Genomic DNA, 55,333 nt, shown 5'->3' on the forward strand with positions numbered 1-55,333 from the left:
TCACGGCGTACGTCGCGGCGCGGCTGTGACCGTGGCGGGACCGTCGGCGCGGGTGCGGGCGGGGACGACGGCCAGCGGCGCGGCACCGCTGTGCGCGAGCGCCTCCGTCAACCGCCCGAGCCCGCTCGCCTCGCGGCCGACGACCAGCAGTTCCGTCGACCACGACGCCCGTGGCAGCACCGCCGAGGGCGCCTTGAGCACGACGTCCCGCAACACGCGCACGTACGGATACTTCTCCTGCCAGGGCCGCAGCGCCTCGCACAGCAGCCGCTCCGCGTCTTCCTCCCGTCCCTCGCGCGGCACCGCTCCCGCCGCAGCCGCCTCGGACGGTGGCCCACAGGCGTACACCGCATGCAGCCGCACGCCCCGGCACCGCGCCGCGTCGAAGGCGAAGCCGACGGCGGCGTCCGCCGGCCGGCACGCGTCGACCGCGAGGGTGAGGGCGTCGGGCCGCGGTCCGGTGCCCGTGCAGCAGGGGCCGCTCGGAGCGAGCACCACGGGCCATGGTGAGCGTGCGGCGACGCCCTGCGCGGTGGAGCCGAGAGCGAGTCCCGCATGGCCCCCCGCGCCGCGGGTGCCGAGCACGATGACGTGGGCACCCGCGGCAGCGTGAGGCTGAGGCCCGCCGCGGCCTCGGAGGAGGGGCCGGAGGTCACTCACGGGAGGCATACAGGCCCCTGCTGAGAGCCTGGCGGCGGCACGGTGGGCGGCGGAGGAGGCCGAGGGCCCGGCCACCGCGGCCCTGGCATGGTCCGCCTGCGTCGCGGAGCTGACGGTGGTCGGCTCGCGTGGCCTGGGCAGGCGTGCCGGGCTGCTGGTCGGCTCGGTCGCCCTGGGCATCGACGAGACCGAACCGTCCGACGAGGCCATCGAGTTCGCCTTCACGACCGCCCGCTTGCGCGGCGCCCGGCTGTGGGTCGTCCACGCGTGGAGCGGGCCCTGAGCCTCGGCCCGGGGGACTAGCCTCGCCGGGCTCGGGTGGTGTGATCGGCAGGGCGTTCACGTCGGACCGCGGTCAGGAAGGCTGCCGACCGGATGCGTGCGATGGCTCGGCGCAGTGGCCCCCTGAGGTGCGGGCAGCCTGGGCCGCGATGGGGGAGTGCGACGCCGGTCCGCCCGGTCATCGCGGTGAAGAAGCCGCGTCCCGGCCGGGACTGGAGCGTCGTGGTCCAGCGGTATCCGGGCCCCCACGCGAGGGCGTAGCGCAGGACATGACTGCCGAGCCCCTGCCGCTGCTGGTCCTCGCTGATCCAGATGTGGAGGATCCGGCCGGTGCGGCAGGGATGGCAGACGCGGAACCGGAGTTGCCCGATGCGGCAGTCGTCGTCCGTGTCGTGCGCGGTGACTTCGTAGGCGCCGTGTGAGGACGTGGGCGGGATGAGGGTGAGGCGCACGGACCGCCCTCCCGGGTGCGATGACGGGTGGTGGGGCTATGGCATCGTGGCACGGTCCGTGGGCCTACGGGTGAGTTCGGGGACAGTGTCGCCTTTTGGGGCGCTGGTTGGGGGCTCGGGAGACGGCTGTCCCCGAGCACGTCGTGATGCCGTTCCCGCCCGCGCCGTGGGTGGGTAGTCTCCTGGACTGGCGGAGCGCACCACCGGTCGTCGCGACCGGTCTTGGGCGCACGGGGCCCGTGCCACGGCCTTCAGGTGTGACGGCCTGCCGTGGCGAACGGGCGGATGTGTCTGGTGAGGTGTTCCGCGTTGGTACGGCCGGGACTTGGCGCTCCCGGCCGTACGCTCGCGTCCGGGGTGCTATTCGATCTCGCGCATCATCTTCTCCATCGAGCCGACCGAGCGGCGGGTCTGCGCCAGCTCGTCGCGGGTCTGCTGCAGCTCCTCCAGCGAGCGGCGGTGCAGCTCGACGTTGTCCTCGAGGAGTTGGGCGTACTGCGTGGCGAGCTTGCGGTACTCCTGCTCCCGGGCCGCGAGCATCCGGGCCCGCCAAGTGGCGGCGAGCTGCCAGACGATCACGATCAGGAGGGCGAAGAACCCCGCCGCGCCGATGCCTCCGGCCACCGCGCCGACGGCGTCCCCGTCGGCGAGCGTCATCCCTTGTCCGTTCACTTCGCTTCCTCTTCCACGGGGCGCCCGGATGTCTGCCGCGCTGTGCTCCGTACGTCCTGCTCGTCGTCGTGGTCCTGCCCGTCCCCGCTGTCGGGGCGGGCGCGCTTCACGGTGAGCGAGTCGACGGCCCTGGTGATGGCCGTGGGCGTCAACTCGTAGACGAAGGGCGCCACTTCGAAGTACCTCACCGTTCTGCCGTCCTCGGCCACCTCCAGCGATCCGATGAGGAGCCCGGCGGACTCGAGGCGCTGCAGGTGCATGTGCAGCAGAGGCCGCCCCATCCCGATCTCCCGGGCCAGCGCACTCACGTAGTTCCGACGGCGGGACAGCGCCGCGACGATCCGCATCCGGTGCGGATTGCCGAGCGCCGTCAGCACCTTCAGGAGCTGGTCCCCGGTCAGCCCGGGCCGCGGGACCTCAGCCATCGCGGCCCCTTTCCCTCGTACCTGTCAGGAAAGGCTGACAGCGTCACCGACGACGTGTCAAAGCTTTCTGACACATCTCAGGGACGGATGGGGGACATCTCAGGGTCGGCTCGGGGGACCGCCGCTGTAAGGCGCTTCGGACGCGTCCGCCGCGCAGGCGGCCCCCAGGTGGCATCCCCGGCTGGACGGGCGGACGATGGAATGAAGGGGTCGGTTGACGATGGCCTCGGGCGTGGATGCCGCGGCGGCGGCAGCTGATCCGAGAGTGTGGCACGCCCAGAAGGGAGGACATCGTCATGATGGAGGTCAAGGCGGTCGAGAAGCCGGACGAGCGGCGTGACTTCCCCCGCGGTCACCTCGAAGCCGTCCATCTGACCGGGCTGGACTTCGCCGTGGGCACCTTCGAGCCCGGCTGGCGCTGGTCCGAGTCCGTGGCTCCGATCGCGGGCACCAAGAGCTGCCAGATCCACCACAACGGCTATGTCGTCCAGGGACGGATGCACATCCGCATGGACGACGACGGAGGCGAGGGCGAAGTCGGACCCGGCGATGTCTTCGTCTGCCCGCCAGGACACGATGCCTGGGTCGTGGGTGACGAACCGGTGGTGGTGTACGACTTCGCCGGAGGCATGGCGCAGGAGTACGCGAAGGCGGAGTAGCGGCAGGGAGTAGGGAGTAGAGCGAGGGGGGCGCCGGGTGCGCGCGGCACGGTTCAGCCGGAGGCGGTTGAGCGGTCGAGGAAGTGCCGCAGGCCGGCCCGTACGCCGTCCGTGGGCACCGTGGTGGCGAAGCAGGCCGCCACGGCGGTCGGTGCGTGCCGGATGATCCGTGCGGCCAGGTCCTGTGCGGTGGTAAGGAGTTGGTCAGCGGGAACAACGGAGTTGACGAGGCCGAGGTCGGCGGCTCGGGTGGCCGGGATCGGGTCGCCGGGGGCTGGTGGTGGGAGAGCCGGGCCAGGGCACGTTCGTCCGGGTGCGGTCCGGCTACGACGGCCTTGAGCCGTCGCGTGCCCTGCCGGTGCCGCGCGTGGCGGACCTGTCGTTCAACCAGCCGCTGGCTCCGGGGCAGGCCGGCCAACCGCGGCTGGCCCTGCGGGCGCTGGCGGCCACGGGTGACGTCGAGGCGCTGCTGCGCCAGCACCCGCCCGGCGGACAGAGCAGGCCGCCCTACTCCTGGATGACCAGCCCGCGCTCGCGCAGCTGCGGCAGGCAGGTCTCCAGGCAGGCTTCCACCGACACGGCATCCGTCCGGACCAGGAGATCCTCGTAGAACGGGTTGCCGCTCGCGACGAACGTCCATGGCTTCCTGCCCTCGCGCATCCGCTCGGCATCGGCCTTGAACAGCACCGTGACCCCCTGTTCGGCCAGCGATTCCATGACCCGCACCACATCCACCGAGACGCCCCCTTGCCCTGCTCATCGAACAATCGGCAAAGCTACACCGGCATCGCCGTCGCCCACTTGACGGCTTGGGGCCGTGCGGCGTCTGCTACGTCGCGGGCCTGTCGAAGAACGTGGCACCCGGACTGCGGTTCGGCTTCGCCGTACTGCCCGCCCACCAGGTGGAGAGCGTCACCAGGAGTCTTCGCGCGGCGGCCTGGGGCGCCCCGGCCCTGGTCACCGCGCTCGCCACCGGCTGGCTCCGCGACGGCACGGTGACACGCCTGGAGAAGGAGCGCCGCAACGACGCCGCCGCCCGACAGGACATCGCCCGCGCCGCCCTCGCCGGCCTGGACGTCACGGCGCACTCGGCCTCGTACACGGTGTGGCTCGGCCTGGAGGCGCACCAGCACCCGGACCACGTGGCGGCCCTGCTCGGGCGGGAAGAGGCGATCCCGCCGTGACCTCTACGCGAACGTGACCAGGGCGATCGCCGTCACCGCCAAGGCGGCGTACACTGCGGCCGCGACCCGCAGTCCGAAGCGCAGCAGGACGTGTTCGGAGACGCCCGCGCTCTTCGCCCGGTCACCGGCCACCGCCAGGATCAGCATGATCATCGGCAGTGAGGTGAAGACGGTGTGGCCCGCCGCGCTGTTCTGCAGGGCCGCGAACCAGGTGTCGAGGCCCTCACCGCTCGGGGCGAGGCGCCCCTGGAGCGGCATCATCAGCGCGTTGCCGCCGACGTTCGAGCCGGTGATGAAGCCGCTGAGCATGCCGAGCGCGGGCGCGGCGAGCGCGGTGACCAGCGGCGGCGCCCCGGCGACCGCCTCGCCCAGCTCGCCGATCATGCCGCTGTCCGCCATCAGGCGGCCCAGGGCGACGAACCCGGTCAGCGCGAGCAGCGGGCGACCGACCCGGGTCAGCGCGGCCCGCGCGTCCCCGCCGTGCGGCCGGCCCCGGTCGAGGAGCAGGGCCGCGGCCAGCAGGGGCAGGCCCGGCGACGAAAGCAGCGCGAAACTGGCGTTGCCCGCGTGCAGTTCGAGGGACGGCACGCCTGCGGCCTTGGCGGCGCGGAGCAGGGCGATGCCCGCGAGGACGAGGCCGTACGCGGACAGGACGGCACGCGGCGGCAGCAGCCGCCCGGCGGATTCGGCGCCGGAGCCGACGCCTGACCGAGGCAGACCGGCCGACCAGCGCTCCTGAGCCCGGGACCGGCGCACGGCCTCCTGAGCCCGGGACCGACGCGCGGCGCACAGCACGAGCCCGACCGTCGTCGTGAGCAGCCCGGCCAGGACACCCGCGGGCTGGACCACGCCCGCACGGTTGAGCCCGAGCAGGCCGAGTGAGAGCGCCCCGCCCGCCGCCGCGGCCACGGCGGCAGTGCGCAACCGGTGCTCAGGGCGGGCCAGGAGCGCCGCCCAGACGGTCACCAGGGGGAAGACCAGGCTGCTGGTGACCGCGGTGGCCGTGCCCAGGGTGGCCGTCTGCGTGTCGGTGAGCGCGGCGCCGATGACGGTGGCGAGGCCGAGGGTGCCCCACGGCATGATGTTCATGCCGAGCATGGCCTGCCGCAGCGCCGTCGCCGGTGGCGCGAGAGCCAGCAGTACGGGCACGGTGACCAGCAGGGATACGCCGAAACCGGTGAGCGCCTCCACGGTGGGGGCGATGCCCGCGACCACCAGGGCGATCTTCGCGGGCCCCGGCAGCGGCAGCGCCCGCACCCACTCCTGCAGCGACCGGTGCACCTCCCGGCGGGTGAGGACCTGGCTCAGATAGACGCCGGGCAGCATCACCGCGGCGGCGTTCAGCACCAGGAGACCGGCCCCACCGGCTCCCGAGGCCAGCACATCGCCCGGCAGCGTGAAGTCCGGGAGCCACCAGATCAGCACCGCGGCCAGCGCGACACCGGCCACCGCCGACCAGTGCGCCGGCCGACGCAGCCCCGTGATCATGCCGAGCACCATGACGAGCGGAGACACCGCTATCGCCCACACCATCGTTCCAGCCGCCTTTCATCGTTCGCCGTACGGCTGGGCACAGCCTCGCGGCGGGGGCGGACGGCGGTCTTGAACGAAAGTCGCGGCCGGGGGACTCCGTTCGGCGGGCCAGTCGGCTGGGGGGGGCTGGTCAGGGGCGGACTGCGCCCGGCGTGACGCCGAAGTACCGCTTGAACACGCGCGTCAGATGCGCCTGGTCGGAGAACCCCGTGGCGGCCGCCACCTCGGCCGGCCGCTGTCCGGCCAGGAGCAGGCGGCGGGCGCGGTTGGCGCGCAGCCGCAGCAGATAGGCGTGCGGCGGCAGCCCGTACGCCTGCCGGAACGCGGCGATGAGCGAGGCCCGCGGCATGCTCGCGGCGGCGCTGAGCTCGGCGACGGTGACGGGCTCCGTCCACCGGTCGTGCAGCACCTGCCGGGCCAGGTCCGGGCCACGGCGTACGTCCGTCGCGGCCCCGTCGGAGGACACCGGGCCGGTGCGTGCGTGCCGGCGAAGGACCGCGCCGAGGCCGTCGAGCAGCAGGGACTCGGCGGTGAGCGGGTCGTCGGCGCGCTCCTGCGCACGGTGTACGCGGCGGAGCCCGGCGAACAACTCGGCGTCCCGCACGGCCGTGTCCGGGAACCAGACGTCCCGCGCCCCCAGGTGCGCGCGGGCCAGCTCGTCGACCATCGCGACGTCGAAGTAGAACATCCGGTACCGCCAGCCGGACTCCTCGGCGGCGAAACCGGTATGCACCTGGCCGGGGTTGAGGACGACCAGCTGCCCGGCCGGGATCACCACCGTGCCGCCGGGCAGGTGCAGCCCCTCCGCGCCCTGCTCGATGACACCGACGGAGAGCTGCTCGTGGCTGTGCCGGTCGAAGGAGAAGCGCTCGAAACGGGCGGCGAGGAGCTCCACTTGCGCACTGCCGCTCGCGGTCCACAGCCGCGCGTGCTCACCCTCCTCCGTCACGGGCGCATGCTCGCATACGCGCAGGTCACCGGCATAGGACCCGGCTCACAGGGTCGGTGGCGGGGCCGTCCGCCCCGGCCGCGCAGGAACGGACCTCACGCCGGGTCGCCCCTCACGCAGGCACGGTCCTCACGTCGGGGCGACCTTCACGCACGAACGGCCCTCACGTCGGGTCGGAGGGGAGCGGCACTGCCCACTCCAGGACGGTCCCGGTGGGCTCGTTGGCCGTCAGGGCGAAGGTGCCGCCGAGGCCGTCGGCGCGGCTGCCGATGTTCGCCAGACCGCTGCGGCGCCCGACGGTGGGGTCGATGCCGCGGCCGTTGTCGGCGACCCGTAGCCGCAGGGTGGTGCCGGTGGCCTCCGCCGTGACCTCCACGGCGGAGGCCCGGGCGTGCCGTGCGACATTGGCCAGGGCTTCGCGCAGCACGGCGAGCAGCTGTTCGCGGTGACCTTCCGGTACGTCGGTGTCAAGGAGCCCGCTCATGCGCAGGGCCGGGGCGAAACCGAGGGTCTCGGCCGCCTTGCCCGCCTCGGTCACGAGCCGGGCGCGCAGCCCGGCGGTGTCGGAGCGGTTGCGCTCGTGCAGGGCGTAGATGGTGGAACGGACGACCTTGATGGTGTCGTCCAGGTCGTCCACGACCCGCCGGACCCGCTCGGCGACGTCGGGCCGGTCGTCGAGGCGGTTGAGGACCGACTGCAGGCTCAGCCCGCTGGCGAACAGGCGCTGGATGGCCAGGTCGTGCAGGTCGCGGGCGATGCGGTCGCGGTCGTTGAGGACGAGCAGCTGCTCGGCGTCGCGGCGGTGCTCGGCGATCTCCAGGGCGAGCGCGGCGTGATCGGCGAATCCGGCGATCATCTCGACGGTGGCGTCGGGGAAGGCGATGCCGCCCTGACGGTTCGCGACCTGCAGGACACCGCGGACGCGCTCGGAGGTCCCCAGCGGGATCAGGAACGCGGGCCCGAGGTCCACCCCGGCGAAGCTCCAGGACTCGGCGCGCGCGTCCGCGCTCAAAGACGCGCTGACGATCCGCTCGCCGGAGCCGAGCACCTTCGCGGCCAGGCTGCTGCCGTCCGGCAGGGCCAGGCCCCGCACCCGGTCGGCGTCGGATCCGTCGGCGGCCTCGACGACCAGGTTTCCGGTGCCGTCCACGGGCACCGCCAGGGTCACCAGGTCCGCGTCGGCCAGCTCACGGACCGTGGCGGTGAAGGAGTCCAGGACGTCGGCGGGGTCCGCGCCCGACAGGAGGGTGCGGGTCAGCTCGCTGCTCGCCGCCAGCCAGCGCTCCCGGCGCCGGGCGTCGTCGTAGAGGCGGGCGTTGTCGATCGCCATGCCTGCGGCCGTGCCGAGGGTGCGCAGGACGGCTTCGTCCTCGGCGTCGAAGTCGGCCCCGCCGTGCTTCTCCGTCAGGTACAGGTTGCCGAAGATCCGGTCGCGGACCTGTACCGGAGTGCCGAGGAACGTGGTCATCGGGGGATGCCCGGGCGGAAAGCCGACGGAGTCCGGGTGGTCGCTGAGGACGGTGAGCCGCAGCGGACGGGGCTCCCGGATGAGCAGGCCGAGGATGCCCCCGCCCTGCGGATAGTGGCCGATGCGGCTGATGGTCTCCTCGTCCACACCCACGGTGATGAACTGCTTGATGGTGCCCTCGTCGCCGAGCACGCCGAGCGCCCCGTACCGGCAGTCGACCAGCTGGACGGCGGACTCGACGATCTGACGCAGCACGACGTCGAGATCCAGGTCGCCGCCGATGGCCAGGACGGCGTCCAGGAGCGTGTGCACCCGGTTCTGGGTGTTGCGCACCCTCTGTACGTGGACCTGCAGCTCGTCGAGGAGGACGTCCAGGCGCAGCTTCGGGGCCGCCGGACCGGAACCCCTCGAACCCTGCGGATCCCGTGCGCTGTGGTCCATCCCCATCCCTCCACCGACTGGCCGATCGGCCCCATCATGCCCGAACGGCTGTACGCGCAGTCGTGCGTTCTGCCTGGTGAGGATGTGGGCGGGCGCGTCACGGCGCGGATTCTGACCGACAATGGCCTTGAGGCGCCGCACCCCCGCCTGTACGAAAGCCCCCGCCCCGGGAGGCGCGCCAGGTGACGGGCGCCCGTGGCCTCAGGGAGGCGCATACCGGTGCTACCGCTCGACATCACGACCGTGACAGCGCTGGTCGCCGACGCGACCGCCGCTCCGTCCCTGCACAACGCCCAGCCCTGGAGATTCCGCTTCCGGGGCGACAGCCAGACCGTGGAGCTCCGCGCGGATCCCGAGCGCACCCTGCCCGGCACCGACCCGGACCAGAGGGAACTGCACCTCGGATGCGGCGCGGCCCTGTTCAACCTGCGCGTCGCCGCTGAGCACGCGGGCAGGCGGCCGGCGGTGCGACTGCTGCCGGAGCCCGCCGAACCACTCCTGCTCGCCACCGTTCGCCTCGCCGAACCGGCGGACAGTGCAGGACCCGGATCCCTGATGGAGCTGTACGGGGCGATCCGCCAACGGCACACCAGCCGCTGGCCGTTCACCGATACCGCCGTGCCTGAATCCGTGCGGAGGGCCCTCTGTGACGCGGCCCGTGCGGAGGATGCTGAGCTGCTCTTCCGGGCAGCCTGGCACTCGGAGTTGCTGCAGGAACTCGTCCACGACGCCGAGGGCCGTGACGCCGCGGACCCGGCCCGGCTGGCGGACCTGGAGCGCTGGACCCGTCTCGGAACCGAGGCGGACACGGCGACCGAGGGCATTCCGGAGTACGCGTTCGGTCCGCGTGCGAGGGACGGCAACGCGCCGGTGCGGGACTTCGCCGGCGGTGAGGAGTCGGCCGACCGGGGCGAGGTCACCTTCGAGCGGAACCCGCACCTGGCCCTGCTGGGGACCGAGTGGGACCGGCCGCTCGACTGGCTGTGCGCCGGTCAGGCGATGCAACGCGTCCTGCTCCTGGCCACCCTGCACGGCCTGGCCACCTCCCTGACCTCGCACGCCCTGGAGTGGCCGGACCTCCGCGGACTCGCCCGCGACCCGATGTCGTCCATGGCCAGGGTCCAGATGGTGCTGCGCCTCGGCTACGGCCCACAGGGCCCGAGCACCCCGCGGCGTCCGGTGGGTGATGTCCTGGACGTCGTGTAGCCGCCTGCCGGCGCGTGGAACTGGAACAGCAGCGGGGCCGCGGTGATCGCGTCGGGGCGCGGTCGGAGGTGAACAGTCCGCCGTACCAGACGGAGACTGTGGAACGGCAGTCGTAGCCCGCACCGAAGACATGGTGCGCGTGCCCAGCGACCATCGCGAAGGCATTCGGCGACACGGGCCCGGACCTGTTTGTGGGACTTGTTGTGGGCCTGCTTCCAGGCGGACAGCTCCTCGCCTTTGCGGCGTCGGTGCGGTCGTTGCGGTTGCCCGGTACCGGGCGGCCGACCAGGACCACCCGGCGCGTGTCGGCATCAATGACGACCTGGTGATTGGTCGAGTACCGATAGTTCTTGGATTGCTCGGCGACCGAGTGGTCACGGGTGGGTACCAGGGTGCCGTCCACGATGAGCACAGCATCCTTGTGAAATCGCCTACGGGGCCGAAGCGCGAGGAGGGGGCCGAGGTGGTCGATGACGCGGTCAATCGCAGACTTTGAGGCTCCGAAGAGCGGGGCGAGCTGGCGCATCGTCAAGTTGGTGCGCCAGTACGCTCAGCCCGGTGAATGGAGGAACGGAGATCCCATGGCACGTGAACTGGCCACCGTCTGCCTGCCGCCCGATGCTCACCAGAACCTGCGCGCCGCGATCGAGGAGGCCCTTGCCCCCTTCGACATGAACGGCGACCATGAGCCCTATCAAGGCTAGTGGGACCAGTGGTGGCTTGGCCGACCGGGCGAGGAGTTCGACGTACTCCCCGGCCATGAAGGCGACCCCCGCCTCGTCCGAGCGTCGCTGGACGCCCATGGGGACTCCCGCAGTTGGACACTTGGCCAATGTGACGGCGGCCCACGCAGCCTGCTCGACTTCAAGGGCATGCGCGCCCGCGCCGCGCACCTTGCCGCAACTCTCGATTCCGGTCGCGCCAGCCTGACTCCGTACCGGCAAAGGCAGCCAGAGTGGGCAATCCCCACGGAACACCTGCTCACCCTGGATGGGCTGTGGATCTACGTCACCGCCACTCCCCAGCCCGGGAGCCGTTGCTTCGACCTCGACCGCGCCAACGAATACCTGGACGACCTTGCGCCAGATGTCGTGATAGTCCGCCTGCGCATTCACTGCTGACGGACAGCCATGGCAAACGTCATAGGTGCGGAGGGGGAATCTGCTGGGCGTCGGCGGCAGCGGTGGCAGTGCCCGAGGCCGTTTCCGAGTGGGCCATGAGGTGGCCGATGGGCTGGTGGAGGCGTCCTTGCCGGATCGGAACGCAGTCGGGCGGGAAGTCCTGGACCAGGTCGGCACCCAGTGCGGTGAGGCCGTCGAGGAAGCGGGGGAGGTGGCGCATGGCGCCGGTGGGCAGGTCGTGCAGGACGACCAGGCTCCAGTCCCGGGTGGTGACGTCGGCCAGGCAGCGGTCGACCCAGGTGTCGGGCTCCTCCCAGTCGTGGGGGACGCAGTTCCACAGCACGCAGGTGTAGGCGTGCTGTTGGAGGTAGGCGAGGCTGGTGTGGCTGAGGAGTCTGCGGTCCAGGACGCCGCCGCGGCCGTAGGGGCGGAACAGCCGGTTCGGTGAGGCGAGTTCGCCGATGAGGTGCTGCGCCTGCCCGATCTCCCGCTCGGCCAGGTGGGGGTCGTCACTGTCGCCGAGCTGGGTGGAGTGGGTGAGGGTGTGGTTGCCGATCCAGTGGCCTTCCGCCGCGGCGCGTTCGGCGGCGGCGCGGTTGGCCGGATCCGTCAGGTTCTCGGCCACGAGGAAGAACGTGGCTTTGGCCTGGTGGTGGGCGAGGGTGTCCAGGACGTGGGAGGTGACGGCGGCGGTCGGGCCGTTGTCGAAGGTCAGAGTGACCTTCATGCCGTGTCCTGGGCGGGGGGTGTGCGGTGGGTGAGCCCGGCCAGGAACAGGTCGGCGACCGCATCCGCGTGCTCGATGACGGCCTGGGGGTCGAGCGGGTCGCCGGGGCCGATGCGGCGGGCCAGGCCGAGCAGGCTGAAGGGGGCGCTCGCGCCGTGCGCGAGGAGGAAATGCAGCGTGCGCACCGGCACCGGGGCGATGCGTCCTTCATCGATCAGCTGGCGCAGGGGCGCGGTGAGCGCGGTGAGCATCGGCTCGACGTGGTGCTCGTACAGGTAGTCCAGGCGAGGGGTGTCCGCGACTCCTTCGATGTTGACCAGCCGTAGCACCTCGGGGTGCTCGGCGTGCACGAGGACGAAGCGGCGGATGATGCGGCGGGTCTGCTCCAGCGGCCCCCCGGCGGTGTCCTTCAGCTCCGGCGCCAGCTGCGCGCCGATACGGGTGAAGGCCCAGTCGACAGTGGCGTACCAGAGCTTTTCCTTGGAGCCGAAGCGCTGGTGGAGCAGGTTGTGGCTGACGCCGAGCTCGCGGTTGAGCGCGGCGATCGAGGCCCCGTCGTAGCCCTTGTCGGCGAACATCCGCAGCGCGGCGCCATGGATCTGCTCCAGCGTGGCGGGGGCGAGCTGGGCGGCGGGGCGGCCGCGTCGGGCGGGGCGGGTCATCTCCGTGCTCATGGGTCCACCTTAGCAGGATGTTGACAGGCATCAATTTTTAATTGATAGTCGTCAACATCGGTAGCGGTGCACCGAGGCATCGAGCCCACCATCGGAGGTGGCCATGAGACGTGAGAACCATGTGATCGGTGAGACGTTCGCGTACCGGTTCGCTCACCCGCGGGCCGATCACGTGCTGCTGGTGCAGCACGGCATCGGCGGCCACGGCGGGATCTACGACACCTTCGCCGCCGCCTACGCCGGGCTCGGCGCCGAGGTGTGGTGCATGGACGCGCCCGGTCACGGCCAGTCCCGTACGACCCGTCCGGCGGGCCGCTTCACCCTCGAGGAGTGGGTGGCTGCGGCCGTCCAGGCCGGTGAGCACATCGCCGCCGCAACCGGTCTGCCGGTGTTCGTCAAGGGATCCTCACTGGGGGCGGCGGCCGCCTACTGCGCCCACGCCGCCAGCGACGCCTTCGCCGGGGCGGTGCTGATGGGATACATGATCCCGTCCGCGCCGCTGATTCCCGCCGACAACCCGTTCCGCGCCCCCGCCTTCGAGCGCATGGTCGAGCAGTTCGGGGATGCCCTGCGGTTCGACATCGGCCGCTTCTACGACTTCGACACCGACTACGGCTACACCGGCGCCGACCGGCAAAAGCGTCAGGACCCGCTCAACACCTGGTCCTACGACTTGGCCTCCGTGGGCTCGCTGATGCGCTACGACCCGGCCGTCCCGCTCGCGGTAAACACCAAACCCCTGCTGTTCACCGTCGGCGAGAAGGACCCGGTCTTCACCCCCGAGATCGCCCGCGCCACCGTCGCCGCTACGGCCGGACCGGTGGAGCTGTACGTCCACCCCGGCGGAGTCCACCAACTGATGCTCTTCCACACCGCCGCCTACGCCCGCGTGGTCAGCACGTGGTGCCGCACCACCCTCGCCACCCCGTCTGCCCTGTCCGCCCCGTCCGCCCCGTCCAAGGAGGGCACGGCATGACCGTCCACCCGCGCGGCGTCAACCATCTGGCCATCGCCACCCGCGACATCAAAACGCAGATCGACTTCTTCACCGACGTCCTGGGCTGCAAGCTCAAGGCCCTGTACTGGATGCACGGCGCCGAAGGCGCCTGGCACGCGTTCCTGGAGCTCAACCCGCACTCCTACATCGCCTTCGTCCAGCATCCCGACAACCCCGACACGCTCAGGTGGGGGCTGACCCACTCCGGCAGCCCCACCGGGCCGGTAGCCGCGGGCACCATGCAGCACGTCGCCTTCGACCTGGACAGCGTCGAGGACCTGTTGGCCCTGCGGGACCGGATCCGCAGCCGCGGCATCATGGTCGTCGGCCCCGTCGATCACGGCTTCTGCCAGTCCCTCTACTTCGGCGGCCCCGAAGGACTCGCCCTGGAACTGACCACTGGCGAAGCGATCGACGACCAGGCGTGGATCGACCCGGAAGTCGTCGCCCTGGCCGGCATCACACCGGCCGAACTCGCCCGCTACCGCGACCCGGCACCGTACCGGCGGCCTGACGTACCGGTTCCCCAGCCCGCCCTCGACCGTGGCAAGCCGCACCTGAATTTCTCCGACGAGATCTACCAGGTGCTCGCCACGGCCTCCGACGAACAGGTGCGCGCGATGCTCAGCGACACCACGCCTCCCGTCACCGCACACGACTGACCGCCTCATCCCGGCCCCCGGCCTCCCGTCGCCGTGGGCCACCGCGCCAGTAGAGAGTCCCCTCGATGAAACTTGCCAACCTGGACGGACGGGCCGTCGTCATCACCGAAGAAGGCGTGATCGACGTGGCAGCCGCCTCCGACGGCCGCTTCCCTTCGTCCCCCGACGCCTGCGTCGCGCAGGTCGCGCAGATCCGTGACTGGGTCGCCGCCGACCAGCCCGCCAAGGATCCGGCGGTGACCCTGGCCACCCTTCTGGCCGACGCCAGCCGCCTCGGCCCGCCGGTGACCGCTCCGTCGCAGATCTTCGCCGTCGGCCTCAACTACCGCGACCACAGCACCGAGACCGGTCTGGCCCTGCCCGATACGCCGCTCGTCTTCACCAAGTTCCCCTCCAGCCTGGCCGGTCCCGCAGCCGACATCCCGCTGCCCACCGCCACCTGCGACTGGGAAGTCGAACTCGTCGTCGTCATCGCCGACGGCGGCCGCGACATCCCCGCCCACCAGGCCCTCAGCCATGTCGCCGGATTCTGCGTCGGCCAGGACATCTCCGAGCGCACCGGCCAGATGGCGGGCTCACCCCCGCAGTTCAGCCTCGCCTAGAGCCATCCGGCCTTCACTCCCATCGGCCCCTGGATCACCACCCTCGACGAACTCCACGACCCTGTCGACCTCGCCCTGACCTGCACCCTCAACGGCGACACCGTCCAGCAGGGCCGCACCCGCGACCTCATCTTCGACATCCCGACCCTGATCAGCCACCTGTCCGTAGTGTGCGAACTGCGCCCCGCAGACCTGATCTTCACCGGCACCCCCTCCGGCGTCGGCCACGCCCAAACCCCCGCCCGCTACCTCACCCCCGGCAGCACACTGCACTCGGCCATCACCTCACTCGGCGAACTGCGCAACCGCTGCACCACCACCTCACGATCCAACGCCTAGGAACACCCCATGCACGCCACCACCATCACCCTGACCGTCCTGCTGGCCCTCCTGTTCGCCTTCACTGGAGCCAACAAGGCCCTGAACACCGCCACCGCCCGCAAGAACGCCACCCACCTGGGCATCAGCACACCACTGAGTCGACTCATCGGCATCGCCGAACTCGCCGCCGTCATCGGCCTGCTCGCCGGACTCGCCATCACGCCCCTCGCCACCGTGACCGCGGCCGCCATCTGCCTGCTCATGATCGGCGCCGCAGGCTCCCACCTCAAGGCCCGCGACTCCGCACAGGCCATCGCCCCCGCCGCCATCACCGCCCTCGCCGCCATCGCCCTGCTGGTACTCACCCTCACCTGACAATCGACGCCGTAGAGGTGAGGTGTTGGGCACGTCTACTCCTCGGGCGCTGTACGGCCATGCTGAATCGGCGCGAAGAGGATGCCCCACCCAAACCGGAAGATCATTAATCGAGGCAGGGGATGGAGAGCACGGCGGAAGCGTGAGCTCCACCGCAGGCCACATACGTCGCCGCGCGCCGCGCTCCAGCCACCGCACACGCCGTGCGTCGCAACAACCGGAACCCGACAGCCGTACACTTCCTCGCCCTGGAACAGAGGTGCGCCCTTCCCGCCCGAGGTGAACTCCGGGGCGCTGTGGGGAGTCGTTCACCTTGAGCGGGCTGCGTACGGTCTACGAAGTGATCTGGGGAGGATCTGGACCCGAGTAACTGCCGCCGCGAAGTGCTCAACACCGTTGGCTTCGTGCAGCCCACGGGGGAGCGCATGGCTGCTCAGCCCGCCTCTGCTGCGCGGCACCGGGCGCGCCGCACAGCCCGAGCTTTGCTCTGAGCGAGCTGAGTGGAAGGCGCCTGACGGGTTCCCGGGGGCACCGCGAGCGGGCCGGGCCCACTGGCGGCATGCGGTGGCGACGGTGGCAAGAAGTACCCACCACGACGACTGCGGGAGACCGAACTGTCTGCCTGTGGCGCAGTTCAGCGCGGAGAGAGCTGGTGACTTGCCCGTGGCTGCGTCATGAGTCATGGCGGACGGGCAGGTGCAGCGTCCGAGCCAAGCCCTGAATGCTCGCATCCACACGTTGCAGGTGCCGCAGGGCCCGTCGCGTCGCGTTGATGTCCTCGGCATGCACTCCGCCCTCGCTCACTCCGAGCTGGGTAGGCATCCCGGGACCGCGCACGAGCGTAGTGCCGTCCTCGCTTCGGACGGCTACCTGGCTGATGAGGGTCGCGAGGTTGCGGTCGATCCGGCAGACCTCGTTCACGAGGCGCGGATCGGCGCCGACGCGGAGGCCGGACGGCACCAGTTCGGCGGTGGCGGCCAGGCTACGGGTGTGGAAGGCCGCCGTCTCCAGCAGCCCCAGGACGCAGAGCGCGGTGCGCCGACGGGCCCGCAACGGGCTGAACGGGGTGATGAGCGGCTGCACTGACAGGCGCAGGCTGTCCAGGGCCGAATCCAGCGCGCGGGCCGGACCGAGCGGGTCCCCGCCCGGCTCGCCGCCCAACTGTGTCAGCGATTGGGAGAGTGCCGCGCGCAGCCGCTCGAGTACGTCGCGCAGCAACTGGTCCGTGCGTTCCCGGGTACGCACCGGCAGCACGAGCAGAGCGGCAGTCAGCCCGCACGCGATCCCCAGTGCGGTCTCCTCGATCCGCACGACCAGCAGGCCCGGGGTGAGGGCGTGGAGCAGTGTGTACAGCATGCCGATCATCGTGGTGACGAAGAAGGACATCAGGGTGTAGGACACCGCGATCGTGTAGTACATCCCGAATACGCTGAGGCCCGCCAAGGCGAAGGCCAGCCAGGGAGCGTCGCCCATCAGGGCGGCGAGGGCGAGCCCGGCGACGACCCCCGCCACCGTGCCGATCAGGCGCCGATATCCCCTGAGCAGGATCTCGCCGGTGGAGGTGGTGCTGATGAACACCACCCAGCACGTGAACACAGCCCAGTACCAGCGCTCCGGTGACAGCAGTTCGCCGCCGACGATGGCCAGCGCCGATCCGGTAGCGACCTGGAGCGCGGTCCTGGTGGTGGGGCGGAGGCGGGGGCGCTGTCGCGTCGGCATGGCGTCGTTCGCCAGGCCCGGGTTCTGTGCCTTGAGCCCTTCGGGCGACTGCGCTGCCTCGGGGATGTCCTGGACCGCGGGGGTTTGCCCGTCGACGGCCAGACGCAGGCCGAACAGGGCGCGGGCGAGGTCCCCGACAGAACGGAAGACGTCCTGCAGCGCGGGGGAGGCGTCGGGCAGACGCTCATCACTGCGATAGCTGAGCAGCCGGTCGTGCACCTCGGTGGGATCGGGGCCCGTCGGCCGCAGCGGGCCCGGACCGATCACCGTACGCAGCGCGCGCAGTTCCGATATCAGCACGGGCAGCGTCGTCGCGTCGCGGGCATCGACGGCGGAGCCGGTGGGGCGGACCTTCGGCAGGTGCGGGGTCAGGGTGTCGACGTCGGTACCGGGCCACAGGACTCGCAGGACGAGGATGGCCAGCCGCTCCACGCCCGTCTCCGCTTCCGCCACACGACGCTGGATCGCGCCGGCGGTGCGCTCGTCGGGCGTGCCGGTGCCCAGCTGGTTCTGGATCATCATCGCGGCTGTGTGCAGGCGGGCCGTGTGCCGGCGCAGGTCGCCGACCGCCCGCTCGGCGCGCGGAGCCTCCCATCCGGCCTCGGCCACTTCGACCAGCGCGTCGAGCACCAGCACCAGACGCAGCCCAAAGGCCCGCCGCACTCGTGCCAGCGTCCGCCCCGGCGGCGAGCGCAGGACCGCGAACCGGATCAGCGCCGAACTGCCGAAGGCCACAAGGACGGCCAGGAACAGCCGCGGCAACTGCTCCACGCGCGTCTCGACGAACTGGGTCACGAAGAAGAGCTGGAAGGCGAAGATGCCCAGCGTGGCCGCGCGCGGGCCCCGCCACCGGATGTGGATGGCGGCGAAGATCAGCAGCACGAACACCACGTCCGCTGCGACCCGGTACGGTGCCAGCGCGCTGCCGACCGCCATGACCGCCAGGGCGACCGGCACCCCCATGGCGAGGGTCAGCGCCTGGTCACGCGGCTGCGGTTCGGTGACCGCAGCCGTGCTGACCATCGCCGTGAGGGCGCCCGTCACCAGGACCGGCACCGGGGCGTCCAGCGCCGCGATGACGCCGAGCGTCAGCAGTACCGCGCAGACCGTGCTGAGCGCGGACAGCATCCGGATCAGTCCGGGATCGGATGCCAGGAACCGATCGTAAGCGTCCGTCAACCGCGTTCGTGCCTGCTGCATGCCCCAGCTGCTCTCCTGGCCGGATCGGGTGGTGAAGGTGTTACGCCGTCAGCTCGTCGAGTGAGGCCAGGAAGTCGTCGACGCCGGTCACGCTGTGGGAGACCATGTTCAGGCCGCGCATCATCGCCTGGTAGGTGACCAGGCCGCCCGGGGCGGCTATTGCGTCGGTGAACGCCGTGACGTGGTAGCCGCGCTCCATGGCGGTGCGGGCCGTCGACTCCACGGCCATGATCCCGGAGACCCCGGCGATCGCGAGGTAGTCGACGTCGCGCTGCCGCAGCTGGAATTCGAGGTCCGTGTGGTGGAGCACGTCGAGGCCCTTGTGCGGCGCGAGGATCACGTCGCCCGGTTGGGGAGCCAGCTCCTCGTGGAACTCGGTGTTCCAGGTGCCGGCCTCGAACATGCGGCTGTCGAACATCTGCCGGTGGATCCCGGAGACGTGCCTCCACGTCGCGTAGTCCTCATCGGTGAAGGCAGTCGTCGAGTAGAAGACGGGAATGTCCTCGTGCCGCCGCACCCCGGCGATGAGCTTCTTCAGGCTGTCGATCGTGCCCAGTCGTTCGTATTCCGGCGCGTAGATGGGATAGGCCTTGCCGTCCTTCGAGAAGTTCTCGTTGACGAGGTCGACGAGCAGCAGTCCCACGCGACCGCGTTCGTACTCAGTTGCCATGGCTGTCCTCCAGGGTGGAAATCGTCAGCGGCGGAGCCACAGCTCCGCGCATCAATAGTTACAGTCAATGACTGTAACGTAAATGGTCCTTGAGTGCGAGCCGCACTGATGCTCAGCCTTGAGCGGGTGGCCGTGGGGGCTCCCTTGCCGGCTGTGATCCTGAGGCGGCGAGCGTGTCGCCACGGACTCCGATCGATGTCCGCTATCGGCCCCGCGCCGGGTTTCGGCGGCGCCGTCTCAGTGGGTGTGGTCCAGTGAGGGGGCGTCGGGGCGAGCCAGGAGCTGCTCCATGCGCCGGTGGCTGTCCTCGTCGACGGGGGTCCACACGGTGACGATGGTTTCCGCGACGGCGGGCAGCTCCATGCGCGTCAGGGACAGCGACAGCTCGCCGACCGCGGCGTGGTGGTAGGTCATGATCTGGGTCGGTGGTGCGGCGACGTCGTGGGTGGCCCACAGCCGCGTGAACTCCGGGCTGGCGGTGGCCAGTGCGCGGATCAGGTCGGTCCAGGCCGGGTCGTCGAGGTGGTGGCCGAAGTCGGCGCGGAACGAGGCCACCATGTGGGGCAGGCCGATGTCGCGGTTGACGAATTGGCGGCAGCACTCGGGGGTGGTGAACATTTCCCACAGGACGTTGCGGGAGCTCTCGGGTGCGGTGAGCCGTGGCCACAGCGCGGCGGCCGCCGCGTTCCAGCCCAGCAGGTCCCAGCGGGTGTTGATGGCCGCCGCGGGGAAGTCGGTGATGGCGTCGAGGATCGCCTGCAGGGTGGGGGTGATCGGGTCGGCGGTGGTGGCCATCGCGGGGATCGGTACCTCCGCCAGGCGGTAGAGGTGGGCGCGTTCGGCGGCGTCCAGGCGCAGGGTGGTGGCGATGGCGTCGAGGATCTGCGCGCCGACGTTGATGGGGCGTCCCTGTTCGAGCCAGGTGTACCAGGTGATGGAGACGCCGGCCAGGTGGGCGACTTCTTCGCGGCGCAGTCCTGGTGTCCGGCGGCGCAGTCCTGGTGCCATGCCGACCGCTGCGGGGGTGAGGCGGTCGCGGCGGCTGCGCAGGAACGCGGCAAGTTCGGTCCGGCGGGGGGAGGGGGCGGGATTCACTCAGCCATCATCAGCCACGCCCGGCACCGGCTGCCAGGTGCTGTCGGCACCAGCGTCGGCGCCGTCTGGCAACGGTGTCGCGGCGGCCACAGGGTGGCTCTGCGACACCTGATCCGACCGCAGCGCCAATGGGCCGCTGGCTGTGCGGACCCGCCGCCCGGCCGCCGACCCGGCGCGCGAGGTGTGGGTACACGCCGCCCATCCCGCGCTGCTGGGCCTGGCGTGATCACGTGCCAGATGCCCGCCACTGAGGACCCGGCCTTGGAGAGTGACATGAAATACCGTCTAGGACTGATCGATCACGGCTTCGTGCCACGCAAGCTCACTGTCAGCTATGTGGCTGTCTGTGCCGGTGCGGTCGATATCGCGGGGCTGCGTACCGCGTTCGGGTTGCTGTGCGGCAAGTATCCGATGCTGCGCGGCACGATAGAGCCGACCGACGGGCAGTGCTGGTTGCACATTCCCGACGACGGCACCAGCGCCGCGGCCACCGAGATCGTCGAAGGCGCGGTCTCCGACTGGCTCGAGCGCGGCCTCACGGTCCTGGACCCCGCGCGCTGCCTGGCGAAACTCACCATCGTGGCTGAGGGGGAGCAGACCGCGGTCGCCCTGCAGGTGTGCCACGCGATCAACGACGCCACGCTGGGATCGGCGCTGCTGGAGTACTTCTGGCACACGGTCGCCGCTGTGGCCGGGGACGCGGTGTTCCCCGATCCGGCCCCGGTCCACCCGCACAGCCTCGAACAGGCTTATCACGCCCGCGCCATGGCCCTGCCCGACGTCACTGTGACGGCCGCGGGTGGGGTGCACAGCATCCGCGCCGTCGACACCGGTGGCGACGCGGGTTTCGCTCCCGAGCGGGCGCAGCGGATCGCCCTGTCGCGGGGCGACACTGCCGCCCTGATCGCGCACGCGCGGGCATCCGGGACGACCCTGCACGCCCTGCTGGCCGCGGCGATCATCCGCGCCGAACGCGCGACGGTCACCGAAGCGGCCGGCGCCGCGGCCGAACTGCCGATGATCATGTTCCATCTCGTGGATCTGCGTACCCGCCTGCGCCCTGCGGCGCGCCCCGACGAAGTCACCAACGCCTTGGGGTTCGCGCCCACGGTCACGGCGTGCGGGCCCGGTTCGGATCTGGGTGTCCTGGCCAAGGAGGTGAAGGCGCAGATCGTCGCCGGTGTCGAGGGCGGGAACGCGCTCGCGGTCATGCGGGCCGCGGCGTCGGGGGCTGCCCAGGGCCGTGCGCGTATCGGCGTCGGGAACTTCATCACCAATTGGGGTCCGGTGCCCGAGCTCGCCGTGCCGGCGGGGATCGAGATCGTCGACTTCCGTGGCTTCGCCACCTCCGAGGCCGTGACCTGGGTCGGCTACTTCGTCTCCACCTACAGCGGGCGGTGCAGCATCGAACTGGCCTACTCCCCGCGGTACCACCGGCCCGCCCGGATCGCGGAACTGCGCGAGCTGATCGTCGCGGGCCTCGCCGAACTGACCCACTCGGCGCACCACCCATCCGTTCCGACCACAGAGGCGAGCAGCGTGGCGTCCCCCGACAAGGCGGACCCTTCGGCATGACGGTCACCACACCCCGTCCTGCGGCCCCGCCATCGTGCCCGTCGGGTCCGTCCGCCCGCGTGGTCATCGCCACGCTCCTGGCACTGACCTTCCTGGTCAAAGCCTGCGGATTCGCCTATGACTTCCTCGGCTACTCGATCGGCGCAGCGCACGGCACGACAGCCGCCGGCGCCGCGCTGACGGTCTTCGGAGTCGGCTGGTGTGCCGGACAGTTGGTCAGTGGGGCGATGACCGACCGGATCGGAGCCCGTGCCGCCTGCACGGCGGGACTGCTGCTGGCCGCGGCAGTCTGCGCCGGGCTTGCCGTGGCCAGCAGCCTGCACGCCCTGCTGCTGCTCGCCTTCTGCCTGGGCTGCACCATGGACGTCCACCGGCCGGCCGTCTCCGCGCAGATCAACGACCGCCTGACGAATGAGGGAGCGCGAACCCGCGCCCAGGGCTGGGTCTACTGGGTTTCGAACGTAGGCCTTTCGCTGAGCTCCGGCGTCGGAGGCTTCGTGGCCCACGCCCACGGCTACCGGTTCCTGTTCGCCCTCAACGCCGTTGCCTGCGTGGCCGCAGCCCTCCTCGTGCGCCGCACGCTGACCGGCCGACCCGTCGCGCCTCGGACCGAATACGAACACGAGCACGAACACGAACACGAACGCGCCACCTACGCCCAGATCGTCTCCGACCCCCGGCTGCGATGGATGGTCGCTGCGGCCATCGCGGCGACGACTTGCGCCTACGGCCTGATCAGCGTCCTGCCCCTGGTCATGAGCGCGGACCACCTCGCCCCCTCCGCCTACGGCACCGCCATGCTCGCCAATTCGGCCGCGGTCCTGCTGCTCAGCCCGCCTCTGACCCGGCTGCTGGTAGGTCCCGACGACCGTGTCCGATACCCCATCGGGCCGGTCTTCGCCGCGGGCAGTCTGATCCTCGGCACCGCCATGGGCCTGGCGGCACTGCAGCACACCACCGTGGGCTACACCACCGCAGCAGTGATCATGGTGCCCGGTGAGATCTGCTACAGCGTCGCCGTCGGCGCCTTCGTCGCCACGGCCGCCCCACCCGGCGCCAGCGGCCGTTACCAAGCCGCCCTCAGCGTCGCGGGCGCGATCGCCTCGCTCACCCCGCTGGGAATCGCCGGCGCCCTCAACGCGGGAGGCCGCCCCCTGGTCGCGGGCCTCCTCGTGACGAGCGCCGCCCTCGGGGCCCTGGCCTGCGTGCCTCTCTCCCGCGCCCTGCGCCCATCAGACACGTCAGACACATCAGATACATCAGATACATCAGATACATCAGGCACATCGGGCGCATCAGGCGCAGCAGAGCCGGCCGGGCACCGCCACCTGCCGACCTGACCCCGCGACAGCCGGCATCCCAGCGCCCACGGCATCCCAGCGCCCACGGCACCACAGCACCATGAGAGGACCAGCACCAATGAACGTAGCGATCGTCGACGGATACTCCACAGGAGCGACACTGGCAAAGCGACTTGCCCGAGCGGGTGTCGACTGCGTCCACGTGCAAAGCCAGCCGGACATCGGCGCCTTCCTCCTGCGCTCGTTCACCCCCGACGACTACGTCCTCGATCTGGGCTTCACCGCCGACCTCGAGAACCTCACGCGGGAGCTCGCCCGCCTGCGCGTCTCACGCGTTCTCGCCGGCACCGAATCCGGCGTCGTGCTCGCGGAGACCCTCGCGAGCGCACTGGGTCTGCCGACGAACGACCCCGCCCTGGTCGAGGCACGCCGCGACAAGTCACTCATGCGGCAGGCGGTCCAGGACGCAGGTCTTGCGACCCCGCGCAGCACCGTCGCCCGCTCCGCCCGCGCCGCGGCGCACTGGTACGCCGTATCGGGCCTCGACGAGGCGGTGGTCAAGCCCCTGGCCAGCGCGGGTACCGACGGCGTGACGTTCTGCGGCTCGCCCGAGGAGGTCGCCCGGGCCGCCACGGCCGTCCTCGCCACCACCAACATCTTCGGCGAGCCCAATGACGCCGTGCTCGTCCAAGAACGCCTGCACGGAACCGAGTACTGCGTCAACACGGTCTCCTCCAGCGGTGAGCACCACGTCGCCGAGATCTGGCGCTACACCAAACGCATCGGCCCGTCCGCCGCACCCATCTACGACTTCCAGGAGCCCGTCGCCCCCACCGGCGTCGACGGGAAAGTACTCATCGCCTACGTCAGGGGCGTACTGGACGCGCTCGGCATCGCCGAGACGCCCGCCCACACCGAGGTCATGCTCACCGCCAGGGGGCCGGTACTCATCGAGACCGGCGCTCGCCTCGGCGGAGCCACCGGACCCGATGTGGTGGACGCCCACCTCGGTCCCTCCCAGACCGCCCTGGCCGTCACCGCCACGATTGATCCCGCGTCGCTGCACACCCGCGGCACACCTGCTGCGGACCAGGGCCCGGTGCTTCGGTGGGTCGACTTCATCAACCACCACCCCGGCCCTGCCCACCCCGATGCCCTCACCAAGATCGCGGAACTCCCCAGCGTCGTCGCCGTCTTCCCCGGCTTCACCCCGGGCCAGCACCTCGCCCCCACCAACAACATGCTGACCTCTCCCGGATTCGCCTATCTCGTGGCCCCCACCCGCCAAGAGCTGATCGAGGACTACGACACACTGCGCGCCTGGGAGCACGAAGGCCTCTACACGAGTCGGTACTGATGCGCTGCAAGGTCGGCCTCGACACCGTCAGTGGCGACTTTCCCGGAGCGGAGAACCGCTCCGCTCTCACGCACGGAGCACGAAGAAGGAACATGAACCAGGCCACCGCCCACGAAAACTACACCGTCTCGGTGCTGCAACGGCTCTCGGCGAAAGGCAGCCATGACGCGATCGTCGCGGGAGCGCGGCGGATCAGCGGCACCGAGGCCGTCCGTACGGTCCTGCGCCTCGCTGCCGCTCTGCGGCGCGGGGGAGTGACGGACGGAGACGGAGTGGCGCTGTTCGTGGAGAACTCTCCCGAGGCGCTCCTGCTGCAGCTGGCCGTGCATTTCGCGGGCGGCCGCATGGTCTTCGTGCCGCCTGAGCCCGGCAACAGGGAACTCGAAGCACTGATCCGGCGCGCTGACGTCAAGGTGCTCCTGTTCGACCCCGTCTTCGAAGACCGGACCCGCCGGATTGCCGATCAGGTGGACATCCCGCATGTCTTCAGCATCGGCCCGTCGTCGATCGCGGCCGACTTCCTGGCAGCAGCGTCCAGCAGTCCCGCTCTCTCGCTTCACGAGGCTGCCGACGGCCACCACATCGCGACACTTCTCTACACCGGCGGGACCACCGGCCTGCCCAAGCTGGTCGTCCACCGCAGCGGCTCCTACGACGGCTACCTGCGGATGTCCGAGGCCTACGCGGAAAACGCGCCGGCCGACCGCGCGATGCTGATAGGCACGCTGGTCACGCACACCAGCGGCCACGCCGCCTTTCTGGTAGGCGTCCTGAGTGGCCATACCGTCGTCCTGCTGAGGACCTTCGACGCCGGCACGGCCCTGTCCGTCATGGACAGCGAGCGCGTCAGCAGGATGATCGTCGTGACACCCATGCTGTACGAACTCCTGGACCATCCGGACTGCCACCCCGGCCGTTTCCCCGCGTTGACGACTTTCCTGTACGGGGGAGCAGCCCCTTCCCCCGCACGTCTCGGGCAGGCGATGGAGCGTTTCGGTCCGGTCCTGCACCAGATCTACGCGGCCTCCGAGAGCGGGCTCGTCACTGAACTCACCCCCGCGGAACACGACGTGCGGCGGCCCGAGTCCTTGACCAGCTGCGGGCGCCCGGGGCCCGGAGTCGAAGTGGAGCTGCGGGACGAGGACGGCAAGCCCGTGGCCGTAGGACAACTCGGCGAGTTGTACGTGCGCAGTCCTACGGTCATGGAGGGCTACTGGAACGACCCGGAACGCACCGCCGAAGTACTCGACGAAGGCTGGTTCCGCAGCGGCGACATCGCCCGCCAGGACGAGAACGGCTACCTGTACCTGGTCGACCGCTCGCGGGACATCATCGTGACGGGCCGCACAGCCGACAACGTCTACTCCCGCCTTCTCGACGACTTCCTCACCGCACACCCGGCCATCAGGGACGCCGCCGCCATCGGCCTGCCCGGCGACGACGGGAAGGAGGCCGTGCACGTGGTCCTGGTGCCCCACGACCCTGCCGGCGCACCGGACCTCGCACGGCTGACCCGCGAGATCGTCGACGCACTCGGAGACCTCTACACGCCGGCCTCCTACTCGATCGCTGACTCCCTCCCGCGGACAGCCGTCGGCAAGACCGACAAGAAGGCGCTGCGCGCGAGCCTGCTGACGGCCCGCGCGTAGGACCACCCGACTGCCCCACCCCGCGCGTGCGGCGGTGGCGGCACAGGGAGACGACCGGGGCCCCGGGGGCCCGGCCGGCCGGAGGCTACCCCTTCTCGTCCGTGCGGATCGTGGGCCACAGCACGGCCACGACACGGTCCGCGTGATCGGCCGGGGCGCTCGCTCCGGTTTGCAGGTAGTCGCCGAAGTAACTGCCGAAGCAGAGTGCGACGACGGTTTCGAGATCGGCGTCCGCACGCACCGCGCCGGTGTCCTGCAATCGCTGCAGGGTCTGCGTCAGCTCCGCGCAGCGCGGCTTGTTCCCGTGCTCGCGCATCTGCTCGAACAGCGCCGGTTCGCGCTCGGCCTCGCTCATGAAGTTGCCGTGCAGCGCCATCGCCCGCTCGTTGTGATAGCGGGGGTCCAGGCGCCGAACGGCCTCGGTGAACGCCTCCACCGGCGTCATCCCTTCCGCGTCCAGAGGAGGGTAGGCCTCACGCTGCTTCTGCAGGCCGTAGTGGAGCGCGTCCACCGCCAACTCGCGCTTGTTCGGCCAGCGCCGGTACAGGGTGGGGCGCGTGACACCGGCGTCCGCCACCACGTCGCCGATCGTCATCCGCGTGTACCCGTCGGTGGCCAGGCGTTCGCGCGTGGCCTTGAGGATCGCCTCCTCGATCGCCGGGTCCCGCGGCCTGCCGCCGGGATGCGGTGTGCGCTCCTGCTCAGGCGTGCGCGTCTCCGTCGCGGCCTTGCGTCGCGGTCGGTGTGCGCGGTCGACGCCTGTCTGGTCCTTGCTGCTCACAGCGTGTTGTCCCTCCTTGGTTGGCATCCACACTAGCCAGCTCCGGGCCTTCCCTGAGTAGTTTAGTTCCATTGATTGACTGTAACGAAACATGTGGTGCATGGTTGTCCCGCCGGACAGCGCGCCACTCGGGCAGCGGTCCTCGGCCGTCGCCCACGCCCCCCCCATGCCGGGAGCGGGACAGCCGCACCCGGTGATCCATTCGCGGCATCTGCCGAACGAAATTCGCAAGGAATCTCATGAGCACTGAAAAGCACACTGGTCGCGCCGCCACCGCTGTCGGTACGGCCGCAGCGGCGCTCCTCGCCTCACTGGCGCCCGCGTCCGCCGTGGCACAGGACCAGGAGACGGCGGCGGTCAAGCCGACCGTGGTGCTGGTCCACGGGGCCTTCGCCGACGCCTCCGGCTGGACGGAGACCGCCGCCCGGCTGCGCCACCAGGGCTTCAAGGTCCGGGCGGTGTCCAACCCGCTGCGCGGCCTGGACTACGACACGGCGTATCTGCAGGGCATGCTCAAGGGCATCAAGGGGCCGAAGATCCTCGTCGGCCACTCCTACGGCGGAGCCGTGATCACCAACGCGGCCACCGACATCCCCGACGTCAAGGCGCTGGTCTACGTCGCCGCCTTCGCTCCGGACAAGGGCGAGACGCTCGGCGGGCTCCTTGAGACGCATCCGGACCCGAGCGTCCCGCCGCTGCCGCAGCAGGCCTTCCAGTTCACCCGTCCCGACGGCACCACCGGCACCGAGGTCATGCTCGACCCGGCCAAGTTCGCCGACGCGTTCGCCGCCGACGTGCCCGCGAAGACCGCCGCCCTGATGGCCGCCTCCCAGCGGCCCATCGCGGCGGAGGCCTTCGGCCAGCCGGCCAAGCACGCCGCGTGGAAGACCATCCCGTCCTGGGCGCTGGTGGCCAAGAAGGACCACGCCATCGCGCCGAGCCTGGAGCGCTTCATGGCCAAGCGCGCCGACGCCCACATCACCGAGGTCAACAGCTCCCATGCGGTCATGGTCAGCCATCCCGACGTCGTCGGCGATGTGATCAACCGGGCCTACCGCGCCACCCGTTGACCCCCAGCTCCGCGCGGCGGCAATCCCCCGCAGCCGTGCGGACGGCGCCCGCCCAGTGGCATCCCCCGGCCGCCGGGCGGGCAGCCCCCTTCTTCTGCCCATCTGACGTTGCACACGTCCGCCGTGCGGCGGGCCGAGAAAATAGAGGAACCCATGTCTTTGTTCGACCCTGCCACCTGGTCCGGAAAGATCAACATTGACGGCTGGCAGGACGCCTCCGGCGGCAAGACGGCCGTCGTCAACCCGTCGACCGGTGACACCCTGGAGCACATCGGCTCCGCCGATGCGAGCGACATCACCCGCGCCGCCACCCGCGCCGCCGAGGTCCAGCGCACCTGGGCCGCCACCCCGCACACCGAGCGCGCCGCGATCCTGCGCCGGGCCGGGGAACTGTTCGCCGCCCACGCTCCGGAGATCCAGGACTGGCTGATCCGCGAGAGCGGCAGCACCCGGGCCCGGGCCGTCTTCGAGACGGACCAGGCGGAGCAGGAGTGCTACGAGGCGGCCGTGCTGTGCTCGCACCCGATCGGCCAGGTCATGCCGTCCACCGAGCCGCGCCTCAGCATGACCCGCCGGATGCCGGCCGGAGTGGTCGGCGTCATCTCGCCGTTCAACGTGCCGCTGATCCTGGCGATCCGGTCCGTCGCCCCGGCCCTGGCACTCGGCAACACCGTGGTCCTCAAGCCGGACCCGCGCACCGCGGTGAGCGGCGGCGTCACCATCATGCGGATCTTCGAGGAGGCGGGCCTGCCGCAGGGCGTGCTCACCCTGGTCCCCGGCGACGGCGCGGCAGGCGCGGCGCTGGTCGATGACCCGCGCGTGCGCGTCATCTCCTTCACCGGATCCACGGGGGCCGGCCGCAAGGTCGGCGAGGCAGCGGCCCGCGGCGTCAAGCGCGCCCACCTCGAACTGGGCGGCAACAACCCCATGATCGTGCTGGCCGACGCCGACCTGGACCGCGCCATCTCCACGGTCGCCTGGGGGTCCTTCTTCAACCAGGGCCAGGTCTGCATGGCCACCGGACGCATCCTCGTCCACGCCGACATCGCCGAGGAGTTCACCGCGCGCCTGGTCGCCAAAGCGGAGCAGCTCACCGTCGGCGACCCCGCCGCTGCCGACGTCGACCTCGGCCCGCTCATCAACGCCCACCAGCGGGACACCATCCACGCCCAGGTCACCGCCAGCATCGCCGCCGGTGCCCGGCTGCTGGCCGGCGGCACCTACGACAACCTCTTCTACCGGCCTACCGTCCTGGTCGATGTCCCCGACGACGCGCCCGTCCACGCCGAGGAGGTCTTCGGCCCCGTGGTGCCCGTGCGGACGTTCACCACTGTGGACGAGGCCGCGCGGCTGGCCGCCGACGGTCCTTACGGTCTCTCGCTGGGCATCCTCACCCGCGACGTGATGGCCGGCCTCGAGCTGGCCGAGCGCATCCCGAGCGGTCTGGTGCACATCAACGACCAGACCATCAACGATGACGCCCGCATCCCCTTCGGCGGGGTGGGCTGGTCCGGCACCGGTGCCCGCTTCGGCGGCGAGGCGAACATCGACGCCTTCACCGAGACCCGCTGGATCACCGTCCGCAGCTCCCAGCCCGTCTACCCGATCTGACAGCCCCACCTCGGCCCACGCACGGGCGCCCGCAGCTCTGCGGGCGTACGCCGCGGTGCCCGGCCGGCCCGGCACCGCCTCTGGCGCCGGGCCGGCACCGACCGTCCTCCCGCCCCGCCCCCGCCTCCTTCGAAGGGCCCTCCGTGATGTCCGACCTGACCTTCCTCGCGATCTCCGGCAGCCTGCGCCGCTCCTCCCACAACACCGGCCTGCTGCGCGCCGTGCAGAACCTCGTGCCCCACGGTGTCACCATCGACCTCTACGAGGGCCTTGGCCGGCTTCCCTTCTTCAACGAGGACCTCGAGGACGGCCCCGAGCCCGCCGCCGTCGCCGACCTGAGGCGACGCGTGCGGGAGGCGGACGGCGTCCTCATCGCCACCCCGGAGTACAACTCGGCCATCCCCGGCGTGCTGATGAACGCCCTCGACTGGCTCTCGCGCCCCACCGGCCGGCACGCCCTGCGTCACAAGCCCGTCGCCGTCCTTGGCGCCTCGCCCTCCCAGTTCGGCACCGCCCGCGGCCAGCTGGTCCTGCGCCAGATCCTGCACCGCATCCAGGCCCCGGTCGTGGCCCACCCCGAGGTCACCGTCTTCCAGTCGCACCAGCGCTTCGACGCCGACGGCTCCTTCAGGGGTGACGGCATCACCGAGAGCCTGCTGCGCGCGCTCCTTGCCGAGCTGGTCGTACTGGCCGATCTCCACTCCCCGGCCCATGCCGTCTGACACCGCCCTGCCGCCGGCTCGCGCCACCCGGGCGGCCGCGCCCGGGCCGAAGAAGCCACCTGGGAGGGTGTGGTGAACGGATCCAGTACGCACCTCACGTTCCCGGGGTCACAGGGCACGCCACTGGCGGCGCGCCTGGAGACACCCGGGGCGGACCCGACGGCGTACGCGGTCTTCACGCACTGCTTCACCTGCAGCAAGGACAGCCACGCCGCAGCTCGGATCTCCAAAGCCCTGACCGCACACGGCATCGCAGTGCTGCGCTTCGACTTCACCGGCCTCGGCCAGTCCGGCGGCGACTTCACCGGGAGCACGTTCACCTCCGACGTCGAGGACCTCGTCCGCGCGGCCGACCACCTGCGCGACCGCTACACGGCACCCTCCCTCCTCATCGGGCACTCGCTCGGCGGCGCCGCAGCCCTCGCCGCCACCCACCGCATCCCCGAAGTGCGGGCCGTCGCGACGATCGGCGCCCCCGCCAGGCCCGACCACGTCGTCCGCCAATTCGCCGACCGGACAGCGGAGATCACCCGACGCGGCGAAGCCGACGTCGACCTGGCAGGCCGGCGCTTCCGCATCCGCCAAGAATTCATCGACGACCTCCTCGCGCAGCCTCAGAGCATGAGGATCCGCACCCTGCAAGCGGCACTGCTGGTCATGCACTCCCCGGCGGACCGCACCGTCGACGTCGACAACGCACGGCAGATCTTCGAAACCGCCCGTCACCCCAAGTCCTACGTCACCCTGCCCGGCGCCGACCACCTGCTCAACGACCGGCAGGACAGCGAGTACGCCGCCGCGGTCCTGGCCGCGTGGGCCGGCCGCTACACCCGCACCCCGAACAACGCCCCGCACGAGCAGGCCTGACGCCGGCGCGGCACCACCCCACCCCGCACCCATCGCTCCAACTCAGGAGACCCCACATGCCCGCACCGCACACCACCGCCCCGCAGCCCGACACCGCAGCACAAGGCCCAGGAGCAGACGAGGCCGGACTCGTCGTGGTCAGCGAGAACGGGATCGGGCCCTACGGCCAACGCGTGAGAGCCGGCCACCATCTCCTGGCCGCCGACGAGCCGGAGCCGGCCGGCGCGGACAGCGGGCCGAGCCCCTACGACCTGCTGCTCGCCGCACTCGGTGCCTGCACCTCCATGACGGTCCGCATGTACGCCGACCGCAAGGGCTGGCCCCTGGAGAAGGTCACCGTCTCGCTCCGCAATCGGCGCATCCACGCCGCGGGCTGCGCCGCGTGCGACGGCGGGAACCGGCAGGTCTCCCACATCACCCGGGAGATCCGTCTGGACGGCGCACTCGACGCCGACCAGCGCCGACGGCTGATGGAGATCGCCGAGAAGTGCCCGGTGCACCGCACCCTCACCGCGGGCGCGGTCATCAGCACCACCCCGGCCCCGGCACAGCCATAAGCCGGGCCGACGCGGCACCGGCCCGGTCCGCACCGCCCCGCGCCTCCGGCTGCCGCCGGGAAGCTTCGTACGTCGTCGCCGGAGGCGGCGCCGGCTTCCGCGACGACCACGCCAGGGTCGCCGACGTGGCCATGGAGGACGGGCTCGCCGATATGGAGAATCCGGCGGGTTCGGTCACCTACACTTGCAGAGTTATGCAATTGGCTAGTTGTCATGGTCGACAAGTCCGGGAGGGGTGGCCGGAGCTGAACGAGTTCGTTGAGGCGGTGGGGGAGCGGGTGCGTTGCGCTCGCGCCTCGCTGCGAGAGGCATTGGCTGCGGAGGACGCCTACTCCGTGGCGGTGGCCCAGGACGAGCTGGATGACGTGTTGCGCCTGGCTCAGGCCCATGGAATCGAGCTGAGCGCAGCAACTGACAACGGGAAGGGCACGGTCCAGGAGTGAATCGGGTGCCGGTTTCGCTGTACGAGGCGCAGGCGGAGTTGTTCCAGCTACTGGGGCACCCGGTGCGCATCCGCGTGCTTGAGCTGCTCCAGGGCGGGGCCGTACCAGTGGGGGAGCTTCTGACAGCCATCGAGATGGAGATCGAACCGTCGATCCTGTCGCAGCAAATGGCGGTGTTGCTCGGCTCCGGGGTCGTGGCGGTGAACCGCAGGGGAGCGACGGCGGTGTACGAGCTGGCCGGTGGGGATGTGGCGGAGCTGCTCGCGGCCGCGCGGCGGATCTCGTCCGTGCGACTGTCGGGCGGGAGTGAGCTGCTTGAGCAGTCGAAGGGGGCTGAACGGGGCAGGGAGCCGGAGGCTGCCTCGTGATGGGCACGGGCCGGTTCCGGCCGTGGCGCAAAGGCAGCCCGCCAGCGGCCGCGGAGCAGGTGCCGCCGCGGCTGGAGCGGCACATCGTCTCCGTGACGCTGGGGCCACGGGCGGTGGCTGAGGTCCGGGAGGCGGTCGCCGAACGTTTCGTGGAGGCCCGGGTGGACCCCGCGTCCGCGTTCGCCGATGCTGTGCTGCTGGCCGTCAGCGAGCTGGTGACCAATGTGCTGAGGCATGCGTCCTGCTCGCCGGTGGCGGATGTCGGGATAACGGTCGGGGCCGGGCAACTGGTGATCGGGGTCGCGGACACCGAGCCCGCGTTGCCGAGCCTGGGGAGGACGGGCGGAGGGCTCGCCATGGTCGCCGAGCTGGCAGCCACGTACGGCGGCGCGGTCAGCGTGCAACCGGCCGTCGGCCACGAGGGGAAGGTCGTCCTGGTCCGCTTTGAGGTTCCGTCATGACCAGCGCGTACAGGAACCCGCAGAGCGAGGCGGCGATGAAGTCCGGGGGCGAAAGCCAACAAGTGACGGGGAGGAGGGGGCGGTTGTGATCGCTGTCGTGGGGCACGGAGACCTCTGCGAGACGACACTGGCGCGGTTGGAGGTCGATCTGCGTGTGCACTTGGCGCGGTTCGCCGCGGCGGGCCGGATGGGTCTGGTACGCGCCGGGCAGGGGCTGCCGGTGACTGTCGGACGGGCTGCGCGATGGGGAGGTCTTGGCCTGGTCACGGTGCTGCCCGCCAAGGACCGGCTGCCTGCGGTGCTGCCCGATGACGACCGCCGTGCGGCGGGCGAGTTGCTGATGCTGTCGCAGCAGATGCGCCTTGTGGAGTACGACCCGGCCGACCGGGCGGACTGCCTGCGCGTCGATGAGCTGCTGTTGCGGGGATGCGCGCGGGTGCTCGCGGTGTGGGACGGATCGGCTGCCGACAGCCTTGACACGACCGCTCACTTGGTCGCCCACGCCCGTAGCCACGACATTCCTGTCGATGTCCTGTGGCCCCGCAGTGCCGTGCGCGCGCTACCGGGCCGGGGCGGGCCAGGACCGGAGGAGACGGTGGGTGGCCCCGAGTGAGACCTCGGGGCGCAGGCGCATCGGACAGACCCCAGCAGCACCGGCTCCTCTCACAGCCCCGCCGCCGTGCCGGTGCTGACGGTCGCTGCCGGGGCATGTCCGGTGGGTCCGTGACGGGGCTGTGGCAACAGCAGCCAGATGAGGGTGTGTTCAATCGTCCTCGTCGGGATTGCGCCGTCTGTCGATCCGCTTCTTGACCTCAACAGCCGCTGCCGCACTGAGACCGATCAAGATCGCTGCCTTGAGCGCCTTCTCCGCGCGCAGAGCGTTCTCCCTCTGGATGCGATCGGACCTGTAGCGGGCCGCGTACCCGGACACCGAGAAGATCCCCGTGACGGGGAAGCCGGTGATGCTGACGACGAGAATGAACAAGGCGAAGTCGGCAACGCCCACGCAGATCCAGAACCGCTTGGCCTCGTTGCGCTCGCGCGTAACCCTGCTGACCTTCCGCTGCTCTCCCATGCGGTCCCCCGTGAGCGCGCCGACCACCGAAACTTGGGGCGTCTGTCCAGTGTTCGCCAGAGCGGGCTGCGTGGTGTTGGCAGCTTGCGGAAAGTCAGCACATCGACGTAGCAGGAAGGCGGAGGCTGCGTAGGCCGCACGGCCTGATCACGGCTCTAGAGGTCGTTGCCCGCGTAGGAGAGGTTGAAGCTCTTATTGGTGAGGGGGAAGTCGGGGACGATGGTGTCGTTGAGTGCGACGGGCAGGGCCGGCCAGTTGAAGAAGGACGGGTCGACCGGCTTGACGCGGGCCAGGGTGCCGGCGGCGGTGAGTTCGACGCGGGTGGCGATCGTGCCGCGCCAGCCTTCGACGAGGCCGACACCGGATCCTGCGCCTGCCCCTGTTACGGGGGCGAGGACGGTGCCCGGCGCCGTGAGCCCGTGGGTGAGCTGGGTGATCAGGGCGAGGGAGACGTCGATCTCCTCGGCGCGGACGAGGAAGCGGGCCAGGACGTCACCGGTGGTGTGGACGGGGACGGAGGGTTCCGTGTCGTAGGTGAGGAAGGGGTGACGGATGCGGGCGTCGCCCGGTACGCCGCTCGCACGGGCGACATAGCCCACACACCCGATGTCGCGGGCGGCGTCGGTGTGCAGGATGGCCGTGCCGGTGAAGCGGTCCCGGACGGTGGAGTGGCCCAGGGCGAGGCGGACGACGTCGCGGATGTCGTCGCCGATCGCCTCCATGCGGGAGACGTCGGGCAGGGAGCGCAGCGCCGCACCGCCGGGGACGACCCCGCCACGGAGCAGGCGGTGGCCGGTGGTCTCGGCGTTGAGGCGCAGGAGTTGTTCGCGGATGCGCTGGGCGTGGGCGTTGAGGACGGAGTGGCCGACGTCGTTGCAGAGCATGCCGAGGTCGGCGACGTGATTGTGGAGGCGTTCGAGTTCCAGGAGCAGGGCGCGGGCCCGCCGAGCGGGTTCGGGGACCTGGGTGGCGGTGGCTTCTTCGACGGCCAGGCAGTAGGCGAGGGCGTGGCCGACGGCGGTGTCGCCGCTGATGCGTTCGGCCAGCGGCAGTCCGGCCGCCACCGAGCGGTCCATGAAGAGCTGCTCGATGCCCTTGTGGACGAACCAGAGGCGGGCCTTGAGCTTGAGGATGGTCTCCCCGACCACGGAGAAGCGGAAGTGGCCGGGTTCGATCAGCCCGGCGTGCACCGGCCCGACGGGGATTTCGTACACTCCGTCGCCCTCGACTTCGAGGAAGGGGTAGGGGCCCTCCTGCTCCGCGAAGGCGGGCGGCCGTCCCGCGTCGGGGTGCATGGGATACCAGCCCTTGGGCCAGTGGAAGTGGCGGACCAGCCGGTGCGGCAGCGGGTGGTCAAGGGGGACGACGCCGTGCAGGTCGCGCATCTCGCGCTCGAAGCGGCCTGCGGAGAAGGAGAGAGGGGCCAGGCTGGGTACTTCGGGGCGGGTGGGGTCGAGGAGCACGTGGAGTTCGGTGCGGGCATCGGGCGGTCCGGCCACGAAGAGGTAGACGATGCGGATGGCGTCCGGGTCGTGGTGGGCGGCGATCAGGGCGAGCCGGTGCCCGGTGGCAAGCAGGGCCTCGGCCCGGCGGGCCAGTTCGGTGGCGGGGACGATGTGCGTGGTGCGTGTCATGGCGGTCAGGGCCTCTCCAGGACGGCGGCGGCCTGGGCCAGCAGGTCGGCGAGCGGGCCGAGGGCGATGCCCAGTGCGGCACACGCCGCAAGGCCGAGGACGAGTGGCCACAGCGAGGACGCGGACTCCGAGGGCGCGCTCTCGTCGGTCGTGCGCGGGACGGGGGAGGGGCCGAGCAGCATGCGCGCGGTCCTGGTGACGAGGGCGGCGAAGGCGGTCAGGATCAGCAGCAGCGCCACGGCCATGACCCAGCCCATGCCGGCGGCGAAGGCCGCGCGGGCCAGGCCCAGTTCGGAGGCGAAGAGGCCGAACGGCGGCAGGCCGAGCAGGGCCACGACCGCGAGCCCGAACACCGTCCCCAGCGCGGGGGACTGGGCGAGCAACCCTCGCACGCGTCCGATCCGCGGTGTGCCGCGCAGGTGCAGGATCTGGCCGGAGGCGCAGAACGCGGTGGCCTTGGCCAGACCGTGTCCGGCGACGTGCAGGAGCGCGGCGGCCAGGGCGAGAGGGCTGCCGACCGCCGTGGCCAGGGCGATCAGGCTCATGTGTTCCATGCTGGAGTAGGCCAGCATGCGCTTGTAGTCGCGCTGGGCCAGCAGGAGGGCGGCGGCCAGGGCGAGGGTGAGCAGAGCGATGCCGGTCAGCAGGCTGCGGGTGAAGGCCGCTCCCAGGGCGGCGTCCGCGAGGACCTGGTAGCGCAGCAGGGCGGTGAAGGCGACGGACAGCAGCACCCCGGACATCAGCGCCGAGACGGGCGCCGGTGCCTGGCTGTGCGCGTCGGGCAGCCAGGCGTGCAACGGCACCAGGCCCGCCTTGGTGCCGAAGCCGAGGACGATCAGGGTGATGCCGAGGCGGGTGACCGCCGGGTCGAGCCGGTCCGCGCGTGCCACCAGAGTCGGCCAGTCCAGCGCCCATGCCTCGGAGATGCCGGCCTGCCGGGCGGCGTAGTAGAGGAGCACGGTGCCGAGGAAGGCGAGCGCGATCCCGGCCGAGCAGATCACCACGTACTTCCAGGCGGCCTCCACAGAGGCGCGAGTGCGGCGGTGGCCGACCAGGAACGCGGTGACGATGGTGGTGGCCTCGACCGCGATCCACAGCACCCCGAGGTTCGCGGTGACCACGGCCAGGCACATCGCCCCCAGGAATGCCTGGACCAGGACGTGGTAGCGCCACACGGTCCGGTCCGTCGCCCGCCGTGCCGCACGCTCCCCGGCGAGATACGAGGGGGACGACGCGCACGCGATCAGCGCGACGGCGCCGACGACCAGCAGCATCCACGCCGTCAGCGCGTCAGCGCGCAACAGACCGCTGTAGGCGGCCACCGGCCCGTCGCCCAGCACATCGGCGGCCAGCGCCGCCCCGCAGGCCAGAATCACGGCGGGGGATGCGAGCCCCGCCCAGTCGCCGGGGTGCCACCCCCGCGGCGACGGCGCCCTGCCCACGCCCACCGGCCCGCGATCACCCCCCTCATCGGCCACGATCACCGGGATCCCGGCCGATCCGGTCGACGCCATCGCCCGAGCGGAGTCCGTCGCCCGAGCGGAGTCCATCGGCCGCTCGGCCCCGGACCGGACGGCGGGCGGCTGCCCGGCACTCAGGCCCGCGAGCCCGTACGCACCGGAGAGGACCAGCGGGAGTGCGGCGGGCGCGGTCAGCAACAGAGCCGTAGAAGTGGGGTCTTGGAAGAGACGCAGCATCAGTCGTGCAGCTCCCGCAGGTCGTCGAGGTCGGTCGTGCCGAACGCCTCCCGCATCCGGGTGGTCAGCAGCTGCAGGACCAGGACGGCGAGCAACACGTCGAAGGAGACGCCGAGTTCCACGATCAGCGGCACCCCGGAGGCGGCGAGGAACGCGGTCGCGGTGATGCCGTTGTCGAGCAGCAGGAAGCCGACCACCTGGGCGAGCGCGCGGCGCCGGGTGACCAGCACGAAGAATCCGATCAGCACCACCGCCAGGCCCACCGGCAGGGCCCGGGTCGCAGGGGTCGGATCGAGCTCGACCAGCGGGCGCGTGACGGCGTAGGCGAGCAAGGTCAGCGCGGCCGCCGTCAGGAGCGAGGCGGCGACGTTGACCAGCGGCTGCGTCTCGCGCGCCTCGGCCCCGCCGCTGCCGTCGCTGACGAGTGCGGTCAGGGCGCGGCGGATCAGGCGGGGCAGCAGCCCGGCCCTCAGCGCCCCGATGCCCAGCGCCACCACGATCACGTCCCAGCGCTCCTCGTGCACCCCGAGCAGCAGCGCGATCGTGGCCAGGGCCAGGCCTTGCAGGGCGAAGAGCCGGATGATCGCGGCGAGTTCACGCCGCCACAGCACCATCACGGCGGCCAGCAGAAACGCCCCACAGGCCAGGTCGAGCAGCTGCGTGAACGCACTCTCGCTCACAGTCCGCCTCCTTCGCTGCTGAGGAAGTACGAGGCGGTGACCGCGAGCAGTGCCAGCAGGAATGATCCGGCCAGCAGTTCGGGCACGCGGAACAGCCGCAGCTTGGCCCAGAACACCTCGGCTGCCGCGAGGACCACACCCAGGACCGCGACCTTCAGGGCGAGCAGTACCAGGGCGAGCAGCACGGCTGCCGCCGACGCGTCGGTGGCGATGCCCCAGGGCGCGAACAGCGAGGCCAGCAACCCGAGGAGCACCGTCAGGCGCAACTGCGCCCCGAACTCGATCAGGGCGAGGTCCGGGCCCGCGTATTCGAGGACCATGGCCTCGTGCACCATGGTCAGCTCCAAGTGGGTGGAGGGGTTGTCCACGGGAAGCCGCCCGGTCTCGGCGAGCACGGCCACGGAGAGTGCCGCGATGGCCAGGAGCCCTGCCGGAGACGCGAGGCGGGCAGGTTCGTCCGCCGCACCGGCCACGATGACCGGGAGGTTCGTCGACCCGGCCGGTATCGACAGGGCGAACACCGCCATCAGGATGGTCGGTTCCACCAGCGCGGCGATCGTCATCTCGCGTGAGGCCCCCATGCCGCCGAAGGCCGTACCGGAATCCAGACCCGCCAGGGCCAGGGCCAGCGTGCCGAGCGCCAGCAGCGCCACCACCAGGATCAGGTCGGCGCGGCCGCTGACCGGGGTGTCGGTGGACACCAGCGGCACCAGGACGGCGAGGACGAGCGCGGTGGCGACCAGCAGCAGCGGCGCCCACCTGAACGCGGGCCCCGTGCCGACCGGGGTGATCGGCTCCTTGCGCAGCAGTTTGCGCACGTCCCGCCACGGCTGGAGCACCCCGGCCCCGGCCCGCCCCTCCAAGCGCGCCCGGGTCTGCCGCATCAGGCCCGCAAGGAGCGGCGCCCCGGCCGCCACCAGGGCCACCTGCGCGGCGAGCGCCGCGTATCCGAACGCGTTCACCAGCCCACCACCAGGACGACGAGCAGGGCGACCAGGCCGAAGAAGCCGTAGCCGAGATAGACGTGGACGCTGCCGCCCGCAAGGCGTCGCGCCGACTGCCCGACTGTCGCGAGACAGGTGAGGACGGGCCGGTACAGGCGGTGTTCAATCCGGTCGGGCACGCGGTTGCGGAACCGCACCCGCTCGACCAGATACGCCGACTCGCGCACCGGAGTGACGTTCACGTCCTGCTCCGGAGCGAGGACGTCGTCGAAGACCCGTTGCAGCGGTTCGGCGAACGAGGTGGCGGTGTAGGCCATGCGCGGGGTCGGCGCCCCGCCCCCGCAGTCCCACAGGCGGGCCTGTACGCGCCGCGCACGGCGTCGGGCCCTCAGCCGTACTCCGGCCATGACCACGGCAAGGGCGGCCGTCAGGGCGGCCACCACCCACAGCGGCGACAGCGTGGCCGAGACGTCATCGAGCCGTACCTGAAGGCCGTCGCCGGACACCGGCCGTGTTCCGGTGTGCCCGACCGCCTCGACCGCGCGGTCGAGCTTCTCGCCCAGCAGGCCCGGCACCAGGGCCAGGGCCACGCACAGGGCCGCGAGCAGCGCCATCCCGCACAGCATGAGCAGCGGCGACTCCGTCGCCCTCGCCGCCCGATGGCTGCGCGGCCGGGCGAAGAAGCCCACCCCCAACGCCTTGACGAACACCGCCGCCGCGAGCCCCGCCGACAGCGCGATCACCGCGACCGCGAGCGGCAGCACGACCGCCGTGGTCACACCGGGCACCGCGAGCCCGTGGATCATCGACTGCAGCAGCAGCCACTCGCTGATGAAGCCGTTGCCCGGCGGCAGCGCCACCGCCCCCAGCGCGGCCAGGGCGAACAGCCCCGCCGTCACCGGCATCCGGGCCCGCAGGCCGCCCAGCGCGTCCAGGTTCCGCTCACCGGTGGCACGCAGCACCGAACCCGCCGCGGTGAACAACAGGGCCTTGAACGCGGCATGGTTGACCACATGCAGCAGCGCGGCCGCCAGCGCGAGACCCGCCAGCGCACCGTTGCCCGCGTGCGCGAAGAGTCCGGCCGCACCCACGCCCAGAACGACGAGCCCCATGTTCTCGCTCGTCGAGTAGGCAAGGAGCCGCTTCAGGTCGGCGGCCATGGCCGCCTGCAGGATCCCGTACACGGCCGAGAGCCCGCCGAGCGCCATGAGCAGCAGCCACCACCAGGCCGGTCCGCCGCCCAGCAGATCGAAGCCGACGCGTACGAGGCCGTAGACGCCCAGGTTGACCATCGCCGCGCTCATCAACGCCGAGACCGGGCTGGGCGCTTCGGGGTGGGCGCGAGGCAGCCAGGCGTGCAGCGGCACCAGACCCGCCTTCGAGGTGAAGGCGACCGCGGTGAGGACGAACACCAGGCCGCGCACCGTCGCGGACATGTCGTCCGACCCCGAGCGCAGCGCCGCGAAGGTCTCGCCGCCGGCCCCGGCGGCATGGACCATCAGCCCGGCCAGCAGCAGGGCGAAGCCCAGGTGCGTCATGACCGCGTACCAGAGCCCCGCCACGCGCACGCTCGGCCGCTCCCGGTGCTCGGCCAGGACCAGCAGCAGCGAGGCCAGCGCCATCAGCTCCCACAGCGTCAGGAAGGCGGACACCGAACCTGCCGCAGGCACCACGACCAGCGTCCACGCGAACAGTGGAAGCACCGTCTGCGCCCCGCGCGAGGCGAGCCCGTACGCACCGTGCCCGCGTGCGTAGCCGATGCCGTACACGGCGACTGCCGCGATCACCGCGCCCGCCACCGCCATGAAGAGTCCCGACAGCGCGTCCACCGCCACATGGACCCCGACCAGGGGCAGCAGCCCCGGCAGTTCGGTACTCCATCGGCCCGTGCTGCCCAGTGCGGCCATCCCCGACGCACCACCGGCCACCCCCACCCCGGCCGTCAGCACCCCGGCCACCGGGACGCGCGCCCGGTCCGGCAGTGTCATCCCGGCCAGCGCGCCACCGGCCGCCAGCGCGGTGGCGGTCGCGAGCCCGGCCGCGATGAGGCTCACCGCCCGGTCACCCTCCGCAGTGCCGCTACGATGCGCTCCGGCTCCGGCGGGCAGCCGGGCACCGCCAGGTCCACGTCCACAACATCGGCGACGGCGCCCTCCACGCCGTAACCTCCGGCGAACTCACCGCAGTTGAGGGCGCAATCACCCACCGCGATCACCATGCGGGGCTCCGGCATCGCGGCGACCGTGCGCCGCAGGGGCTCCGCCATGTTGCGCGTGACCGGGCCGGTCACCAGGGCCACGTCCGCGTGCCGCGGCGAGGCCACCAGGCGGGCACCGTACCGCTCGGCGTCGTGCACCGGGTTGAAGGCGGCGGCGATCTCGATCTCGCAGCCGTTGCAGGAGCCCGCGTCCACGCACCGCACCTGCACCGACCCGCCGAACGCGCCGGCGTGGCCCGGCGGTTCACCCGTCGGGAGCGGCGGAGCGTCCTCCGCCACCCGCCCGGTGTCACGGATCTTGCGCAGCAAACCCATCCCAGTACTCCCGCAGACGAAGGGATCAGAGGCGAACAGGTGCGACGTCCCGTACGAGGCACGAGCGAAGGCGGCCGCCCTTCGGTATCAGAGCGCTGACCATCACACCGAAGGGCGGCCGCCGGTCCAGGGCCGTCTACGACGGAGGTTTGGGCTCCGTCGAGACGGTCCGCAGATCGGCGAGCAGCCCGGCCTGATTGGCCAGCACGCCCGACAGGATGGTGCGTGCCACCTTGAGCAGCTCCGCCACATGCGGGCTCGTCAGCGAGTAGTAAACGGTCGAACCCTCCTTGCGGGTTACGACCAGATGCGCGCGCCGCAGCACGGCCAGTTGCTGGGAGAGGTGCGCGGGTTCGATGCCCACCTCGGGCAGCATCTCCGCGACCGCGTGCTCACGCTCGCTGAGCAGCTCGAGCACCCTGATCCGCGCAGGGTGTCCGAGTGTCTTGAAGAACTCGGCCTTGAGTTGATACAGCGGCGTACTCACCGAACCGGCCTCCTGCGCTGCCCGTCGGCGACCGGTCGAACAGGCCGTCGCCGTGAGTGCTCCGTGCATGGCTTCCGCCCGGAAATCATCAGCATGCGGCCATCCTCGCCCCTGAACACCAGGCTGATGACCTCTGGAATTGCTAACATTAGCAAGTCTGAAGGCTTGAAGAGGGAGATTCCATGCGGATCCCGAGGCCGCGCGGCGCGAGCGGCTCCTTACTCACCTGTCCAACCCGCCGCCCCGCGTGCCCCGTGCCGCTGCTGCCGAGCCCCTGTCGCAAGCTCCGTCGACCTGCGTGCGGAGAGGCGGGATCGTGGCCCTCAGCTGGCACTGCGTCGAACGGAACGGCGTGACGATCCTGGCCGTGTGCGGTCGTCTGTGCGTCGAGGACACCGTCCGGTTCACCGAAGCCCTCGCCTCGGCGCTCTCGCGCACCGCCCGGCCCGTCCTCCTCGACCTGGGCGGGCTGCACACCTGGCACCCGGAGCGCGCGGCCGCCGTCCTCGCCGCGGCCCGCACGGTCACCCACCAAGCCCGCCCGCTGGCCGTGTGCGGCACAGGTCACCTGCTGCGACACGGCCCTGGCGGCGACCGGCTCGGTCCGGCCAGGGTGTACGCGGACCGGGCCAGCGCGCTGACCGCGCTGGCCGACCACTCGCCTTGAGCAGGCTGGGCGGCCGACACCTGCTCTCCTGACGGCCTTTGACGCCCGCCGGGGCGGCTTGCCCGGCGTCGGTCCGGTTGCTGTAGTCAGCTGGGCCAGCCGCCGGTGCGCCATTCCTGCGGCTCGTCCGGCCCGTCGGGCTCCGTGCCGCGTTGTGTCCGGTGTGCGGTGAGTGCGGCGGCCAGGTCGCAGTCGACGACGGGTCCGGTGCCGCGGGCGAGGACCCAGCCGATGGCGCCGGTGAACCGGTGGGCGGCGTCCTGGCCGAGGTGTCCCGCGACGGAGAGGATGGCGAAGTCCTGCTCGATCGTGTACCGCCACTCGATGGTCATGATCGTCGTCAACTGCCTTTCGTACGCTGCCGCGTGTGCGGGCCACGGATACGGATCACAGGGGCAGCGTGATCCAGATGCTCTTGCCGCCGCCGTCGGCGTCCCCGCGCACGACTGCCGTGCCCGCCAGGCCCAGGGTGAGTTCGACGACCGTGGCCAGGCCGCCGCCCTCCGTGCCGGTGGCCGCGCCGTAGAGGGCGGGCTGGTAGGGGTGACGGTCGTGGACGCCGAAGGCGAAGGTGCCGTCGTCGGCCGCATAGATGACGGTGACCTGTGGGGAGGCCACGGCGGCGTGCCGCACGGCGTTGGTGACCAACTCGCTGAGGATCAGCAGGGCCGGCGCCACAGCCGGGTGGCGACGGCTGATGCTCCATTCGTCCAGGACCTGTTCAGCGGTCTCCCGGGCCACGCGCACCGCGGACGGCATCGTCGGCAGGGTCAGCACGTGCCGGTAGGGCAGGGCCGCACGGTCGGTCGCCATCATGCCTCCGCACGGGCGAGCCGGAATCCGCTCACGGTCAAGTGGAAGGGCTCGGCACCGGAGGCCTCGACCGGTCGGCGCGGGGCGGCAGCTGTGCTCATCGGATGGATTCCTCGCGGCGGTATGGGCGTTCTGGGCGGGGACGGCGGACAGCGCCCCGGCGCACCATCTAACGAATTGCAAAATTTTGCAATTCAGCGAGTCCATCTATCCTCAAGGGGCAACACCAAGATCCCTCGCCGAACGTCGAAATGGACCGTGCCGATGACCGACCACCTGCCGCCGTGCCCCGAATGCTCCAGCGCGTACACCTACGAGATGGGGGCGCTCCTGGTCTGCCCGGAGTGCGGGCACGAGTGGTCGCCCGCGGCCGCCGACACCGCGACCGGCACCGCGGCCGGCTCCGATTCCAAGGTCATCAGGGATTCCGTCGGGAACGTGCTCGCCGACGGCGACACGGTCACGGTGGTCAAGACCCTGAAGGTCAAGGGCAGCCCGACCGGGATCAAGGCGGGCACCAAGGTACGCGGCATCCGCCTCGTGGACGGCGTCGACGGCCACGACATCGACTGCAGGATCGACGGCTTCGGCTCCATGCAGCTCAAGTCCAGCGTGGTCAAGAAGGCCTGACCCCGGCGGGGCCTGTCCGTCACCCGCGCCGGAAGGCCTCGGCGGTCTCCTCCGGCACGTCGAGAACGATGGTGTGGGAGCTCTCGATCCGGGACACGATGGCTTCGCGGGGCCCTTGCCGCCAGGCGTCGCCGGCGTAGAACGCCTCTTCCTGTTCGCGGTGCTCCTCGAGCGAGGCGAACGCGCGGATCAGGTACGCCTCCTCGTGCCCGCCCTCGGCCACCAGCGAAGCCCCGCAGTCCACCACCCGGATGCCGGCCTTCTCCAGCAAGGGCACCGACTCCTCCCGCATCACGCGCACGAACTCGTCGCCGGTGCCGGGCTTCAGCCGGTAGGTGCGGATCTCAAGAATCACAGTCAGTCTCCTGCGGTATGCGGGTCCTTGTCGGCACGAACACCTCGTGCACGTAACCCACGGAGACTACGGGCAGCCACTGACATCCCCGCCAGGCGGACGATCGCCCCGTCTTCACGGTCGGAGTGCCGTTCGTGACCGGCCGGTTCCCGCCTGGGCGGCGCCACCGACCGGGCCCGTCTTGTCGACCGCTCACTCCCGTAGTGCGTCCGCCACCGTGCCGCCCGCCTCGGCGGCACGGCCGCCGCGCCACGGCGGAGCCGTCGTCCGGCGGCCCTGGAGCCAGGCGTGGGCGGCCTTGTCGGTCTGGCGGCGCAGCCGGTCGAGGAGCTGGTCGATGAGCTCCCGCCCGCGTGATCCTTACCTCGCCGGTAACGGCGGGCAGCCCGGGACGGCTCACGACGGTGGCGATCTTCGCCTGCGCGTAGGCCAGGACCTCGTCGTCCACCTCGCCGCGGTCCGCACAGGAACACCGTGGCGACGTCGGGCAGTTCGACGTCGTCGAGGTCCATCAGGCCGACGCGGGCGTCGGGGAGCCGCTCGGTGAGTTCGCGGATCTCGGCGCGCGGGCCGTGGGCGACGGGGGAGCGGTCGGCGTGCAGGACGAGCACGGGGTGGGGTCGAACGGCCCCGCCCAGTCGGGAACATCGGCCCCGCGAGCCGGTCGGGAACAGGGCCGGACGGCGCCCCGAGGGCCCCCGACGGCCCTGTCCGCGGCCCTCCGCGCGGACGAGCATCGAATGCGGAGACATCCGCGGACCCCGCGGACGCCCGCGCGAACCGATGCGGAGGCAAGCGATGACGACGACGGCCCCGACAGGCGTGGCGGCACCCGAGTCCGGGTCCGCGTGGCGCGGCTTCGCGGGCGAGCGGTGGCGGGAGCGCGTCGACGTGCGTGACTTCATCCAGGCCACCTACGCGCCCTACGAGGGCGACGCGGCCTTCCTGACCGGACCCACGGACCGCACCCGCGCCGTCTGGCGGAAGGTCAGCGCGCTGTTCCCCGAAGAGCGGCGCAAGGGCGTCCTCGACGTCGACACCGCCACACCCTCGACGATCACGTCGCACGCGCCCGGATACATCGACCGGGACCTGGAGCTCATCGTCGGCCTGCAGACCGACGCCCCGCTGAAGCGCGCGATCATGCCGAACGGCGGCCTCCGCATGGTCGAGAACAGCCTGCGGGCCTACGGCTACCGGCCCGACCCCTTCGTGACGAAGGTCTTCGGCACCTACCGCAAGACCCACAACGACGGCGTGTTCGACGCCTACACGCCCACCATGAGGGCCGCCCGCAAGGCCGGGATCATCACGGGCCTGCCGGACGCCTACGGCCGCGGCCGCATCATCGGCGACTACCGGCGCGTCGCGCTGTACGGCACGGACCGGCTGATCGCCGCCAAGCGCGCCGAGCACGCCCTGCTGGACGCCCGCCCCTCCACCGAGCACGTCATCCGCGACCGCGAGGAACTCGCCGAGCAGATCAGGGCGTTGGAGGAGCTGACGCACATGGCGGCCGCCTACGGCTGTGACGTCACCCGCCCCGCCACCACCGCCCACGAGGCCGTGCAGTGGCTGTACCTCGGCTACCTCGCCGCGGTGAAGGAGCAGAACGGCGCGGCGATGTCCCTCGGCCGCACCTCGACCTTCCTGGACGTCTACCTCCAGCGGGACCTCGACGAGGGCACCCTCGACGAGCGCCGCGCCCAGGAGCTCATCGACGACTTCGTGATCAAGCTGCGGATCGTACGGTTCCTGCGCACGCCCGAGTACGACGCCCTGTTCTCCGGCGACCCGACCTGGGTGACGGAGTCCATCGGCGGCATCGGCGCGGACGGACGCCCCCTGATCACCCGCACCTCCTTCCGCTTCCTGCAGACCCTGTACAACCTCGGCCCCGCCCCCGAACCCAACCTCACGATCCTGTGGTCGCCCCGACTCCCGTCCGGATTCAAGGAGTTCTGCGCCCGCGTCTCCATCGACACCAGCGCGGTCCAGTACGAGTCCGACGAGCTGACGCGGCCGGTCACGGGCGACGACACCGCGATCGCCTGCTGCGTCTCCGCGATGGCCGTGGGACGGCAGATGCAGTTCTTCGGGGCGCGCGTCAACCTCGCCAAGGCGCTCCTGTACGCCGTCAATGGCGGCCGGGACGAGCTCACCGGCGAGCAGATCGCCCCCGAGGCCCCGGCTCTGAGCGGTGAGTACCTGGAGTACGACGAGCTGTCGGCGGCGTACGACCACATGCTGGACTGGCTGGCGGAGACCTACGTCGACGCGCTCAACGTCATCCACTACATGCACGACAAGTACGCCTACGAGCGCATCGAGATGGCGCTGCACGACCACCCCGTACACCGCTTCATGGCCTGCGGGATCGCCGGGCTCTCGGTCGCCGCCGACAGCCTGTCCGCCGCCAAGTACGCCCGGGTGAAGGTGATCCGGGACGAGAAGGGCCTGGCCGTCGACTACGAAACCGAGGGCGCGTACCCGGCCTACGGCAACAACGACGACCGCGCCGACGCGCTCGCCGTCGGCCTGGTGGAGTCGTTCATGGCGAAGGTGCGCAAGCACCCCACCTACCGCAACGCCGAACACACCCAGTCCGTGCTCACCATCACCTCCAACGTCGTCTACGGCAAGCACACCGGCAACACCCCCGACGGGCGCCGCGCCGGACAGCCCTTCGCCCCCGGCGCCAACCCGATGAACGGCCGCGACCGGCACGGCGTGGTCGCCTCGGCGCTGTCCGTGGCGAAGATCCCCTACGAGCAGGCGCGCGACGGCGTCTCCCTGACCACCACGATCACCCCCGAGGGCCTGGGCCACCACCCGTCCGACAGGCCCGGCAACCTCGTCGGCATCCTCGACGCCTACACGGCGTCCGGCGGCTTCCACATGAACGTCAACGTCCTGGACCGCGCCGTCCTCGAGGACGCCATGGACCACCCGGAGAAGTACCCGGAGCTGACCATCCGGGTCTCCGGCTACGCCGTCAACTTCGTCCGCCTCACGCGCGAGCAGCAACGCGACGTGATCAGCCGCACCTTCCACGGGGCACTGTGAAGACCACGACCGGCCGGGTGACGGGGCGCGTCCACTCCTGGGACCTGTCCACGGGCGTGGACGGCCCCGGCACCCGGTTCGTGCTGTTCGTCAGCGGCTGCCCGCTGCGCTGCCTGTACTGCGCCAACCCCGACACCTGGCACCTGCGCGACGGGCGGCTGACCACCGTCGACGAGGTCATGGCGGAGATCGACACGTACCGGCCGTTCGTCACCACCGCCGGGGGAGGAGTGACGCTCACCGGCGGCGAGCCGCTGCTCCAGCCCGCCTTCACCGGCGCCCTCCTGCGCCGCTGCAAGGAGGCGGGGCTGCACACCGCCCTGGACACCTCCGGCTTCCTCGGCGCCCGCGCCGACGACGCGCTGCTCGCCGACACCGACCTGGTGCTGCTCGACATCAAGTCCTTCGACATCGCCGCCTACCGGAGGCTGACCGGGGGCGAACTCGCCCCCACCCTCAGCTTCGCCACCCGCATGGACCGGCTCGGCACCGCCGTATGGGTCCGCTACGTCCTGGTGCCCGGCTGGACCGACGCCGAGGCCGCCGTCGACGGCCTCGGCGCGTTCCTCGCCGGGCTGCACACCGTCGACCGCGTGGACGTCCTGCCGTTCCACAAGCTCGGCGCCCACAAGTACGACGCCCTCGGCATCCCCTTCACACTGCGCGACACGCCGGCACCGAGCCCCGAGCTCACCGAGCGGGTGCGCGAGCAGTTCCGGGCGCACGGCCTGCGGGCGTTCTGACCTCAAGCACCACTGAACTGCACCTCACGCACACCACTGAACTGCACCTCACGCACCACAGAGCCGCACCTCAAGCACTACAGAGCAGCGAAGGGCAGGAGAAATGACCATGCGTCATGTCGTCGTCGGGGTGGACGGCTCCCCGGTCGCCGTGCGGGCCCTCGACCGGGCCGCGGAGGAAGCCCAACGGCGCCGCGCCGCCCTGCGCGTCGTGTACGCCGTGCCCGACCGTGACGAGGCGGGACCGGTCCTCGCGGCCGCCGCCTCCCGGGTACGTGCCCGGTGCCCCGGAGTGCCCGTCGTCACCTCGGCCGTCGAAGGCGGCGCGGCCCACGTGCTGGCGCGTGAAGGGCGCGGCGCCGACCTCACCGTCGTGGGCACCCGGGGACTCGGCGGCCTCGTCGGGCCGCTGCTCGGCTCGGTGAGCCTGCGGCTGGCCGCGCGGACCCGAAGTCCCTTACTCGTCGTACGAGGAGACCGTCCGCGCCGCCCCATGGGCACGGTGCTGCTGGGCGTCGAGAGCGACGCCGACGCCGACGCCGCGGCGTACGCCTTCGCCGATGCCGAACGCCGCCATGTGCGAGTGAACGTCCTGCACGCCTGGACACGGGGGCTCCTGGCGCCCGCACTGCCTTCGCCCATGTCCGCGACGAGCCCGGCGCAGGAGGAGGCGGTCCGGCGCGTCAGGAGCGAGGAGGCCGTGCCCCGCTTCTCCGTGGCCGCGCTGCGCGAGCGATACCCCGGGGTCGGCATCGAGGCGCGCACGGTCCGCACCGGCCCCGCGCACGCGCTGCTCGACGCCACCCGCGACTCCGACGTGGTCGTCATCGCCGCCCACCGCCGCCCCGGCCGGGCCAAGGCGCACCTGGGACCGGTGACCCGCGCCCTGCTCCACCACTCCCACTGCCCGGTCGTGATCGTCCCGGCCGGTAGGTGACGTCACCCCGTCCCGGGCCGCCGACTCGGCCCGGGACGGGGCGGTGGCCGGACGACCGCCTCATGTGCCGGCGTGCTGGTCCGCCTCGGTCAGGAGGATGCCGGTGACCAGGTCGGGGCGGATGCGGACCGCGTAGTCCATCGTCTGCTGCACCCAGGGGTGCAGCAGCGCCTGGTAGCGGGCCAGCTCCCGGGCGTCGGTCACCAGGTGGGCGTAGCCGGTGGCCACCACGCTCCAGCCCAGGTGCGTGTCCGGGTCGATGGCGTCGGCCTCGTAGGCGACGACCACGCCGGACGGGCCGGTCTGCCGGGTGTGGGAGGTCAGCGCCGCGCGTTCGTGGGTGCGGATGACGATGTCGCCGTCGTCCAGGACGTGGTTGACGGGACGGATGCTCGGCAGCGCGTGCCGGGTGAAGACGATCCTGCCCAAGGACACGGTGCCGAGCAGCCGCAGGGCTTCGGCGCTTTCGAGCTCGACGCTCCGGCGCGGCCCGGGAGAGGCCGGGCGCCGCCTGTCAGTTCCCATGGTCAACTTCCGTATGGACTCGCCGGTCGCACCGTGCCCTCGTCGAGGGCACCCACCGCCCCATCGAATCATCGTTCGGACGCGCCGAGGCAGGGCCGTACGGCCCTGCCTCGGACCGGTGGTCCCTACGGGCGCGGCACCGCGACCGTGCCGTAGTAGGCCGTGCGCATGATCTCCTGCATGTCGTCGAGCATCGGCAGGCGCGGGTTCGCGGGCGCGCACTGGTCCTCGTAGGCGTTGAGGGCCTGCTGGGGCAGGGCGTCGAGGAAGGCGTGCTCGTCGACGCCCAGGGCCTGGAACGACGGCTCGATGCCGACGGCGTCCCGCAGCCGCTCCACCGCGCGGGCGAGCGACTCCACCCCCTCCTGCGGGGTGGCGGCGGGCAGGCCGAGGGTGCGGGCGATGTCCTGGAAGCGTTCGGGGGCGCGGTAGTCCTCGTACTTCGGCCAGCCCGTGAGCTTCGTGGGCACGGTGCCGTTGTAGCGGATGACGTGCGGCAGCAGGACCGCGTTGGTGCGGCCGTGCGCGATGTGGAAGGTCGCGCCCAGGGTGTGGGACATGGCGTGGACGATGCCGAGGAAGGCGTTGCCGAAGGCCATGCCCGCGATGGTGCCCGCGTTGTGCATCTTCTCGCGCGCGTCCGGCCGGGCCGCCCGGTCGTTCACCGCCGCCTCGATGTGGTCGAAGACCATCCGGATCGCCTGCAGGGCCGGGCCGTCGGTGAAGTCGTTGGCGTACACCGACACATACGCCTCGATGGCGTGGGTGAGGGCGTCGAAGCCGCTGTCCGCGGCCAGGGCCGGGGGCAGGTCGGTGGTCAGCAGCGGGTCGACGATGGCCACGCTGGGGGTGAGCGCGTAGTCGGCCAGGGGGTACTTCCTGCCGGTGGCCGGGTCGGAGATGACCGCGAAGGGGGTGACCTCGGCTCCCGTCCCGGAGGTGGTGGGCACGCACACCAGGCGGGCGCGCGCACCGAGCACGGGGAAGCGGAAGGCGCGCTTGCGGATGTCGGAGAACTTGTGCCGCATGTCGGCGAAGTCGATGTCCTTGCCGTCGGCCTGCTGCTCGTACAGCAGCCACATCACCTTGGCCGCGTCCATGGGGGATCCGCCGCCGAGCGCGACGATGGTGTCGGGACGGAAGTCCCGCATGAGGCGGGCGCCGCGCTGGACGGAGTCGATGCTCGGCTCGGGCTCGACGTCGTCGATGATCTGTACGGTGACGGGCTCCCGGCGCCGTTGCAGGACGTGGTTGACGCGGTCCACGAAGCCGAGGCGGGTCATGGTCGCGTCGGTGACGACGGTGACGCGGTGCACGCCCGGCATGTCGGCGAGGTACCGGATGGCCTGCGGCTCGAAGTAGACCTTCGGCGGGATCTTGAACCACTGCATGTTGTTGCGGCGCGCGGTGAGCCGCTTGATGTTGAGCAGCTGGACGGCCGAGACGTTGTTGGACACCGACGTGCTGCCCCACGATCCGCAGCCCAGCGTCAGCGACGGCAGCAGGTGGTTGTAGATGCCGCCGATCGCACCCTGCGACGACGGGGCGTTGACGATGATCCGCACGGCCTTCAGACGGCTGCCGAAGGCCTCCGCGAGCGCCGGGTCCTCGGTGTGGATGACGGCGCTGTGGCCCTGGCCGTGGAAGGCGACCATGTCGGCGGCCAGCTCGAAGCCCTGCCGGGTGGAGGCGGCGCGCAGGACGGCGAGCACCGGGCAGAGCTTCTCGCGCGTGAGCGGCTCGTCCGGGCCGACCCGCTCCGCCCCGACCAGAATGACCGAGGTGTCGGCGGGCACGCCGAAGCCCGCCTGCTCGGCGATCCACGCCGGACTCCGGCCGACGGCCGCGGAGTTGACCTTGGGCTCGCAGCCCGAGCCCGCGGCACCGGCGGGAAACAGGAACGCCTCCAGCTTCGCCTTCTCCTCGGCGGTGGCCAGATGGGCGTGCAGGGCGCGGAACTCGGCGAGCGCCGCGTCGTGGATCTCGTCGTCGAGGATGACGGCCTGCTCGGAGGCGCAGATCATGCCGTTGTCGAACGCCTTGGACAGCACCAGGTCGTTGACCGCCCGGCGCAGCCGCGCGCTCTTGTGCACATACGCGGGTACGTTGCCCGCGCCCACGCCCAGGGCCGGCTTGCCCGCCGAATAGGCCGCCTTGACCATGGCGTTGCCGCCGGTGGCGAGGATCAGCGCGACGCCCGGGTGACGCATCAGGGCGCCGGTCGCCTCGAGTGAAGGGGCCTCGATCCACTGGACGCAGTGCTCCGGCGCGCCCGCGGCGACGGCCGCGTCACGGACGATCCGTGCCGCCTCGGCGCTGCATCGCTGTGCGGAGGGGTGGAAGGCGAACACGACCGGGTTGCGGGTCTTCAGGGCGAGCAGCGCCTTGAAGATCGTGGTGGAGGTGGGGTTGGTGACGGGCGTGACCGCGCACACCACCCCCACCGGTTCGGCGATCTCCACCATGTCCTCGGTGGCGTCGCGGGCGATGACGCCGACGGTCTTCATCGGGCCCATGCTGTGCGTGACGTGCTCACAGGCGAACATGTTCTTGACGGCCTTGTCCTCGAAGACGCCGCGCCCGGTCTCCGCGACCGCGAGCCCGGCCAGCGCGGTGTGCTGGTCCAGGGCGGCGACCGAGGCCTTGTTCACGATGTGGTCGACCTGCTCCTGGGTGAGGGGCTCGTAGTCGGCGAGCGCCTTGAGCCCGGCCGTCACCAGCCGGTCCACGGCGACGGTGATGTCGGATGGCGCGTCGGCGGGCGGAGCGGTCCGGGGGCGGTCGTCGTGGCGGGTCATGAGGGGTGCCTCCGTCGTCGAGAGCGGGAGCCGCACAGCACGGGCGGCGCGGGGGCGGGGACCGGTCCCGCCCTCACAAGCAGCCTCGCGCGGACCCGGTGCGCGCCCCAGGACCCGATGGACCCCGAGCGGGGCCTGACCGGTCTCCAACCGGCGGGGCCGGGTGGCCCTGCCCCCCGGGGGCACCGGCGGATTTCAGCCCGCCCACGACGCCGACGCCCCCCGTCGACCCGCCAGGCCTGCCGGAGGACACGCGGGACGTCTCCGGGACGGCCGAGGACCCCGTCCAGCGTGACCACGCCGTCCCGGACCGCGACGGTCACGTCCGCGCGGGGCAGACCGGCGAGGGTCAGCACGTCGAGCACGTCCTGATGGATCTCCCCATCCGTCCCACTTCCTTGGCCCGGTCGGCGAACGGACGTCGTGCCGGGCGCGTCACCTGCTGTCGCTGTCCTCCGTGTCGCCGAGCGCCGCACGACCGGCCTCCAGGCGGGCCACCGGGACGCGGAACGGGGAGCACGAGACGTAGTCGAGGCCTGCCGCGTGGAAGAAGCGGACGGACTCGGGGTCGCCGCCGTGCTCGCCGCAGATCCCGATCTTCAGGTCGGGCCGCTCGGCGCGGCCCTCGGCCACGGCGATCCGGATCAGCCGGCCCACGCCCTCCTGGTCGATCGTCTCGAACGGCGACACCTTGAAGATGCCCTTGTCCAGGTAGGCGGCGAAGAACGCCGCCTCGACGTCGTCGCGGGAGAAGCCCCAGGTGGTCTGCGTGAGGTCGTTCGTGCCGAAGGAGAAGAACCGGGCCTCGCGCGCGATGCGGCCCGCGGTGAGGGCGGCCCTCGGCAGCTCGATCATCGTGCCGACCGGGCACTGGACCGCAATGCCCGAGGCGGCGGAGACCTCCGCCTGCACCCGCTCCACCTCCGCCCGCACCAGGCGCAGTTCCTCGACCGTGTCGATCAGCGGGACCATGATCTCCGCCCGCGGGTCCCCGCCCGCCCGCTTGCGCTCCACGACCGCCTCGGCGACGGCCCGTACCTGCATGGCGACGAGGCCGGGCGCCACCAGGCCCAGGCGCACGCCGCGCAGGCCGAGCATCGGGTTCTCCTCGTGCATGCGGTTCACGGCGTCGAGCAGCTCGGCGTCGTGCGCGCTGGGCGGGCTGCCGTGCGCCTCGGCGGCGGCCAGGCGGACGGCCAGTTCGGTGCGGTCCGGCAGGAACTCGTGCAGCGGCGGGTCGAGGAGGCGGATGGTGACCGGAAGGCCGTCCATCGCCTCCAGAATGCCGACGAAGTCCCGGCGCTGGAGAGGGAGCAGCGCGTCGAGGGCCCGCTCGCGTTCGCCGTCGGTACGGGCCAGGATCATCGCCTCGACCAGTCGCCGCCGGTCGCCGAGGAACATGTGCTCGGTGCGGCACAGGCCGATCCCCTCGGCACCGAACCGCCGGGCCCGGGCGGCGTCCTCGGGAGTGTCCGCGTTCGCCCGCACACCCAGGCGCCGCACGCCGTCGGCCCGGCCCAGGGCGCGGTCCACGGCGTCGACCAGGGCGCCCGAGCGCTCGCCCGTCTCGAAGTACCGCATCACCGCGGAGTCCACGAGCGGCACCGCCCCGGCGTACACAGCGCCCGCGGAGCCGTCGACCGAGATGACCGTGCCCTCCTCGACGAGGACGCCGCCCGCGGTGAAGCGGCGCCCCTGCGGGTCCACGGCGAGCTCCTCGGCGCCGCACACACAGACCTTGCCCATACCGCGGGCGACCACCGCCGCGTGACTGGTCTTGCCGCCGCGCGACGTCAGCACGGCCTGGGCCGCGACCATGCCGGGCAGGTCGTCCGGGGTGGTCTCCTGCCGTACGAGGACGACCTTCTCTCCGGCCGCGGCACGCCGGACGGCCTCGGCGCAGTCGAACACCGCGGCACCGACGGCGGCGCCCGGCGACGCCGGGATCCCGTGCGCCAGCGCGGCACCGACCGCCGCGGTGTCGAACCGCGGGAACATCAGCCGGGCCAGACCCTCGCCGCCGACACGGGCCAGCGCCTCGTCGGGAGTGATCAGGCCCTCGTCGGCCAGCTCGGCGGCGAGGGCGAACGCGGCCTCGGCGGTGCGCTTGCCCACCCGGGTCTGCAGCATCCACAGCGTGCCGCGCTCGATGGTGAACTCGATGTCGCACAGGTCCCGGTAGTGCGACTCCAGCGTCCGCAGATGGCCGCGCAGCCGGTCGTACGACGTCGGGTCCAGACGTTCCAGTTCGGTCAGCGGGACGGTGTTGCGGAGGCCCGCGACGACGTCCTCGCCCTGCGCGTCGGCCAGGTAGTCGCCGTACGGGCCGCGACGCCCGGTGGCCGGGTCGCGGGTGAAGGCGACGCCGCTGCCCGAGTCGGCCCCCAGGTTGCCGAAGACCATGCGCTGCACGGTGACGGCGGTGCCCAGGTCGTCGGGGATGCGCTCACGACGGCGGTAGAGCCGGGCGCGCTCGCCGTTCCAGGACGCGAAGACGGCGCGGATGGACCGGCGCAGCTGCTCGGCCGGGTCCTGCGGGAACTCCTCACCGGTCTCCCGCCTGATGAGCTCCTTGTAGGCGTCGACCAGGCCCGCGAGGTCCGACGCGTCCAGCCGCAGGTCGTCCGCGGTACCCCGGGACGCCTTCAGACGGGCGAGCTCCCGCTCGAACAGCGCGGAGTCGACGCCCATCACCGTGCTGCCGAACATCTGGAGGAGGCGGCGGTAGGAGTCCCAGGCGAAGCGCTCGCTCCCGGACACCTTGGCGAGCCCCCGGACGGCGTCGTCGGTGAGACCGATGTCGAGGATCGTCTCCATCATGCCCGGCATGGAGAAGCGCGCCCCGGACCGCACGGAGACCAGCAGGGGATCGTCCGGCTGCCCGAGCCGCCGC

General features: G+C 71.5%; 57 protein-coding genes and 3 pseudogenes (2 of these 60 cut by a window edge). 29 read left to right on the forward strand and 31 right to left on the reverse strand.

Features of this window, described 5'->3' with window-relative positions:
- Positions 1-29: the final stretch of a type I glyceraldehyde-3-phosphate dehydrogenase gene (gap, locus tag ACFWZ5_RS02560; RefSeq protein WP_384787940.1), read on the forward strand. Its footprint begins 976 nt before the window's first position; 29 of the gene's 1,005 nt are visible here — the last part of the coding sequence; the start codon falls outside the window, past its left edge; it ends in the stop codon at positions 27-29.
- Here gap and ACFWZ5_RS02565 read toward each other — a convergent pair.
- Positions 1-495: a universal stress protein gene (locus tag ACFWZ5_RS02565; protein WP_384787985.1), complete on the reverse strand. Its 495-nt coding sequence runs from the start codon at positions 493-495 to the stop codon at positions 1-3. The two genes, gap and ACFWZ5_RS02565, sit on opposite strands and share 29 nt — an antisense overlap.
- A 3-nt stretch (positions 496-498) precedes the next feature.
- Positions 499-840 (reverse strand): annotated as a pseudogene (locus ACFWZ5_RS02570) (universal stress protein); the annotation flags it as partial.
- Here ACFWZ5_RS02570 and ACFWZ5_RS02575 point away from each other — a divergent pair.
- Positions 776-943 carry a universal stress protein gene (locus ACFWZ5_RS02575; RefSeq protein WP_384787937.1) on the forward strand — a complete coding sequence of 56 codons (168 nt, stop codon included), beginning with the start codon at positions 776-778 and terminating at the stop codon, positions 941-943. The pseudogene ACFWZ5_RS02570 and the gene ACFWZ5_RS02575 overlap by 65 nt on opposite strands.
- A 16-nt stretch (positions 944-959) precedes the next feature.
- On the opposite strand, the gene ACFWZ5_RS02580 is transcribed toward ACFWZ5_RS02575, so the two are convergent.
- From ACFWZ5_RS02580 to ACFWZ5_RS02590, 3 genes are all read right to left on the reverse strand, one after another.
- The gene (locus ACFWZ5_RS02580; RefSeq protein ID WP_384787934.1) at positions 960-1,394 is read right to left on the reverse strand and encodes a GNAT family N-acetyltransferase; all 435 of its coding nucleotides are present in this window, start codon (positions 1,392-1,394) and stop codon (positions 960-962) included.
- 360 nt (positions 1,395-1,754) lie between these two features.
- Complete coding sequence (locus ACFWZ5_RS02585; protein ID WP_384787930.1) at positions 1,755-2,066, reverse strand: hypothetical protein; 312 nt, start codon at positions 2,064-2,066, stop codon at positions 1,755-1,757.
- Positions 2,063-2,491: an ArsR/SmtB family transcription factor gene (locus ACFWZ5_RS02590; RefSeq protein ID WP_384787927.1), complete on the reverse strand. Its 429-nt coding sequence runs from the start codon at positions 2,489-2,491 to the stop codon at positions 2,063-2,065. The genes ACFWZ5_RS02585 and ACFWZ5_RS02590 overlap by 4 nt, the downstream gene beginning before the upstream one ends.
- Positions 2,492-2,787: 296 nt before the next feature.
- Here ACFWZ5_RS02590 and ACFWZ5_RS02595 point away from each other — a divergent pair, with 296 nt between their 5' ends.
- Positions 2,788-3,150 carry a cupin domain-containing protein gene (locus ACFWZ5_RS02595; protein WP_384787924.1) on the forward strand — a complete coding sequence of 121 codons (363 nt, stop codon included), beginning with the start codon at positions 2,788-2,790 and terminating at the stop codon, positions 3,148-3,150.
- A 507-nt stretch (positions 3,151-3,657) separates the two neighbouring features.
- Here the strand turns inward: ACFWZ5_RS02595 and ACFWZ5_RS02600 are convergent.
- The gene (locus ACFWZ5_RS02600) at positions 3,658-3,885 is read right to left on the reverse strand and encodes a hypothetical protein (RefSeq protein ID WP_384787921.1); all 228 of its coding nucleotides are present in this window, start codon (positions 3,883-3,885) and stop codon (positions 3,658-3,660) included.
- Between the two features lie 74 nt (positions 3,886-3,959).
- Between ACFWZ5_RS02600 and ACFWZ5_RS02605 the strand changes: the two genes are divergently transcribed.
- On the forward strand, positions 3,960-4,334 hold the full coding sequence (locus tag ACFWZ5_RS02605; protein ID WP_384787918.1) for a hypothetical protein: 375 nt from the start codon (positions 3,960-3,962) through the stop codon (positions 4,332-4,334).
- 3 nt (positions 4,335-4,337) lie between these two features.
- Here the strand turns inward: ACFWZ5_RS02605 and ACFWZ5_RS02610 are convergent, their stop codons facing one another.
- The 3 genes from ACFWZ5_RS02610 to ACFWZ5_RS02620 form a co-directional block, all read right to left on the reverse strand.
- Positions 4,338-5,867, reverse strand: coding sequence for an L-lactate permease (locus ACFWZ5_RS02610; protein WP_384787915.1), 1,530 nt, complete (start codon positions 5,865-5,867; stop codon positions 4,338-4,340).
- 130 nt (positions 5,868-5,997) lie between these two features.
- On the reverse strand, positions 5,998-6,816 hold the full coding sequence (locus ACFWZ5_RS02615; RefSeq protein ID WP_384787912.1) for an AraC family transcriptional regulator: 819 nt from the start codon (positions 6,814-6,816) through the stop codon (positions 5,998-6,000).
- Positions 6,817-6,979: 163 nt separating this feature from the next.
- Entirely contained in the window at positions 6,980-8,725 is a 1,746-nt protein-coding gene (locus ACFWZ5_RS02620; protein ID WP_384787910.1) for a GAF domain-containing protein, read from the reverse strand.
- A 213-nt stretch (positions 8,726-8,938) separates the two neighbouring features.
- On the opposite strand from ACFWZ5_RS02620, the gene ACFWZ5_RS02625 reads away from it, so the two are divergent.
- Entirely contained in the window at positions 8,939-9,931 is a 993-nt protein-coding gene (locus ACFWZ5_RS02625) for an Acg family FMN-binding oxidoreductase (protein WP_384787982.1), read from the forward strand.
- Between the two features lie 170 nt (positions 9,932-10,101).
- Here the strand turns inward: ACFWZ5_RS02625 and ACFWZ5_RS02630 are convergent.
- Positions 10,102-10,481, reverse strand: a pseudogene (locus ACFWZ5_RS02630) (transposase family protein); the annotation flags it as partial.
- 31 nt (positions 10,482-10,512) lie between these two features.
- On the opposite strand from ACFWZ5_RS02630, the gene ACFWZ5_RS02635 reads away from it, so the two are divergent.
- Positions 10,513-10,635 (forward strand): hypothetical protein, encoded by a 123-nt coding sequence (locus tag ACFWZ5_RS02635; RefSeq protein WP_384787907.1) that lies wholly within the window; start codon positions 10,513-10,515, stop codon positions 10,633-10,635.
- Between the two features lie 168 nt (positions 10,636-10,803).
- Positions 10,804-11,052, forward strand: a complete 249-nt coding sequence (locus ACFWZ5_RS02640; protein ID WP_384787904.1) for a hypothetical protein — start codon at positions 10,804-10,806, stop codon at positions 11,050-11,052.
- 19 nt (positions 11,053-11,071) lie between these two features.
- Here ACFWZ5_RS02640 and ACFWZ5_RS02645 read toward each other — a convergent pair whose 3' ends face one another.
- On the reverse strand, positions 11,072-11,779 hold the full coding sequence (locus ACFWZ5_RS02645; RefSeq protein ID WP_384787901.1) for a polysaccharide deacetylase family protein: 708 nt from the start codon (positions 11,777-11,779) through the stop codon (positions 11,072-11,074).
- Complete coding sequence (locus tag ACFWZ5_RS02650; RefSeq protein ID WP_384787898.1) at positions 11,776-12,453, reverse strand: TetR/AcrR family transcriptional regulator; 678 nt, start codon at positions 12,451-12,453, stop codon at positions 11,776-11,778. Before ACFWZ5_RS02650 ends, ACFWZ5_RS02645 begins: the two co-directional genes overlap by 4 nt.
- Before the next feature lie 103 nt (positions 12,454-12,556).
- Between ACFWZ5_RS02650 and ACFWZ5_RS02655 the strand changes: the two genes are divergently transcribed.
- From ACFWZ5_RS02655 to ACFWZ5_RS02670, 4 genes and pseudogenes are all read left to right on the forward strand, one after another.
- Positions 12,557-13,429, forward strand: a complete 873-nt coding sequence (locus ACFWZ5_RS02655; RefSeq protein ID WP_384787895.1) for an alpha/beta hydrolase — start codon at positions 12,557-12,559, stop codon at positions 13,427-13,429.
- Positions 13,426-14,112 (forward strand): VOC family protein, encoded by a 687-nt coding sequence (locus ACFWZ5_RS02660; RefSeq protein ID WP_384787892.1) that lies wholly within the window; start codon positions 13,426-13,428, stop codon positions 14,110-14,112. Before ACFWZ5_RS02655 ends, ACFWZ5_RS02660 begins: the two co-directional genes overlap by 4 nt.
- Before the next feature lie 65 nt (positions 14,113-14,177).
- Positions 14,178-15,053: pseudogene (locus ACFWZ5_RS02665) on the forward strand (fumarylacetoacetate hydrolase family protein).
- 9 nt (positions 15,054-15,062) lie between these two features.
- Positions 15,063-15,410 (forward strand): DoxX family protein, encoded by a 348-nt coding sequence (locus ACFWZ5_RS02670; protein WP_384787889.1) that lies wholly within the window; start codon positions 15,063-15,065, stop codon positions 15,408-15,410.
- Positions 15,411-16,082: 672 nt separating this feature from the next.
- On the opposite strand, the gene ACFWZ5_RS02675 is transcribed toward ACFWZ5_RS02670, so the two are convergent.
- The 3 genes from ACFWZ5_RS02675 to ACFWZ5_RS02685 all read right to left on the reverse strand — a co-directional run bounded on the left by ACFWZ5_RS02675 (position 16,083) and on the right by ACFWZ5_RS02685 (position 20,094).
- Positions 16,083-18,173, reverse strand: coding sequence for an FUSC family protein (locus ACFWZ5_RS02675; protein ID WP_384890105.1), 2,091 nt, complete (start codon positions 18,171-18,173; stop codon positions 16,083-16,085).
- Between the two features lie 196 nt (positions 18,174-18,369).
- Positions 18,370-18,999 carry a cysteine hydrolase family protein gene (locus ACFWZ5_RS02680; RefSeq protein WP_384787884.1) on the reverse strand — a complete coding sequence of 210 codons (630 nt, stop codon included), beginning with the start codon at positions 18,997-18,999 and terminating at the stop codon, positions 18,370-18,372.
- 237 nt (positions 19,000-19,236) lie between these two features.
- On the reverse strand, positions 19,237-20,094 hold the full coding sequence (locus ACFWZ5_RS02685) for a helix-turn-helix transcriptional regulator (RefSeq protein ID WP_384787881.1): 858 nt from the start codon (positions 20,092-20,094) through the stop codon (positions 19,237-19,239).
- Positions 20,095-20,355: 261 nt separating this feature from the next.
- On the opposite strand from ACFWZ5_RS02685, the gene ACFWZ5_RS02690 reads away from it, so the two are divergent.
- From ACFWZ5_RS02690 to ACFWZ5_RS02705, 4 genes are all read left to right on the forward strand, one after another.
- Positions 20,356-21,669 (forward strand): hypothetical protein, encoded by a 1,314-nt coding sequence (locus ACFWZ5_RS02690; RefSeq protein ID WP_384787878.1) that lies wholly within the window; start codon positions 20,356-20,358, stop codon positions 21,667-21,669.
- Positions 21,666-23,009, forward strand: coding sequence for an MFS transporter (locus ACFWZ5_RS02695; RefSeq protein ID WP_384787876.1), 1,344 nt, complete (start codon positions 21,666-21,668; stop codon positions 23,007-23,009). Before ACFWZ5_RS02690 ends, ACFWZ5_RS02695 begins: the two co-directional genes overlap by 4 nt.
- A gap of 79 nt (positions 23,010-23,088) precedes the next feature.
- Positions 23,089-24,327, forward strand: coding sequence for an ATP-grasp domain-containing protein (locus ACFWZ5_RS02700; RefSeq protein WP_384890107.1), 1,239 nt, complete (start codon positions 23,089-23,091; stop codon positions 24,325-24,327).
- Positions 24,328-24,419: 92 nt separating this feature from the next.
- Positions 24,420-25,976, forward strand: a complete 1,557-nt coding sequence (locus ACFWZ5_RS02705; RefSeq protein ID WP_384787870.1) for an AMP-binding protein — start codon at positions 24,420-24,422, stop codon at positions 25,974-25,976.
- Between the two features lie 85 nt (positions 25,977-26,061).
- Here the strand turns inward: ACFWZ5_RS02705 and ACFWZ5_RS02710 are convergent, their stop codons facing one another.
- Positions 26,062-26,757, reverse strand: coding sequence for a TetR/AcrR family transcriptional regulator (locus ACFWZ5_RS02710; RefSeq protein ID WP_384787867.1), 696 nt, complete (start codon positions 26,755-26,757; stop codon positions 26,062-26,064).
- A gap of 239 nt (positions 26,758-26,996) precedes the next feature.
- Here ACFWZ5_RS02710 and ACFWZ5_RS02715 point away from each other — a divergent pair, with 239 nt between their 5' ends.
- The 9 genes from ACFWZ5_RS02715 to ACFWZ5_RS02755 all read left to right on the forward strand — a co-directional run bounded on the left by ACFWZ5_RS02715 (position 26,997) and on the right by ACFWZ5_RS02755 (position 33,469).
- Complete coding sequence (locus ACFWZ5_RS02715; protein WP_384787864.1) at positions 26,997-27,827, forward strand: alpha/beta fold hydrolase; 831 nt, start codon at positions 26,997-26,999, stop codon at positions 27,825-27,827.
- Between the two features lie 153 nt (positions 27,828-27,980).
- Positions 27,981-29,438, forward strand: a complete 1,458-nt coding sequence (locus ACFWZ5_RS02720) for a benzaldehyde dehydrogenase (RefSeq protein ID WP_384787861.1) — start codon at positions 27,981-27,983, stop codon at positions 29,436-29,438.
- Between the two features lie 146 nt (positions 29,439-29,584).
- Positions 29,585-30,160 carry an NADPH-dependent FMN reductase gene (locus ACFWZ5_RS02725; RefSeq protein WP_384787858.1) on the forward strand — a complete coding sequence of 192 codons (576 nt, stop codon included), beginning with the start codon at positions 29,585-29,587 and terminating at the stop codon, positions 30,158-30,160.
- 72 nt (positions 30,161-30,232) lie between these two features.
- On the forward strand, positions 30,233-31,027 hold the full coding sequence (locus tag ACFWZ5_RS02730; protein ID WP_384787855.1) for an alpha/beta hydrolase family protein: 795 nt from the start codon (positions 30,233-30,235) through the stop codon (positions 31,025-31,027).
- 56 nt (positions 31,028-31,083) lie between these two features.
- Positions 31,084-31,584 carry an OsmC family protein gene (locus ACFWZ5_RS02735; protein ID WP_384787852.1) on the forward strand — a complete coding sequence of 167 codons (501 nt, stop codon included), beginning with the start codon at positions 31,084-31,086 and terminating at the stop codon, positions 31,582-31,584.
- A 125-nt stretch (positions 31,585-31,709) separates the two neighbouring features.
- Positions 31,710-32,027 carry a hypothetical protein gene (locus ACFWZ5_RS02740; protein ID WP_384787849.1) on the forward strand — a complete coding sequence of 106 codons (318 nt, stop codon included), beginning with the start codon at positions 31,710-31,712 and terminating at the stop codon, positions 32,025-32,027.
- A gap of 5 nt (positions 32,028-32,032) precedes the next feature.
- Positions 32,033-32,395: an ArsR/SmtB family transcription factor gene (locus ACFWZ5_RS02745; protein ID WP_384787846.1), complete on the forward strand. Its 363-nt coding sequence runs from the start codon at positions 32,033-32,035 to the stop codon at positions 32,393-32,395.
- Positions 32,395-32,856 carry an ATP-binding protein gene (locus ACFWZ5_RS02750; RefSeq protein WP_384787979.1) on the forward strand — a complete coding sequence of 154 codons (462 nt, stop codon included), beginning with the start codon at positions 32,395-32,397 and terminating at the stop codon, positions 32,854-32,856. The genes ACFWZ5_RS02745 and ACFWZ5_RS02750 overlap by 1 nt, the downstream gene beginning before the upstream one ends.
- An 85-nt stretch (positions 32,857-32,941) precedes the next feature.
- Positions 32,942-33,469, forward strand: coding sequence for a hypothetical protein (locus ACFWZ5_RS02755; protein ID WP_384787843.1), 528 nt, complete (start codon positions 32,942-32,944; stop codon positions 33,467-33,469).
- Between the two features lie 150 nt (positions 33,470-33,619).
- Here ACFWZ5_RS02755 and ACFWZ5_RS02760 read toward each other — a convergent pair whose 3' ends face one another.
- The 8 genes from ACFWZ5_RS02760 to ACFWZ5_RS02795 form a co-directional block, all read right to left on the reverse strand.
- Positions 33,620-33,931 carry a hypothetical protein gene (locus tag ACFWZ5_RS02760; RefSeq protein WP_384787840.1) on the reverse strand — a complete coding sequence of 104 codons (312 nt, stop codon included), beginning with the start codon at positions 33,929-33,931 and terminating at the stop codon, positions 33,620-33,622.
- 155 nt (positions 33,932-34,086) lie between these two features.
- Positions 34,087-35,565 (reverse strand): NADH-quinone oxidoreductase subunit C, encoded by a 1,479-nt coding sequence (locus ACFWZ5_RS02765; RefSeq protein ID WP_384787837.1) that lies wholly within the window; start codon positions 35,563-35,565, stop codon positions 34,087-34,089.
- A gap of 5 nt (positions 35,566-35,570) precedes the next feature.
- Positions 35,571-37,262, reverse strand: a complete 1,692-nt coding sequence (locus ACFWZ5_RS02770; RefSeq protein ID WP_384787834.1) for a proton-conducting transporter membrane subunit — start codon at positions 37,260-37,262, stop codon at positions 35,571-35,573.
- Positions 37,262-37,942 carry a hypothetical protein gene (locus ACFWZ5_RS02775; protein ID WP_384787831.1) on the reverse strand — a complete coding sequence of 227 codons (681 nt, stop codon included), beginning with the start codon at positions 37,940-37,942 and terminating at the stop codon, positions 37,262-37,264. Before ACFWZ5_RS02775 ends, ACFWZ5_RS02770 begins: the two co-directional genes overlap by 1 nt.
- Positions 37,939-38,904, reverse strand: coding sequence for a respiratory chain complex I subunit 1 family protein (locus ACFWZ5_RS02780; RefSeq protein WP_384787828.1), 966 nt, complete (start codon positions 38,902-38,904; stop codon positions 37,939-37,941). Before ACFWZ5_RS02780 ends, ACFWZ5_RS02775 begins: the two co-directional genes overlap by 4 nt.
- The gene (locus ACFWZ5_RS02785; protein ID WP_384787825.1) at positions 38,901-40,940 is read right to left on the reverse strand and encodes a proton-conducting transporter membrane subunit; all 2,040 of its coding nucleotides are present in this window, start codon (positions 40,938-40,940) and stop codon (positions 38,901-38,903) included. Before ACFWZ5_RS02785 ends, ACFWZ5_RS02780 begins: the two co-directional genes overlap by 4 nt.
- Positions 40,937-41,419 carry an NADH-quinone oxidoreductase subunit B family protein gene (locus ACFWZ5_RS02790; RefSeq protein WP_384787822.1) on the reverse strand — a complete coding sequence of 161 codons (483 nt, stop codon included), beginning with the start codon at positions 41,417-41,419 and terminating at the stop codon, positions 40,937-40,939. Before ACFWZ5_RS02790 ends, ACFWZ5_RS02785 begins: the two co-directional genes overlap by 4 nt.
- A gap of 136 nt (positions 41,420-41,555) precedes the next feature.
- Complete coding sequence (locus tag ACFWZ5_RS02795; protein WP_384787819.1) at positions 41,556-41,906, reverse strand: ArsR/SmtB family transcription factor; 351 nt, start codon at positions 41,904-41,906, stop codon at positions 41,556-41,558.
- A gap of 316 nt (positions 41,907-42,222) precedes the next feature.
- On the opposite strand from ACFWZ5_RS02795, the gene ACFWZ5_RS02800 reads away from it, so the two are divergent.
- Complete coding sequence (locus tag ACFWZ5_RS02800) at positions 42,223-42,573, forward strand: STAS domain-containing protein (RefSeq protein WP_384787816.1); 351 nt, start codon at positions 42,223-42,225, stop codon at positions 42,571-42,573.
- 86 nt (positions 42,574-42,659) lie between these two features.
- Here the strand turns inward: ACFWZ5_RS02800 and ACFWZ5_RS02805 are convergent, their stop codons facing one another.
- Together ACFWZ5_RS02805 and ACFWZ5_RS02810 are read right to left on the reverse strand one after the other, a co-directional pair.
- Positions 42,660-42,917, reverse strand: a complete 258-nt coding sequence (locus tag ACFWZ5_RS02805) for a hypothetical protein (protein ID WP_384787813.1) — start codon at positions 42,915-42,917, stop codon at positions 42,660-42,662.
- Between the two features lie 43 nt (positions 42,918-42,960).
- Entirely contained in the window at positions 42,961-43,386 is a 426-nt protein-coding gene (locus ACFWZ5_RS02810; protein ID WP_384787810.1) for an ATP-binding protein, read from the reverse strand.
- 264 nt (positions 43,387-43,650) lie between these two features.
- Here ACFWZ5_RS02810 and ACFWZ5_RS02815 point away from each other — a divergent pair, with 264 nt between their 5' ends.
- Positions 43,651-44,016 (forward strand): zinc ribbon domain-containing protein YjdM, encoded by a 366-nt coding sequence (locus tag ACFWZ5_RS02815; protein ID WP_384787807.1) that lies wholly within the window; start codon positions 43,651-43,653, stop codon positions 44,014-44,016.
- Between the two features lie 19 nt (positions 44,017-44,035).
- Here ACFWZ5_RS02815 and ACFWZ5_RS02820 read toward each other — a convergent pair whose 3' ends face one another.
- Positions 44,036-44,371, reverse strand: coding sequence for an NIPSNAP family protein (locus tag ACFWZ5_RS02820; RefSeq protein WP_384787804.1), 336 nt, complete (start codon positions 44,369-44,371; stop codon positions 44,036-44,038).
- Between the two features lie 798 nt (positions 44,372-45,169).
- On the opposite strand from ACFWZ5_RS02820, the gene pflB reads away from it, so the two are divergent.
- The 3 genes from pflB (at position 45,170) to ACFWZ5_RS02835 (ending at position 49,117) form a co-directional block, all read left to right on the forward strand.
- Positions 45,170-47,437, forward strand: coding sequence for a formate C-acetyltransferase (pflB, locus tag ACFWZ5_RS02825; RefSeq protein WP_384787801.1), 2,268 nt, complete (start codon positions 45,170-45,172; stop codon positions 47,435-47,437).
- Positions 47,434-48,180: a pyruvate formate-lyase-activating protein gene (gene pflA, locus ACFWZ5_RS02830; RefSeq protein ID WP_384787798.1), complete on the forward strand. Its 747-nt coding sequence runs from the start codon at positions 47,434-47,436 to the stop codon at positions 48,178-48,180. The genes pflB and pflA overlap by 4 nt, the downstream gene beginning before the upstream one ends.
- A gap of 103 nt (positions 48,181-48,283) precedes the next feature.
- On the forward strand, positions 48,284-49,117 hold the full coding sequence (locus tag ACFWZ5_RS02835) for a universal stress protein (RefSeq protein ID WP_384787795.1): 834 nt from the start codon (positions 48,284-48,286) through the stop codon (positions 49,115-49,117).
- Between the two features lie 60 nt (positions 49,118-49,177).
- Here the strand turns inward: ACFWZ5_RS02835 and ACFWZ5_RS02840 are convergent, their stop codons facing one another.
- The 4 genes from ACFWZ5_RS02840 to ppdK form a co-directional block, all read right to left on the reverse strand.
- Positions 49,178-49,642 carry a pyridoxamine 5'-phosphate oxidase family protein gene (locus ACFWZ5_RS02840; RefSeq protein ID WP_384787792.1) on the reverse strand — a complete coding sequence of 155 codons (465 nt, stop codon included), beginning with the start codon at positions 49,640-49,642 and terminating at the stop codon, positions 49,178-49,180.
- 125 nt (positions 49,643-49,767) lie between these two features.
- Entirely contained in the window at positions 49,768-52,440 is a 2,673-nt protein-coding gene (gene adhE / locus ACFWZ5_RS02845) for a bifunctional acetaldehyde-CoA/alcohol dehydrogenase (protein WP_384787789.1), read from the reverse strand.
- On the reverse strand, positions 52,437-52,916 hold the full coding sequence (locus ACFWZ5_RS02850; protein WP_384787786.1) for a BON domain-containing protein: 480 nt from the start codon (positions 52,914-52,916) through the stop codon (positions 52,437-52,439). The genes adhE and ACFWZ5_RS02850 overlap by 4 nt, the downstream gene beginning before the upstream one ends.
- Positions 52,876-55,333: the 3' portion of a pyruvate, phosphate dikinase gene (gene ppdK / locus ACFWZ5_RS02855; protein ID WP_384787783.1), read on the reverse strand. Its footprint extends 227 nt past the window's final position; only the last 2,458 of its 2,685 coding nucleotides appear in the window; the start codon falls outside the window, past its right edge; its stop codon occupies positions 52,876-52,878. Before ppdK ends, ACFWZ5_RS02850 begins: the two co-directional genes overlap by 41 nt.

It is taken from the genome of Streptomyces sp. NPDC059003, assembly GCF_042740445.1.
Classification (GTDB): domain Bacteria; phylum Actinomycetota; class Actinomycetes; order Streptomycetales; family Streptomycetaceae; genus Streptomyces.

Coding starts and splice junctions, on each gene's coding strand:
- ACFWZ5_RS02695 (WP_384787876.1), top strand. CDS start 21,666: ATGACGGTCACCACACCCCGTCCTGCGGCCCCGCCATCGTGCCCGTCG.
- ACFWZ5_RS02635 (WP_384787907.1), top strand. CDS start 10,513: ATGGCACGTGAACTGGCCACCGTCTGCCTGCCGCCCGATGCTCACCAG.
- ACFWZ5_RS02715 (WP_384787864.1), top strand. CDS start 26,997: ATGAGCACTGAAAAGCACACTGGTCGCGCCGCCACCGCTGTCGGTACG.
- ACFWZ5_RS02840 (WP_384787792.1), bottom strand. CDS start 49,642: ATGGGAACTGACAGGCGGCGCCCGGCCTCTCCCGGGCCGCGCCGGAGC.
- ACFWZ5_RS02640 (WP_384787904.1), top strand. CDS start 10,804: ATGCGCGCCCGCGCCGCGCACCTTGCCGCAACTCTCGATTCCGGTCGC.
- ACFWZ5_RS02760 (WP_384787840.1), bottom strand. CDS start 33,931: ATGGGAGAGCAGCGGAAGGTCAGCAGGGTTACGCGCGAGCGCAACGAG.
- ACFWZ5_RS02680 (WP_384787884.1), bottom strand. CDS start 18,999: ATGGCAACTGAGTACGAACGCGGTCGCGTGGGACTGCTGCTCGTCGAC.
- ACFWZ5_RS02770 (WP_384787834.1), bottom strand. CDS start 37,262: ATGCTGCGTCTCTTCCAAGACCCCACTTCTACGGCTCTGTTGCTGACC.
- ACFWZ5_RS02765 (WP_384787837.1), bottom strand. CDS start 35,565: ATGACACGCACCACGCACATCGTCCCCGCCACCGAACTGGCCCGCCGG.
- ACFWZ5_RS02620 (WP_384787910.1), bottom strand. CDS start 8,725: ATGGACCACAGCGCACGGGATCCGCAGGGTTCGAGGGGTTCCGGTCCG.
- ACFWZ5_RS02610 (WP_384787915.1), bottom strand. CDS start 5,867: ATGGTGTGGGCGATAGCGGTGTCTCCGCTCGTCATGGTGCTCGGCATG.
- ACFWZ5_RS02750 (WP_384787979.1), top strand. CDS start 32,395: ATGGGCACGGGCCGGTTCCGGCCGTGGCGCAAAGGCAGCCCGCCAGCG.
- ACFWZ5_RS02700 (WP_384890107.1), top strand. CDS start 23,089: ATGAACGTAGCGATCGTCGACGGATACTCCACAGGAGCGACACTGGCA.
- ACFWZ5_RS02790 (WP_384787822.1), bottom strand. CDS start 41,419: ATGGGTTTGCTGCGCAAGATCCGTGACACCGGGCGGGTGGCGGAGGAC.
- ACFWZ5_RS02660 (WP_384787892.1), top strand. CDS start 13,426: ATGACCGTCCACCCGCGCGGCGTCAACCATCTGGCCATCGCCACCCGC.
- ACFWZ5_RS02595 (WP_384787924.1), top strand. CDS start 2,788: ATGATGGAGGTCAAGGCGGTCGAGAAGCCGGACGAGCGGCGTGACTTC.
- ACFWZ5_RS02645 (WP_384787901.1), bottom strand. CDS start 11,779: ATGAAGGTCACTCTGACCTTCGACAACGGCCCGACCGCCGCCGTCACC.
- ACFWZ5_RS02725 (WP_384787858.1), top strand. CDS start 29,585: ATGTCCGACCTGACCTTCCTCGCGATCTCCGGCAGCCTGCGCCGCTCC.
- ACFWZ5_RS02705 (WP_384787870.1), top strand. CDS start 24,420: ATGAACCAGGCCACCGCCCACGAAAACTACACCGTCTCGGTGCTGCAA.
- pflB (WP_384787801.1), top strand. CDS start 45,170: ATGACGACGACGGCCCCGACAGGCGTGGCGGCACCCGAGTCCGGGTCC.
- ACFWZ5_RS02655 (WP_384787895.1), top strand. CDS start 12,557: ATGAGACGTGAGAACCATGTGATCGGTGAGACGTTCGCGTACCGGTTC.
- ACFWZ5_RS02815 (WP_384787807.1), top strand. CDS start 43,651: ATGACCGACCACCTGCCGCCGTGCCCCGAATGCTCCAGCGCGTACACC.
- ACFWZ5_RS02810 (WP_384787810.1), bottom strand. CDS start 43,386: ATGGCGACCGACCGTGCGGCCCTGCCCTACCGGCACGTGCTGACCCTG.
- adhE (WP_384787789.1), bottom strand. CDS start 52,440: ATGACCCGCCACGACGACCGCCCCCGGACCGCTCCGCCCGCCGACGCG.
- ACFWZ5_RS02720 (WP_384787861.1), top strand. CDS start 27,981: ATGTCTTTGTTCGACCCTGCCACCTGGTCCGGAAAGATCAACATTGAC.
- ACFWZ5_RS02670 (WP_384787889.1), top strand. CDS start 15,063: ATGCACGCCACCACCATCACCCTGACCGTCCTGCTGGCCCTCCTGTTC.
- ACFWZ5_RS02650 (WP_384787898.1), bottom strand. CDS start 12,453: ATGAGCACGGAGATGACCCGCCCCGCCCGACGCGGCCGCCCCGCCGCC.
- ACFWZ5_RS02735 (WP_384787852.1), top strand. CDS start 31,084: ATGCCCGCACCGCACACCACCGCCCCGCAGCCCGACACCGCAGCACAA.
- ACFWZ5_RS02590 (WP_384787927.1), bottom strand. CDS start 2,491: ATGGCTGAGGTCCCGCGGCCCGGGCTGACCGGGGACCAGCTCCTGAAG.
- ACFWZ5_RS02835 (WP_384787795.1), top strand. CDS start 48,284: ATGACCATGCGTCATGTCGTCGTCGGGGTGGACGGCTCCCCGGTCGCC.